59 protein-coding genes and 2 tRNA genes (1 of these 61 running past the window's edge) are annotated in these 57671 nt (G+C 48.8%); all 61 read left to right on the top strand.

What is annotated here, in order from left to right:
- Nucleotides 1–419 carry the 3' portion of a ribonuclease M5 gene (rnmV, locus tag ACFQNG_RS20140; protein WP_379867696.1) on the top strand. 169 nt of this gene lie to the left of the window's left edge, so only the last 419 of its 588 coding nucleotides appear in the window; its start codon lies off the left edge, out of view; its stop codon occupies nucleotides 417–419.
- Nucleotides 385–1275: a 16S rRNA (adenine(1518)-N(6)/adenine(1519)-N(6))-dimethyltransferase RsmA gene (rsmA, locus tag ACFQNG_RS20135; RefSeq protein WP_379867695.1), complete on the top strand. Its 891-nt coding sequence runs from the start codon at nucleotides 385–387 to the stop codon at nucleotides 1273–1275. The genes rnmV and rsmA overlap by 35 nt, the downstream gene beginning before the upstream one ends.
- Nucleotides 1276–1319: 44 nt before the next feature.
- Nucleotides 1320–1793, top strand: a complete 474-nt coding sequence (locus tag ACFQNG_RS20130) for a ribonuclease H-like YkuK family protein (RefSeq protein WP_379867694.1) — start codon at nucleotides 1320–1322, stop codon at nucleotides 1791–1793.
- Between the two features lie 119 nt (nucleotides 1794–1912).
- Complete coding sequence (locus ACFQNG_RS20125; RefSeq protein WP_379867693.1) at nucleotides 1913–2194, top strand: Veg family protein; 282 nt, start codon at nucleotides 1913–1915, stop codon at nucleotides 2192–2194.
- A 122-nt stretch (nucleotides 2195–2316) separates the two neighbouring features.
- Entirely contained in the window at nucleotides 2317–2496 is a 180-nt protein-coding gene (locus ACFQNG_RS20120) for a small, acid-soluble spore protein, alpha/beta type (protein ID WP_022738725.1), read from the top strand.
- Between the two features lie 177 nt (nucleotides 2497–2673).
- Nucleotides 2674–3564, top strand: a complete 891-nt coding sequence (ispE, locus tag ACFQNG_RS20115; protein ID WP_379867692.1) for a 4-(cytidine 5'-diphospho)-2-C-methyl-D-erythritol kinase — start codon at nucleotides 2674–2676, stop codon at nucleotides 3562–3564.
- Nucleotides 3565–3604: 40 nt separating this feature from the next.
- Nucleotides 3605–4423: a pur operon repressor gene (purR, locus tag ACFQNG_RS20110; protein ID WP_379867691.1), complete on the top strand. Its 819-nt coding sequence runs from the start codon at nucleotides 3605–3607 to the stop codon at nucleotides 4421–4423.
- Nucleotides 4424–4437: 14 nt separating this feature from the next.
- A complete protein-coding gene (locus ACFQNG_RS20105; RefSeq protein ID WP_379867690.1) occupies nucleotides 4438–4815 on the top strand; it encodes a RidA family protein in 378 nt (125 codons plus the stop codon).
- A 99-nt stretch (nucleotides 4816–4914) separates the two neighbouring features.
- Nucleotides 4915–5220, top strand: coding sequence for a septation regulator SpoVG (gene spoVG / locus ACFQNG_RS20100; protein WP_379867689.1), 306 nt, complete (start codon nucleotides 4915–4917; stop codon nucleotides 5218–5220).
- A gap of 195 nt (nucleotides 5221–5415) precedes the next feature.
- Nucleotides 5416–6801, top strand: a complete 1386-nt coding sequence (gene glmU, locus ACFQNG_RS20095; protein ID WP_379867688.1) for a bifunctional UDP-N-acetylglucosamine diphosphorylase/glucosamine-1-phosphate N-acetyltransferase GlmU — start codon at nucleotides 5416–5418, stop codon at nucleotides 6799–6801.
- An 18-nt stretch (nucleotides 6802–6819) separates the two neighbouring features.
- A complete protein-coding gene (locus tag ACFQNG_RS20090) occupies nucleotides 6820–7767 on the top strand; it encodes a ribose-phosphate diphosphokinase (protein ID WP_379867687.1) in 948 nt (315 codons plus the stop codon).
- A gap of 193 nt (nucleotides 7768–7960) precedes the next feature.
- Nucleotides 7961–8554 (top strand): 50S ribosomal protein L25, encoded by a 594-nt coding sequence (locus ACFQNG_RS20085; protein WP_379867686.1) that lies wholly within the window; start codon nucleotides 7961–7963, stop codon nucleotides 8552–8554.
- A 116-nt stretch (nucleotides 8555–8670) separates the two neighbouring features.
- Complete coding sequence (pth, locus tag ACFQNG_RS20080) at nucleotides 8671–9243, top strand: aminoacyl-tRNA hydrolase (RefSeq protein WP_379867685.1); 573 nt, start codon at nucleotides 8671–8673, stop codon at nucleotides 9241–9243.
- 131 nt (nucleotides 9244–9374) lie between these two features.
- Complete coding sequence (locus ACFQNG_RS20075) at nucleotides 9375–9605, top strand: anti-sigma-F factor Fin (protein ID WP_379867684.1); 231 nt, start codon at nucleotides 9375–9377, stop codon at nucleotides 9603–9605.
- Nucleotides 9606–9705: 100 nt separating this feature from the next.
- Nucleotides 9706–13272 (top strand): transcription-repair coupling factor, encoded by a 3567-nt coding sequence (gene mfd, locus ACFQNG_RS20070; RefSeq protein WP_379867713.1) that lies wholly within the window; start codon nucleotides 9706–9708, stop codon nucleotides 13270–13272.
- Nucleotides 13256–14269 (top strand): peptidylprolyl isomerase, encoded by a 1014-nt coding sequence (locus tag ACFQNG_RS20065; protein WP_379867683.1) that lies wholly within the window; start codon nucleotides 13256–13258, stop codon nucleotides 14267–14269. Before mfd ends, ACFQNG_RS20065 begins: the two co-directional genes overlap by 17 nt.
- A gap of 402 nt (nucleotides 14270–14671) precedes the next feature.
- Nucleotides 14672–15214, top strand: coding sequence for a stage V sporulation protein T (gene spoVT / locus ACFQNG_RS20060; protein ID WP_379867682.1), 543 nt, complete (start codon nucleotides 14672–14674; stop codon nucleotides 15212–15214).
- Between the two features lie 94 nt (nucleotides 15215–15308).
- Nucleotides 15309–16928, top strand: a complete 1620-nt coding sequence (locus ACFQNG_RS20055; protein ID WP_379867681.1) for a putative polysaccharide biosynthesis protein — start codon at nucleotides 15309–15311, stop codon at nucleotides 16926–16928.
- Nucleotides 16929–16972: 44 nt separating this feature from the next.
- Nucleotides 16973–18454: a bifunctional methyltransferase/pyrophosphohydrolase YabN gene (gene yabN, locus ACFQNG_RS20050; RefSeq protein WP_379867680.1), complete on the top strand. Its 1482-nt coding sequence runs from the start codon at nucleotides 16973–16975 to the stop codon at nucleotides 18452–18454.
- Between the two features lie 86 nt (nucleotides 18455–18540).
- Nucleotides 18541–18834 (top strand): RNA-binding S4 domain-containing protein, encoded by a 294-nt coding sequence (locus tag ACFQNG_RS20045; protein WP_379867679.1) that lies wholly within the window; start codon nucleotides 18541–18543, stop codon nucleotides 18832–18834.
- Between the two features lie 41 nt (nucleotides 18835–18875).
- On the top strand, nucleotides 18876–19166 hold the full coding sequence (gene yabP / locus ACFQNG_RS20040) for a sporulation protein YabP (RefSeq protein WP_379867678.1): 291 nt from the start codon (nucleotides 18876–18878) through the stop codon (nucleotides 19164–19166).
- Nucleotides 19163–19738 (top strand): spore cortex biosynthesis protein YabQ, encoded by a 576-nt coding sequence (gene yabQ / locus ACFQNG_RS20035; RefSeq protein WP_379867677.1) that lies wholly within the window; start codon nucleotides 19163–19165, stop codon nucleotides 19736–19738. The genes yabP and yabQ overlap by 4 nt, the downstream gene beginning before the upstream one ends.
- A 1-nt stretch (nucleotide 19739) precedes the next feature.
- Nucleotides 19740–20111, top strand: a complete 372-nt coding sequence (locus ACFQNG_RS20030; protein WP_379867676.1) for an FtsB family cell division protein — start codon at nucleotides 19740–19742, stop codon at nucleotides 20109–20111.
- Nucleotides 20112–20370: 259 nt separating this feature from the next.
- The gene (locus ACFQNG_RS20025; protein WP_379867675.1) at nucleotides 20371–21675 is read left to right on the top strand and encodes an exo-beta-N-acetylmuramidase NamZ family protein; all 1305 of its coding nucleotides are present in this window, start codon (nucleotides 20371–20373) and stop codon (nucleotides 21673–21675) included.
- An 84-nt stretch (nucleotides 21676–21759) separates the two neighbouring features.
- Nucleotides 21760–21836: transfer RNA gene (locus ACFQNG_RS20020), tRNA-Met, on the top strand.
- 7 nt (nucleotides 21837–21843) lie between these two features.
- Nucleotides 21844–21920: transfer RNA gene (locus ACFQNG_RS20015), tRNA-Met, on the top strand.
- Between the two features lie 103 nt (nucleotides 21921–22023).
- On the top strand, nucleotides 22024–22509 hold the full coding sequence (locus tag ACFQNG_RS20010; protein WP_379867674.1) for a ribonuclease FAU-1 family protein: 486 nt from the start codon (nucleotides 22024–22026) through the stop codon (nucleotides 22507–22509).
- A 291-nt stretch (nucleotides 22510–22800) separates the two neighbouring features.
- The gene (gene spoIIE / locus ACFQNG_RS20005; protein WP_379867673.1) at nucleotides 22801–25266 is read left to right on the top strand and encodes a stage II sporulation protein E; all 2466 of its coding nucleotides are present in this window, start codon (nucleotides 22801–22803) and stop codon (nucleotides 25264–25266) included.
- Between the two features lie 105 nt (nucleotides 25267–25371).
- Nucleotides 25372–26775 carry a tRNA lysidine(34) synthetase TilS gene (gene tilS, locus ACFQNG_RS20000; protein WP_379867672.1) on the top strand — a complete coding sequence of 468 codons (1404 nt, stop codon included), beginning with the start codon at nucleotides 25372–25374 and terminating at the stop codon, nucleotides 26773–26775.
- A gap of 27 nt (nucleotides 26776–26802) precedes the next feature.
- Nucleotides 26803–27339, top strand: coding sequence for a hypoxanthine phosphoribosyltransferase (gene hpt, locus ACFQNG_RS19995; RefSeq protein ID WP_379867671.1), 537 nt, complete (start codon nucleotides 26803–26805; stop codon nucleotides 27337–27339).
- 78 nt (nucleotides 27340–27417) lie between these two features.
- On the top strand, nucleotides 27418–29439 hold the full coding sequence (gene ftsH, locus ACFQNG_RS19990; protein ID WP_379867670.1) for an ATP-dependent zinc metalloprotease FtsH: 2022 nt from the start codon (nucleotides 27418–27420) through the stop codon (nucleotides 29437–29439).
- A gap of 96 nt (nucleotides 29440–29535) precedes the next feature.
- Complete coding sequence (locus ACFQNG_RS19985) at nucleotides 29536–30324, top strand: type III pantothenate kinase (RefSeq protein ID WP_379867669.1); 789 nt, start codon at nucleotides 29536–29538, stop codon at nucleotides 30322–30324.
- A 221-nt stretch (nucleotides 30325–30545) separates the two neighbouring features.
- A complete protein-coding gene (gene hslO, locus ACFQNG_RS19980) occupies nucleotides 30546–31427 on the top strand; it encodes an Hsp33 family molecular chaperone HslO (protein WP_379867712.1) in 882 nt (293 codons plus the stop codon).
- A gap of 75 nt (nucleotides 31428–31502) precedes the next feature.
- Nucleotides 31503–32426 carry a cysteine synthase A gene (gene cysK, locus ACFQNG_RS19975; protein WP_379867668.1) on the top strand — a complete coding sequence of 308 codons (924 nt, stop codon included), beginning with the start codon at nucleotides 31503–31505 and terminating at the stop codon, nucleotides 32424–32426.
- A gap of 323 nt (nucleotides 32427–32749) precedes the next feature.
- Complete coding sequence (locus ACFQNG_RS19970; RefSeq protein WP_379867667.1) at nucleotides 32750–33322, top strand: anthranilate synthase component II; 573 nt, start codon at nucleotides 32750–32752, stop codon at nucleotides 33320–33322.
- Nucleotides 33323–33360: 38 nt separating this feature from the next.
- Entirely contained in the window at nucleotides 33361–34227 is an 867-nt protein-coding gene (locus tag ACFQNG_RS19965) for an aminotransferase class IV (RefSeq protein ID WP_379867711.1), read from the top strand.
- 4 nt (nucleotides 34228–34231) lie between these two features.
- Complete coding sequence (gene folP / locus ACFQNG_RS19960) at nucleotides 34232–35074, top strand: dihydropteroate synthase (RefSeq protein ID WP_379867666.1); 843 nt, start codon at nucleotides 34232–34234, stop codon at nucleotides 35072–35074.
- A complete protein-coding gene (gene folB, locus ACFQNG_RS19955) occupies nucleotides 35074–35433 on the top strand; it encodes a dihydroneopterin aldolase (protein ID WP_379867665.1) in 360 nt (119 codons plus the stop codon). The genes folP and folB overlap by 1 nt, the downstream gene beginning before the upstream one ends.
- Nucleotides 35430–35960 carry a 2-amino-4-hydroxy-6-hydroxymethyldihydropteridine diphosphokinase gene (folK, locus tag ACFQNG_RS19950; RefSeq protein ID WP_379867664.1) on the top strand — a complete coding sequence of 177 codons (531 nt, stop codon included), beginning with the start codon at nucleotides 35430–35432 and terminating at the stop codon, nucleotides 35958–35960. The genes folB and folK overlap by 4 nt, the downstream gene beginning before the upstream one ends.
- Before the next feature lie 40 nt (nucleotides 35961–36000).
- A complete protein-coding gene (dusB, locus tag ACFQNG_RS19945; RefSeq protein WP_379867663.1) occupies nucleotides 36001–37017 on the top strand; it encodes a tRNA dihydrouridine synthase DusB in 1017 nt (338 codons plus the stop codon).
- Between the two features lie 51 nt (nucleotides 37018–37068).
- Nucleotides 37069–38556, top strand: coding sequence for a lysine--tRNA ligase (gene lysS / locus ACFQNG_RS19940; RefSeq protein WP_379867662.1), 1488 nt, complete (start codon nucleotides 37069–37071; stop codon nucleotides 38554–38556).
- A gap of 209 nt (nucleotides 38557–38765) precedes the next feature.
- Nucleotides 38766–38912, top strand: coding sequence for a hypothetical protein (locus ACFQNG_RS19935; protein ID WP_379867661.1), 147 nt, complete (start codon nucleotides 38766–38768; stop codon nucleotides 38910–38912).
- A gap of 659 nt (nucleotides 38913–39571) precedes the next feature.
- Nucleotides 39572–40210, top strand: a complete 639-nt coding sequence (locus tag ACFQNG_RS19930; protein ID WP_379867660.1) for a nucleotide exchange factor GrpE — start codon at nucleotides 39572–39574, stop codon at nucleotides 40208–40210.
- A gap of 281 nt (nucleotides 40211–40491) precedes the next feature.
- The gene (locus ACFQNG_RS19925) at nucleotides 40492–42015 is read left to right on the top strand and encodes an Hsp70 family protein (RefSeq protein ID WP_379867659.1); all 1524 of its coding nucleotides are present in this window, start codon (nucleotides 40492–40494) and stop codon (nucleotides 42013–42015) included.
- A 397-nt stretch (nucleotides 42016–42412) separates the two neighbouring features.
- Nucleotides 42413–43591 (top strand): AAA family ATPase, encoded by a 1179-nt coding sequence (locus ACFQNG_RS19920; protein ID WP_379867658.1) that lies wholly within the window; start codon nucleotides 42413–42415, stop codon nucleotides 43589–43591.
- Between the two features lie 16 nt (nucleotides 43592–43607).
- On the top strand, nucleotides 43608–44054 hold the full coding sequence (locus tag ACFQNG_RS19915; protein WP_379867657.1) for a prepilin peptidase: 447 nt from the start codon (nucleotides 43608–43610) through the stop codon (nucleotides 44052–44054).
- A 46-nt stretch (nucleotides 44055–44100) separates the two neighbouring features.
- Entirely contained in the window at nucleotides 44101–44844 is a 744-nt protein-coding gene (locus tag ACFQNG_RS19910) for a CpaB family protein (protein ID WP_379867656.1), read from the top strand.
- 48 nt (nucleotides 44845–44892) lie between these two features.
- Nucleotides 44893–46260, top strand: coding sequence for a CpaF family protein (locus tag ACFQNG_RS19905; protein WP_379867655.1), 1368 nt, complete (start codon nucleotides 44893–44895; stop codon nucleotides 46258–46260).
- Complete coding sequence (locus tag ACFQNG_RS19900) at nucleotides 46260–47183, top strand: type II secretion system F family protein (protein WP_379867654.1); 924 nt, start codon at nucleotides 46260–46262, stop codon at nucleotides 47181–47183. The genes ACFQNG_RS19905 and ACFQNG_RS19900 overlap by 1 nt, the downstream gene beginning before the upstream one ends.
- Nucleotides 47184–47195: 12 nt before the next feature.
- Nucleotides 47196–48107 carry a type II secretion system F family protein gene (locus ACFQNG_RS19895; RefSeq protein WP_379867653.1) on the top strand — a complete coding sequence of 304 codons (912 nt, stop codon included), beginning with the start codon at nucleotides 47196–47198 and terminating at the stop codon, nucleotides 48105–48107.
- Between the two features lie 110 nt (nucleotides 48108–48217).
- Nucleotides 48218–48433: a hypothetical protein gene (locus ACFQNG_RS19890; RefSeq protein WP_379867652.1), complete on the top strand. Its 216-nt coding sequence runs from the start codon at nucleotides 48218–48220 to the stop codon at nucleotides 48431–48433.
- 73 nt (nucleotides 48434–48506) lie between these two features.
- Complete coding sequence (locus tag ACFQNG_RS19885; RefSeq protein ID WP_379867651.1) at nucleotides 48507–49820, top strand: vWA domain-containing protein; 1314 nt, start codon at nucleotides 48507–48509, stop codon at nucleotides 49818–49820.
- A 282-nt stretch (nucleotides 49821–50102) separates the two neighbouring features.
- Nucleotides 50103–51185 (top strand): hypothetical protein, encoded by a 1083-nt coding sequence (locus tag ACFQNG_RS19880; protein WP_379867650.1) that lies wholly within the window; start codon nucleotides 50103–50105, stop codon nucleotides 51183–51185.
- A gap of 22 nt (nucleotides 51186–51207) precedes the next feature.
- Nucleotides 51208–51825 carry a hypothetical protein gene (locus ACFQNG_RS19875; protein ID WP_379867649.1) on the top strand — a complete coding sequence of 206 codons (618 nt, stop codon included), beginning with the start codon at nucleotides 51208–51210 and terminating at the stop codon, nucleotides 51823–51825.
- A 20-nt stretch (nucleotides 51826–51845) separates the two neighbouring features.
- A complete protein-coding gene (locus ACFQNG_RS19870; protein ID WP_379867648.1) occupies nucleotides 51846–52181 on the top strand; it encodes a hypothetical protein in 336 nt (111 codons plus the stop codon).
- A 13-nt stretch (nucleotides 52182–52194) separates the two neighbouring features.
- Complete coding sequence (locus ACFQNG_RS19865) at nucleotides 52195–52890, top strand: hypothetical protein (RefSeq protein ID WP_379867647.1); 696 nt, start codon at nucleotides 52195–52197, stop codon at nucleotides 52888–52890.
- A 256-nt stretch (nucleotides 52891–53146) separates the two neighbouring features.
- Nucleotides 53147–53716, top strand: coding sequence for a TadE/TadG family type IV pilus assembly protein (locus tag ACFQNG_RS19860; RefSeq protein ID WP_379867646.1), 570 nt, complete (start codon nucleotides 53147–53149; stop codon nucleotides 53714–53716).
- Between the two features lie 23 nt (nucleotides 53717–53739).
- Entirely contained in the window at nucleotides 53740–54108 is a 369-nt protein-coding gene (locus ACFQNG_RS19855; RefSeq protein WP_379867645.1) for a TadE/TadG family type IV pilus assembly protein, read from the top strand.
- A gap of 39 nt (nucleotides 54109–54147) precedes the next feature.
- Complete coding sequence (locus tag ACFQNG_RS19850; RefSeq protein WP_379867644.1) at nucleotides 54148–55011, top strand: peptidoglycan DD-metalloendopeptidase family protein; 864 nt, start codon at nucleotides 54148–54150, stop codon at nucleotides 55009–55011.
- Nucleotides 55012–55333: 322 nt separating this feature from the next.
- A complete protein-coding gene (locus ACFQNG_RS19845; RefSeq protein WP_379867643.1) occupies nucleotides 55334–57016 on the top strand; it encodes a hypothetical protein in 1683 nt (560 codons plus the stop codon).
- Between the two features lie 18 nt (nucleotides 57017–57034).
- Nucleotides 57035–57487, top strand: a complete 453-nt coding sequence (locus ACFQNG_RS19840) for a hypothetical protein (protein ID WP_379867642.1) — start codon at nucleotides 57035–57037, stop codon at nucleotides 57485–57487.
- The last annotated feature ends 184 nt before the right edge of the window (nucleotides 57488–57671 follow it).

Raw genomic sequence — 57671 nt, 5'->3', positions numbered from 1 at the left:
TCACCGATCCGGACCACGCGGGAGAGCGGATACGCCGCATTATTTCTCGGGAAATTGAGGGTGTAAAACACGCTTTTCTCACCCAGCACGAGGCTAGATGCAAACGCAAAGTGGGAGTGGAGCATGCCACGCCCGAGGCGATCAGAGCCGCGCTGCGGTCCGTCCGCACCGAATGGGTGGATGAGAGTGATGAACCGCCCCTCACTTGGGAAGAATATATCGAGCTAGGGTTTGTGGGACAACCGGCTTCCAGTGAATTGCGACAAGAGGTGGCAGAACTGCTTGGCATTGGGTACGGTAATGCCAAGCAGTTCTATCGTCGCCTGCAAGTGCTATGCATAACGAGAGAAGAGTTATTCCAGGCAATGGAACGTGTAAGAAAGGATGCAGTCGATGAATCACAAACCAATATCAGCTAGAACGAGGGAGCTGTTAAACACCTATGGCTTGACGCTGAAAAAGAGCTTGGGACAAAACTTCCTCACGGACTCCCATGTGTTGGACAAAATTATCCGCGCGGCCGGGCTTAGCCAAGAATCCGGAGTGATTGAGATCGGTCCGGGCATCGGGGCCCTGACGGAACGGTTGGCGGGCCATGCAGGCAAAGTCGTGGCGGTGGAATTAGACGGGCGGCTGGTTCCAGTTTTAAAAGATTTGTTTCAAAATCATCCACACGTGGAAATAATTCATGGGGATGCCTTAGAAGTGGATTTGGAGGCAATCATCCGGGAGCATTTACAAGACGCGGAAACGCTTCACGTGGTTGCCAATCTCCCTTACTATGTCACATCTCCCATTTTGGTTCGGTTGCTCACTGAGCGCTACCCGCTGACCAATATCGTAATCATGATCCAAAAGGAAGTGGCCGATCGGTTGGCGGCCAAACCGGGCACCAAAGATTACAGCTCGTTATCTGTGCTCGTCCAGTATTTTGCGGAAGCCGAGGAAGTGGCAAGGGTGCCAAGCCATGTGTTTGTCCCCAGACCGCAAGTGGATTCCGCCGTGGCGCGGCTGACGTTGCGCTCACGTCCGGCAGTTGACGTGAAGAATGAGGAATTGTTCTTCAAAGTTGTACGAGCCGCTTTTGCACAACGGCGCAAAACGCTTTTAAACACACTGCATGCCAATCTACTTCCCAAGGTAGATAAGGCACAGGTGGAAGAATGGTTAAAAGAAGCTGGGATTGATCCGAAGCGGCGCGGAGAAACACTCGACTTACAAGAATTCGCCACATTCGTCCAAGTAATCGATCAAAAATTGACAGCCCTACTGTGACACGCCTCTCGGGATCAAAATCTGATCCGATGGAGGTTTATTCCGTGAACTTTTTCCATCCTCGTCATGGAAGGCGCAGTTTGTCGCAGATGATTGCAGATATTCAGGCGTATATCCATGAAGATCCAACAGCAAATTATAAAATCGTAATCGGTACCGATTCGCAAACGAGGGAAAGAGAAACGATCTACGTGACGGCAATTATCGTGCAGCGGATTGGGAAGGGTGCGATCTTTTACTATACGAAAAAGCGTCATAAAGCGATGCGGGAGTTGCGCTATCGGATCTACCGTGAGACGGAATACAGTCTGGAGTTTGTTGAGTTGTTGAAGAGAAACGGTTTCTTTAGCTTCGCGGTAAATATCCCCATGGAAATTCACTTGGATGTAGGGCAGCAAGGAGAGACGAGAAAGTTGATTCAAGAAGTGGTTGGTTGGGTAACCGCAGTGGGGTATACGGCGAAGATCAAACCGGAATCTTTTGCGGCAAGCGCTGTGGCCGACCGTTTCACCAAGTAAAAATGGGCAAAAAAAGTATAAGTACCCGTTGACAGATTGTTTGTCTCCCTGCTATAATACGTAATTTGACTTTTCACCTTGCTTGTAGTATAATCTTCTATAAGTGAGGTGGTCGACCAATGGACAAAAACGCGCTTACAGAGATTAAATGTACTCTGGATAGCTACATTGGGGAGAAAATTCGTCTACGTGCCAATAGTGGACGTCGCAAGACAGTAGAACGGACGGGGATCTTAGAAGAGACATACCCATCTGTGTTCGTTGTCAAATTGGACGAAGACCATGCTTTTAGCCGTGTTTCTTATAGTTACGCTGATATATTAACTGAATCTGTGGAGCTGACTGTTTATCCGGCAGAGAGCGAACAGGTTCAAGTAAAATATGTAAAGACAACGCAATAAATGGAACACAGCTCTTGTGTTCTTTTTTTGTCACGTGCTGAAAGCGTTTGCATATAGATTCCTTTTTGGGATATACTACCTCTACCCTGGCTGACTTCTTGAATCCATAAGGAGGGATCGCCATGGCTCGTCGAGGTGTCATGTCGGAAGAGTTAAAAGTGGAGTTGGCTAAAGAACTTGGCTTTTATGATGTCGTCCAACGTGAAGGTTGGGGCGGAATCAAGGCGCGTGATGCTGGTAACATGGTCAAGCGAGCGATCCAACTGGCTGAAGCCCAGCTGGTAAACAAAGATTCAAGATAGGAAGGGTTTGAAGCTCAAGAGGAATGCCTCTTGAGCTTTTATTTTGCAAGGAGTTTGCTTCAGTGGAAAAAGGTTCATGATAAAATAAGGAAAATCATTAAGTTCGTATTGCAAATTCGCTGCTCTTCGCGTCACAATGGAGAATACATAAGTTGGAGAGAATAGGGGGAACGAGTGTTGTTTGTATCCGAGAAAGCACCAGCAAAAATAAACTTAACACTGGATGCACTCTTTAAGAGACCGGATGGATATCATGAATTGGAGATGGTGATGACCACGGTCGATTTATTTGATCGCATCGACTTATACGAAACGGAAAAGGCGATCACATTGGAATCCAGTTCTGGTTTGGTTCCCCAGGATGAACGGAATCTGGCATATCGAGCGGCGGCTTTACTTAAAGAAAAGACCGGGTGCAAAAAAGGGGTTCATATCTATATTGATAAACGCATTCCAGTGGCGGCGGGATTGGCGGGGGGAAGCAGTGACGCGGCGGCGACATTGCGTGGATGCAACCGGTTGTGGAAGTTGGGGTTATGTGATGCGGAATTGGCCGCGATCGGGGCGGAGATCGGATCGGACGTGCCATTTTGCGTATATTCCCATACCGCGTTAGCCCAAGGAAGAGGGGAGATCCTGACAGCTTTGCCTGCCCCGCCGTCGTGTTGGGTGGTCCTCGCCAAACCAAGCCATGGCGTCTCAACGGCGGATGTGTTTGGGAAGTTGCGGGTGGATGCCATTGAGGAACATCCAGAGACAAGGAGCATGATAGAAGCGGTGAAACAGCAAGATTATGAAGGAATAATCCGATACCTGGGGAATGTCTTGGAACCGGTGACCATGGACATGCATGAGGATGTGCGGAAGTTAAAGCAGAAGATGTTGCAATTTGGGGCAGATGGCGTCCTTATGTCGGGTAGTGGGCCCACCGTGTTTGCGCTGGTTAAGCAGGAATCCCGCGCCACAAGGTTAGTCAATAGCTTAAGGGGATTTTGTCAGCAGGTGTTTGCGGTACGAATGTTGGGTGTTCGACGCGAAAGTGTGCTTGATGAGATCCGAACAAAATGATATATTTCCATCAGGAATATTAGGACTTCGGAGGTTGGGAATGGAAAAGTGGAAACGGAGTGCCAGATTGGTCGATATTACTCGGCAGTTGCTAACGCAACCTTACCGTTTGATTCCGCTTACCACCTTTGCTGATCAATATCAGGCGGCTAAATCGTCTATCAGTGAAGATTTGGATATCATTCATGAGGTATTGCAGACGGAAGGCAATGGCCGGCTGGAAACGGTCGCAGGAGCGGCGGGGGGTGTACGTTACATACCAAGCATAGGCAAAGACAACGCACTCTCAGTGATCGGACAATTGTGCGAGAAATTGTCTAACCCTGAACGAATCTTGCCGGGGGGGTTCCTGTACATGTCGGATGTATTGGGCGACCCCACTTTGCTTGATGACATTGGGCGCATCTTTGCCAAGGTATTTGCGGGTCAACCGATTGATGTGGTGATGACCGTGGAGACGAAAGGGATTCCGATCGCCTATGCGACGGCTTCCTACCTTCGTGCGCCTGTGGTGATTGCGCGTTATGATTACCGGGTGACGGAAGGGTCGGTTGTGACGGTGAATACCGTTTCCGGTTCAAGCCGGCGGATGCAACAATTGTCTTTGTCCAAAAGGAGTTTGTCCGAAGGTTCCCGTGTGTTGATCATTGATGATTTCATGAAAGCGGGTGGCACCGTTCGTGGTATGATGGACTTGTTGACTGAATTTAGGGCAGAGGTGGTTGGCGTTGGAGTGATGCTGGAAGCTCCGGCGGAAGAACGGTTGGTTGATGAATATGTCTCGTTGGCGCAAGTGGCGGAAATCGATGTGAAAGAGAAGATGGTTCGCGTCGAGATTGGCAATGTATTTAACCGATAGGGGGAGAGCGACAGATGCTAGTGAAAGTGGAAACAAACAAAGCGCCTCAAGCGATTGGGCCTTACGTGCAAGCGATGGAAATGGGCGACTTGATCTTCACCTCAGGCCAGATCCCATTAACGCCCGCCGGGGAACTGGTGGATGGCGGAATCGAGGAACAGACGCACCAAGTGCTTAAAAACATTCAAGCAGTATTGGCCGCGGCGGGAAGCGATTTGAATCATGTGATCAAAACGACGCTGTTCATCAAAGATATGGATCAATTCCAAACAATCAATGGGATTTACGCCGAGTACTTCAGTGAGCACAAACCGGCCCGCTCCTGTGTGGAAGTGGCGCGTTTGCCTAAAGATGTATTGATTGAAATGGAAGTCATCGCGCGCAAAAGATGAGTAAAAAATTTCCATCATCCACCCATTTACAGGAGGAATTGGTTTCTCCATCTAGAATAGGTAATTTGAGTCATCATTGGAAATAGGTGGTGGAACCTGGTGGAAATTACTGATGTTCGTTTGCGTAGGGTGAATCGCGAAGGTCGTATGCGTGCAATCGCCTCGATTACGATTGATAGCGAATTTGTGGTTCATGATATTCGTGTGATTGATGGCAACAACGGCATGTTTGTCGCCATGCCATCCAAGCGCACGCCAGATGGGGAGTTCCGTGATATCGCTCATCCGATCTCTCCGCTCAGCCGCGAAAAAATCGAAGCGGCGGTGTTAGCTGAATATCATCGCGCTGGAGAAATGGAAGCGGAACATGAGCAAGTGGAAAATCATGCTCACATGGATGCGTAAGAATAAACGAGTAAAGGAAAGCACTCATCCTCTCTGGGGATTGAGTGCTTTTTGGTTAAATGGACCTCATTCCTCATTGTGCTTAAATAGTTCTTTTTTTATTTTACAGATGTTCAGAATTGAGTTGGTTGCAATAGCCATCTATTTGGGATATATTCAGGGAGGAAGTTTTGAGAAACGGGGGCGCTTTTTGTCATGCAACATATTTATGCCGTGATTTTAGCTGCGGGCAAGGGAACTCGTATGAAATCCAAGAAACATAAGGTTCTTCATTCCATCTGTGGCAAACCGATGATTGATCACATATTGGCGCAGTTGTCCCAGTTGGATGCAAAGAAAACCATTATGGTTGTAGGACATCTAGGAGAAAGTTTGCAAGAACATTTAGGAGAGCAAGTGCAGTTTGTGGAGCAGGAAGAACAACTGGGCACAGCCCATGCCGTGATGCAAACGGAGCCATTACTGAAGCAAGAAGAGGGCATTACGCTTGTTCTCAACGGGGATCATCCACTTTTTACCGCCAATACCTTAAAACAACTCCTTGAAACACATCACACTTCTGGGGCGGCCGCAAGCGTGCTTACGGCGACGATGGAAGACCCAACGGGTTACGGTCGCGTCGTGCGCCGGGCAGATGGCCAGGTTGACCGGATTGTGGAACACAAAGACGCAACGGAAGCAGAGCGGTTAATCAAAGAGATCAACACCGGCACTTATTGTTTCGATAATCAAAAGTTATTTTCCACTCTCTCTTTAGTTAATAATAATAATGCACAAGGTGAATACTACCTCCCTGATGTGATATCCATTTTGCGTGAACAAGGTCATAAGATTAGCGCGCAAGTGATCGGGGACGCCGACGAAGCAATGGGTGTTAACGATCGCATCCAGTTGGCGCAGGCGGCGAAGTTTATGCAAGCGCGCATTAACCGCGAACATATGAAAAATGGTGTGACCATTGTCGATCCGGAAAACACCTACATCGAAGCGGATGTTGTCATTGGCGCGGATACGGTGATTGAGCCGGGCACATTCCTGCGCGGGCAAACGGTGATTGGAGAAGGGTGTCACATTGGACCCAACGCCGATCTGACCGATGTGATCGTGGAAGATGAAGTCCGCGTTCGTTATGCCGTGATCGACGCCAGCCGCATTGCCAGCGAAGCGGCAGTGGGGCCGTATGTCTATGTCCGTCCGGGCACCGAGTTGGGGGAACAAACCAAAGTCGGTTGTTTTGTGGATTTGAAAAAGGCAAAGCTTGGTCGCGGTTCCAAAGTTTCCCATCTCGCTTATGTGGGAGATGCGGAAGTGGGGAAAGGTGTGAACGTGGGTTGCGGTGCGGTCACGGTCAACTACGATGGTGTGAATAAACATAAAACGGTGATTGAAGATGGGGCGTTTATCGGTTGCAATGTCAACTTGGTCGCTCCCGTTCGCGTTGAAAAAGGCGCTTATGTGGCAGCGGGTTCAACGGTTACCAAAGATGTGCCAGAAGACGCATTAGCGATTGCGCGAGAACGTCAAACCAACAAGGAAAATTATGTATCGCAATTGAAAAGCAAGCTTTCTAAGAACGAATAGATGGAGGAACGGTTGTTTATGCCAGAGGGAAAATCTCGCTTACAAGTGTTTAGTTGCAATTCCAATCCAGCCTTGGCGAAGGCGATATGTGATCATATTGGAATCCCCATGGGAAATGCCCATGTTGGCAAATTCAGCGATGGGGAAATCCATGTGAAGTTGGATGACAGTGTGCGTGGTTCCGACGTCTATGTGATCCAATCGACCAGTGACCCCGTTAACCAGCACCTGATGGAGCTGCTGGTCATGGTGGATGCATTGCGTCGCGCGTCTGCTGGCACGATCAATGTCGTGGTTCCATATTACGGTTATGCGCGCCAAGATCGCAAAGCGCGTGCCCGGGATCCAATCACCGCCAAATTGGTGGCCAACCTGATTGAAACGGCTGGCGCTGATCGGGTGATTACGATGGATTTGCACGCAACCCAAATCCAAGGATTTTTCAACATCCCCGTTGATCATCTGGTGGGGGTTCCCATTCTCGGTGATTACTTCAGAAATAAAGGTTTGTCCGATGTGGTTGTGGTTTCCCCAGACCATGGCGGCGTGATTCGCGCACGTCGATTAGCAGAGCGTTTGGAAGCGCCGATTGCCATTATCGATAAGCGCCGTCCGGAGCCAAACGTGGCGGAAGTGATGAATATCGTAGGGGACGTGAAGGGAAAAACCGCCATCATCATCGATGATATCATTGACACGGCGGGAACGATTACGCTGGCAGCCAATGCCTTATTGGATTACGGTGCTAAAGCGGTCTATACCTGCTGTACGCATCCTGTGTTTTCCGGTCCTGCCATTGAGCGGATCCGTGAATCCAACATTACCGAAATGGTGGTCACGGATACGATTCCGCTGCCGGAAAGCAAACAACTGGACAAAATCAAAGTGTTGTCCGTGGCTAATCTGATTGGGGAAGCGATCTTGCGCGTCCACAACGAGCAATCGGTCAGCACCCTATTTGATTAAAATTTATTCCCAAACGGGTGCGGGAAGACCGCCATATCCCGGGCAAAGGGCTTTATTCGCCGTCGGATGGTGATTGGAAAAGACGCAGCGGATCGAAGAAATCGCTTTCTTTGAAGAGGGTTTGTTCCGTCCATGTTTAAAACCTTCTATGAAGGGAAATATTCCTTTCATAGAAAGGGGTTGGATGGATAAGATGGCATGGTCCATTACTGCGAAAAAACGTGAAACCAACACACGAGGGTCCTTAAATGCATTGCGGAAAAGCGGTCAGATTCCTGGCGTGCTTTACGGACGCGGAATGGAACCGCAGCGGATCAGTGTGGATGAAGGGGAACTTCGGAAAGTGGCGGAAACCAAGGGACTATTACAAGTCAACTTAGGCAACGAGAGTCACCAAGTAATGGTTCGTGAAATCCAGGCAGACCCGATCAAGGCGCGATACCTTCACGTCGATTTTCAGCGTGTTGAGATGAACCAACCGATCACGACGGAGATTCCGCTTGTTTTGACCGGTGAAGCGGTCGGAGTGAAAAATGGGGGCGTGTTGGAACAACCCATTCGCTCCATTGAAGTGCGGGCATTGCCCAATCTGTTGCCATCTGAAGCGACATTGAAGATCAGTCAGCTAGATATAGGCGACTCCATTACCCTGGCCGCCTTAACTTTGCCGGATGGGGTGGAGTTGTTATCCGATAAAGACACGTCGGTGGCTTCGATCGTTCCTCCTGCCAAGGGAGAAGAGACCGAGAAAACACTTGAACCGGAAGGCGAGCAAGAAAACGAATAAGTTGTTTGCTCGGAATGAAAGGCGCAACCTTTGTTGTTGCGCCTTTTTTAACGGAAGTTGGAAGACGGCCGATACGGTGGAAAGGGCCGACAGGTGGATAAACGGAGGGAAAGAAGATGAAACTGATCGTCGGGCTGGGTAATCCTGGCATCAAATATGCTCAGACACGTCATAATATCGGTTTTTGGGTGATTGACCGACTGAGTGAAGAATGGGGTATTCCGGTTAATAAGGATAAATGGAAAGCGGAAGTGGGTGAAGGCGTGGTTCGGGGTGAGAAGGTCATCCTGATGAAGCCGCTCACGTACATGAATTTATCCGGGGAAGCCGTTCGCCCTGCCATGGATTGGCTAAAAGCTGATCTCGATGAGTTGGTGGTGATCTTTGATGATCTCGACCTGCCTCCAGGTCAGATTCGCTTGCGCCTCAAAGGCAGCTCAGGCGGACATAATGGAATGAAATCGTTGATTCAACATTTGGGCACAGATCAATTCAAGCGGATCAAAATCGGGATCGGACGCCCACAAGGAAGAATGCCTGTTCCGGACTATGTGCTCTCTCCCTTTCATAAAGCCGAGCTGGAAGCGATGGTGGATGCGGTGGACCGGACAGTGAAGGCAATCAATTGCTGGGTGGATTCGACGTTTTTAGAAGCGATGAATCGATATAACAGCAAGTCGCCCTCATGAACTTTCATGTGAAATTTAACTTTTATCCGTTCTTTAAACCAGAAGATGGTGCGGCCATGGTATGCCAAGGTATAACTCTCTACCCAGAGGCAATACTAAGAGCAAAGGATTGTTGTTTAGGAGGCATTGCCATGGCCATTTATTATGTGTGTCGTCATTGTGGTCTTCCGCTGGGTCATATCACGGATGGGCAAGTGACGGAATCGCAATTAGGGTTTGATCAGTTGACCCCGGAAGAACGGAAAGATATAATAACCAATGACATGGATGGAAACCAAGTGGTTAAAATCACCTGCGAATCTTGCCAACAAGTGTTGGAAGCAGACCCGGAGCGGGTGCTGTATCCTTCTCTTTACCACTGATGTCCTACACGCTTGTTATTAGGGTGCCATAATTTTTTCTGATAAATTAGAAAAAGGGCGGCCTTGGCTGTTGCTAGCTGAGGCTTCTTTTGTATTGAATATGTTAGAGGAGGAACGTTTGTTGATACCGTTGATCCATATATTTAGACAAGATCATGATTTTCAGTCGACAGTGACTGGGATTCAAGGCGGGCTGAAAGAACAGTTAGTGGCGGGATTAACAGGGACGGCTCGGATGATTTATGTGGCTGCGCTCTATCAAGAGTTGAAACGGCCGGTGCTCTTGGTGACGCACAATCTGAACCAGGCGCAAAAAGCGGCTGAAGATTTGCAAGAGTTGATTCCCAAGGAAGAAGTGCTTCTCTATCCGGCAAACGAACTGATCACGACCGAGATCGCGATGGCCGGTCATGAAACTTTGGGTGAAAGAGTAGATGTCTTATCCCGTTTGGCCCAAGGTTTCACTGGCGTGCTCATCGTGCCGTTTGCCGGCTTGCGCAAATGTTTCCCGCCGCACCGCATATTCGCGCAAAACCATCTATCGTTGAAAGTGGGGACGGTGCAAGAAATTGACCCCTTCGTGGAACAGCTGATAAAAATCGGCTATCAACGCGTGGATATGGTTGAGAAGCCGGGTGAATGCAGTGTGCGCGGTGGGATTGTGGATGTCTATCCGGTCAACTTCTCACAGCCGCTCCGCATTGAGTGGTTTGACGACGAAGTGGATTCGATCCGGCCGTTTTCGGTGGCGGATCAACGCTCCATCGACAAGTGGACGCAAGTGACGATCCCCCCTGCAAGGGAACTGTTCGCCACCCGCGAGCGGCTTTATCAGGCGGGGGAGCGAGTGGAAGCGCTCCTGTCCAAACGATTGGAGCAAGTAAAAGATACCAACTTAAAGCAAAAACTGTCCGAATCGATCGGTTATGACATTGAACAGCTGAAAACAGGGAGCTACTTCACGGGAGTTTATAAATATGTGGAGCAAATCTATCCGGAATGTGAGAGCCTGCTTCATTATATGCCGAAAGACGCGGTTGTCGTCATGGATGAACCGTCCCGGATTACCGAAAATGCCCGGCAAATGGAACGGGAAGAAGGAGAATGGCAGACCGCCCTTCTGTCCCAAGGGGAATTTTTGCCACAGTTGAAGATTTCGTTCAAGCTGGATGAGATGCTCATGAAAGTGGTGCACCAACGCATCTATCTCTCCTTATTTATGCGACAAATCCCTGGAATCCAACCGCAAAATGTCATTCAAATGATGTGCCGCAGCATGCAACAGTTCCATGGGCAGATGCATGTGCTCAAAGCGGAGTGGGATCGATGGGTCAAAGCCAACTACCGCGTTCTGTTCCTGGCGAGCAGCGAAGAGCGGATGGAGCGGTTAGAGCGGGTATTGGCCGATTATGGGATGGAAGTGTATCGCGATTCGGCGCTTCATCAACTGCTGCCGGCCAAGCCGACGGTGACGATCGGGGCATTGCAAGCCGGGTTTGAGATGGGGGGCATCCGCCTCGTCGTGGTGACGGAAGGGGAGGTCTTCACACAAAAGCAGCGCCGCACCCGTCGCAGCACAAAGTTGGATCATGCCGAAAAGATAAAAGACTACCAAGAATTGAAACCGGGCGACTATGTGGTTCATGTCAGCCATGGGATTGGGCGTTACATCGGCATCGAAACGCTCGAAGTGGCTGGGATGCACAAGGATTATATGCATATCCAGTATGCCGGCAATGATAAGCTGTATGTCCCCGTAGAGCAGATTGACCAGGTTCAAAAATATATTGGAAGTGAAGAGAAAGCGCCCAAAGTATACAGCTTGGGTGGTAGTGAGTGGAGCAAGGTAAAAAACAAGGTCCGTTCCTCGGTCCAAGACATCGCCCAAGATTTGATTGAACTCTATGCCAAGCGCCAACAGGCCAAAGGCTACGCGTTCAGTAAAGATACGCCTTACCAAAAGGAATTTGAGGCGATGTTCCCTTATGAAGAGACCCCGGACCAATTGCGTTCGATTGAAGAAATCAAAAAGGATATGGAAAGCGAACAACCGATGGACCGTCTCCTGTGCGGGGATGTGGGATACGGAAAAACCGAAGTGGCGATCCGGGCCGCTTTCAAAGCGACCATGGAAGGAAAGCAAGTGGCGGTGCTGGTGCCGACAACCATTTTGGCGCAACAGCATTATGAGACATTCCGTGAACGCTTTGCTGACTTCCCAGTACAGATTCGCGTGCTGAGCCGATTCCGCTCACGCAAAGAACAAAAAGAAACCTTGGAAGGGTTGAAAAATGGCACGGTGGACATCGTGATCGGGACGCATCGCCTGTTGTCCAAAGAAGTGGCCTATAAAGATTTGGGCTTGTTGATCATTGACGAGGAACAGCGTTTTGGCGTGAAGCATAAGGAAAAAATCAAAACGCTGAAGCATAACATCGATGTCCTCACTTTATCGGCCACACCGATTCCGCGGACACTGCACATGGCCATGATGGGCGTGCGCGACTTGTCTGTCATCGAGACGCCGCCGGAGAACCGTTTCCCGGTGCAAACCTATGTGCTGGAATACTCGGGCGCCTTGGTTCGTGAAGCGATTGAACGGGAAATGGCCCGCGGGGGGCAAGTGTACTTCCTCTACAACCAGGTGCAGAATATCGATCAGATGGCGGAGCAGATTCGGATGTTGGTGCCGGAAGCCCGGGTGGCCGTGGCCCATGGGCAGATGCAGGAAGCGGAACTGGAGAGAGTGATGTTGGACTTCCTGGATGGTGAATACGATGTGCTGGTAAGCACCACCATCATTGAAACGGGTGTGGATATACCCAATGTGAACACCTTGATCATCTACGATGCCGATAAAATGGGTTTGTCCCAGTTGTACCAGTTGCGCGGGCGTGTGGGCCGTTCCAATCGGATCGCCTATGCCTACTTCACGTACCAGCGGGATAAAGTGCTGTCTGAAACCGCGGAAAAACGCTTACAAGCGATCAAAGAGTTTACCGAACTCGGGTCCGGCTTTAAGATTGCGATGCGGGACTTGTCGATTCGCGGTGCGGGGAATCTGTTGGGGGCCGAACAGCATGGGCATATCGCGACGGTCGGATTTGAGCTGTACAGCCAGATGTTGAAAGAGGCTGTGGCTGAACTGCAAGGCAAGCCGACAGAAGCGGAGCCCAAAGAACCGACCATTGATCTCAATGTCGATGCATACTTGCCATCCGAGTATATCCAGGATGAGAAGCAGAAGATTGAATTGTATAAAAAAATCCGCGGCGTAACCACTTTGGAAGAAGTCAATGATCTCGAAGAAGAGATTGAAGACCGGTTCGGCGATTTGCCGGAGCCTGTGCAGATGTTGCTCAAGGTGGCCCAAATCAAAGCATATGCCATTCAATATGGGATCGATGCGGTGGAGCAGAAGGATGGGGAAATTACGCTCAAGTTGGAGCCGGAACAAAATGACCGGATCGATGGGCAAAAATTGTTTATGATTTCGCAGGATTTCCCTGGCAAGATCCGTTTCTCCACAGGGCAACGTATGGGTATCATATTCAAAACAAAAGGGATGTCTGCCAAAATGGCATTAGAAATGATTGAACAATTTTTGATAAAATATAGAGACGTCCCAAAATCGAAAGGAGCCAAGGAAAATGTTGCGACTGAGTAAATGGGTAAAAGGAGCGGCTACCATCTTTTTAGCGAGCGCGCTTGTGCTGACGGGCTGCGGTGGTGCTAAAGAAACCAGCAAAGACCAAACGAGCCAAGCAAGCCAAACCCCGACCGAATTTAAACCCCTGCCCACCAACAGCAACAAAGTGGTAGCGGAGTACAAGGGAGGCAAAGTGACGGAAGGCGAACTTAACCGTTACATCAATATTGTTGCCTTTTTGGATCCGCAACTTGAGATGATGATGGGCTCGATGAAAGATCAACAGAAGCAGATCAAGACGGAATTGTCCAAGGAAGTGGCGGCGCGGAAGTACATGGCCGAACGGGTCAAAGAAGATCCTTCCTACAAAGAAAAAACGGATCAAACCATGAAAGAATTTGAGAACTCCTTCAAAAACCAACCGGCCCAACAACAAAGCGGACAAAAACAGCCAAAAAGTTTGGATGAAGCGATCAAAGGCAAAGGCTTCACCAAAGCGGAACTGCAAGACTTCTTTTTCAACTTTCACAAGATGGACGCTTACTACAACGAGCAGTTGAAAGATGAGAAGTATGACTGGGTCAAAGTGCAACATATTCTGGTCTCCGTCAATGATGGACAAGCGGGGCAGCAACAAGGGCAAAAGCAACCCAAACGGACAGATGCCGAAGCGAAGAAACGCGCCGAGGAAGTGAAGCAGAAGCTGGAAGATGGCGGTGATTTCGCCAAGCTGGCCAAGGAATATTCCGATGATCCCGGTTCGAAAAACAGCGCGGGGATCATCGAAGGGGCGGCGGATCAATTTGTGCCGGAATTTGCGAAGGCGTCCAAAGAGTTGCCGCTGAATAAAATCAGCGACCCGATTAAAACCAGCTATGGTTACCATGTATTGAAGGTGTTGGACCGCAAACAAGAACCGTTGGCAAAAGCGGATGAACAAGTGAAACAACCGAAGAAACAAGAGATTTACGAATCTGTGGTGAAAGAGATCGGATTTAAATCGCTTTTGACATAGAGTGATGAAAGACAGGGTGAATGCGACACCCTGTCTTTTTTGCGTTAAACGGGTTTGGTATATAGGTTGTGGATGGAGGCGGACTTTGAGTCTGCGTTCCTTGGTCGCTTCGTCTGATGGAGGCTCCACCGCTTTGATCACTTCGCTGTCACCCTCAGGGTACAGGCAAAACCGCCTTCCATTTACCGGTTAATCGACACGACATGGATGGGAGCAGGGCGAAAATGTGGCTCTGCTTTTTATGTATGCTATTGTCGAATAAACTTTTGGAAGCAGAACAATACTATGGGCGGTAGGACAATTTCAACCAAAGTACACTTCCTGATTAATGAATCCTTATGGAAAGACGAAAGTGAAGTGCTGGGTTTTAGATAACATCAGATGAAAGAGAGGAAATTTCCTATGAAAGCAACCGGCATCGTACGTCGGATCGATGATCTAGGTCGTGTGGTGATACCTAAGGAAATTCGTCGGACGCTTCGGATTCGGGAGGGGGATCCGCTTGAGATTTTTGTAGATCGCGACGGTGAAGTGATTCTGAAAAAGTATTCGCCCATTGGTGAGCTGGGGGACTTTGCGCAAGAATACGCAGAAGCTCTTTATGAAAATATTCAATTCGCCACGGTCGTGTGTGACCGGGACAGTGTGATTGCTGTTGCGGGTGCCTCCAAAAAGGAATATATGGACAAGTCGATTGGTGATATCGTGGAATCTTGCATGGAACAGCGACGCACTCATCTGGAAAGCAATCCGTTGACCGTGGAGTTGTTCAAGGGAGTGCCGGAAGAATATCAATCCTATGTGGTTGTTCCGATTATTGCGGGTGGAGACCCCATCGGCGCCGTGATAATCTTTACCAAAAAAGAAGGAGAACGCTTGGGGGAATTGGAATCGAAACTGGCCGGTACAGCCGCTTCCTTCCTTGGAAAGCAGATGGAGCAATAGATTTGACTAGCAGGTGAATAAACCTGCTTTTTCTTTGCCAACCTTTTGCGCTCTTGTATAATGAAAAGCAATGTGACGTGAAGGGGGAGGCAGGATGTCCAAGGCGGAGCAATCGTTTGTTCGCGGTGCCGCCATTTTAGGCTTGGCGGCGTTGGTCAGCAAAATCTTAGGGGCCGTCTACCGTGTCCCCTATCAAAATATAACGGGTGACGAAGGCATGTATGTGTACCAGCAAGTGTATCCGCTTTACAGTACCTTGTTGATACTGGCGACAGCAGGATTCCCCACGGCGATCTCTAAGTTAGTGTCAGAGCGTTTGGCCGAAGGGGATTCAGAGACGGCGCGCCGGATTTTTCGCGTGGCCTCAGTCACATTGTTTTTGACGGGATGTTTATTCTTTGTCCTGCTCTTTTTTGGAGCGGAGATCATCGCCACTTGGATGGGGAATCGTCCATTGCTAACCATGCCCATCCAGTCGGTTTCATTTGCATTGGTTATCGTTCCATTTTTATCAGCCATACGCGGATATTTCCAAGGCCAGCAAAACATGATGCCCACCGCCACATCGCAAGTGATGGAGCAAGTGGTGCGGGTGGCCACCATCTTGTTGGCGGCTTGGTACTTTATGGAGGAAGGACTTGGCTATGTTTATGCCGGGGCGGGTGCTGTGTTTGGAGCCACGACCGGAGCCATCGCCGCATTCATCGTGTTGATGGTGTACTGGAAGAAGCGGGTCAAGTCCATATCAGCTGAACCGGGTGTCGCTCAAGCGCACTTATCCACCAGGCAGTTAGTGTTTCGCATATTGGCTTTATCCGTTCCCATCTGCATCGGTTCGCTTGTCTTGCCTTTATATTCGCTGGTGGATTCCTTTACGGTAGGGAATTTGCTCGTCGATATCGGATGGCAGATGGAGCGGGTGATTACGGGGAAAGGCGTGTTTGACCGCGGGCAGCCCCTGATTCAATTTGGTTCCTTTTTCGCGACGGCCATCGCTTTATCGATTGTGCCGGCGATTGCGGAAGCCAAAACATTGGGGCGTGAGGAAGAAGCGGCTGAGCGGGCGGCCTTGGCTTTGCGACTGACTTGGTTATTCGGTTTGCCTGCATCAGTGGGCTTGGCTGTGATCGCCCTGCCTACCAATGTGATGTTGTATAAAGATGGAGCGGGTTCGGACGCGCTGGCCATCCTCGCGTTTACGATCCTGTTTTCGACGCTCAGCTTAACTTCGGCTGGCATTTTGCAGGGATTTGGTCGTGTCTATATGCCTGCGCTCCACTTGTCGGTGGGTGTCGCTGTCAAATTGGCGGGCAATCTCCTGCTGATACCGTTATGGGATATCCGTGGTGCCGCCTTGGCCACCACAGTGGCTTATGCCTGTGCGGCCGGACTTAACCTCTGGGCGTTAAAGAGACATCTGCATGGGACGCTCAGGCAAACATTCCGTTTGGGAAAAAGTTTATGGTCCGCTTTATGGATGGCGATTGCGGTGGGTGGCGTCATGCTCGGTTTGGAAGCGGTCCTGGCTCCTGCGCTGGAGTATCGTTTGGCCATGACGACCACCTCGCTCACTTCCGTCATCACGGGAATCGTCGTCTATGTTTGGGCGTTATTCCGCTTTGGTGTGTTAACGCGGGCCGACTTGGAAAAGGTGCCCAAACTAAAAACCAAAGTGTTGCCTCTCTTGGATAAATGGCAGTGGCTGCGTTCGTAGAAGCGGCGTTGCATGACAAAAACATATGAGATAGGTGGGGGATCATGAACGGGAATATCGTGGTTGTCGGACTGGGATTTGGTGATGAAAAAGGTTTGACGCTGGGGACGTTGTCCGAGTTGGAGACTTGCGGGAAACTGATCCTGCGCACAGAGAAGCATCCGGTCGTTTCATGGTTGCAAACAAGGGGAATTCATTACACAAGTTTTGATGAGGTGTATGAGAAACATACCCAGTTCAAAACGGTATATGAGGAAATCGCGGAAACCTTGCTCGCCCATGCGGCGACTGGAGAAAGGGTGGTCTATGCGGTGCCTGGGCATCCCATGGTCGCCGAGCGGACCGTCCAATTGCTCTTAAGCGAAGGGGAGAAACGCGGGATCCCAGTCGATGTTCAGGGAGGCACCAGCTTCTTGGATGCGCTGTTTGCCAGTCTGAAGATCGATCCCATTGAAGGCTTTCAATTGTTGGATGGGAACGATCTCACCGCCTCCCGGGTCGACCCGCGGACACACATATTGATTGGACAAGTATATGACCGTTTGGTCGCTTCCGACGTGAAACTGACCTTGATGGATGTGTTTCCCGATGACCATCCCGTGACGATCGCCACCGCTTGTGGCGTTCCCGGATTGGAGAAGTTGACCACCCTTCCATTGTACGAGCTGGATCACGGTGACTGGTTTACGGATCTCACCTCCGTCTATGTGCCGCCCGTTACGGATGAACAGGCGCTCCACCGCCAATTCGCCACCCTTGTGGATGTGATTGCGACACTGAGAAGTCCCGAGGGCTGCCCGTGGGACCGCAAACAAACGCATGAGAGCTTGCGCCGTTACCTCATTGAGGAGGCTTATGAGTTTTTGGAAGCGGTGCATGAAGAGGACCATGAGGCGATGGCTGATGAGTTGGGGGATATTCTGCTGCAAGTGATGCTTCACGCGCAGATTGCCAGCGAAGAGGGCACATTTGATATCTATGAAGTGATTGAGCGCCTCAATGACAAAATGATTCGTCGCCATCCTCATGTTTTCGGCGAAGCCAAGGCGGATACGGCGGAAGAAGTGAAGGCGAACTGGGAACAGATCAAAGCGCAAGAGCGTGCAGGGGAAGAACAACCCTCTTCGGTTTTGGGAAAAGTGAACCAACATTTGCCTGCGTTGCTCCTGGCTTATGAACAGCAGAAAAAGGCGGCGAAAGTGGGATTTGACTGGGATCGGGTGGAAGAGGTGGTCAGCAAGGTGCATGAGGAATTGGATGAGTTGATGCGCACCGAAACCGCGGCCGAACGGGAAGAAGAACTGGGCGACCTCTTGTTTGCTCTAGTCAATTTGGCCCGATTCCTCAAAGTGGAACCGGAATTGGCCTTGATCAAATCATGCCAGAAGTTTGCCCGCCGCTTCCGATATATTGAAGAACAAGTGCACCGTCATGGACGCAAGTGGTCTAAGGTGACCCTGTCGGAAATGGATGGGTGGTGGGATGAGGCGAAGCGGGAAGAAAAGGGGAAACCTCACACCCAATAAAGGGTTTTCCCGCCAAGGAGAGAATTGTTCATATGATGGACGAACGATTGTGAAAAGTTTGGTACAGCCGAGGTGACAAACAACATATGCGACTGGATAAGTTTCTAAAAGTATCCCGATTAGTGAAAAGACGGACATTAGCCAAAGAAGTGTGCGACCAGGGACGGGCTGAGGTGAACGGCAAGCCGGCCAAGGCGGGGACGACTGTGGCTGTGGGCGATGAACTCAGCATCCGCTTTGGCAACAAACGGGTCACGGCGAGAGTGGAGAAGCTGCAAGAGAATGCGAAAAAAGAAGATGCCAGCACCATGTTCACGATCATTCGCGAAGAAGCGCTGAAAGCAGAAGAGGGAGAAGAACGGTCGGGTTCTAAATTTTAGTCTTTGTCCATATCATGTACCAAGGGAAGGGGGTACTTGATATGACAGAGGACTTGCATGGCCAGCACAGGCATGAGATTGTGCTGACCAATCGCAATACGATGGAAGTTAGCGGTGTTGTCCGCGTCGAGAGCTTTGACAGCGAAGAGTTCCTATTGCAAACCGATTATGGATACCTCGGTATCCGTGGACAAGACCTCCACATAAAAAATTTGGATCTCGATCAGGGACGGGTCGCGATAGAGGGGCAGATCATGGACATGAGTTATTTGGATGTCCACCTGCCCACAGGTGAGAAAGCAAAAGGGATACTGGGGCGGATCTTCAAGTGACCCTGGCCACACAATGGACCACGATGAGCTTGATGCTGGGGTCCGGCATCCTGATCGGCGTCATTCTTGATTTTTACCGCGTGATCACCCAGCGCTTTCGGCTCAAACGGTGGATCGTGTCCCTGATCGATCTCCTGTATTGGATGGTTTCCAGCGTTCTCGTGTTCGGCCTGTTGTTGTGGAGCAATTGGGGAGAGTTGCGATTCTACTTGTTCATTGCGATCTGCCTCGGTTTTTTGCTCTACTTCAAGTGGTGTTCGCGCCTGATCATTCGCTGGATCCGCTTGTTATTTCAACTGGTCGAATGGCTGATTCATTTTCTTGGACAAACGATTTACACATTGGTTTATCTCCCCTTATTATTTATAGTGCAGTGCCTACAGACGTGCTCTCGGATGTTGATCCGAGTGATTTGGACCCTTGTCAAATGGATGGGTCTGCCCTTGGCTTGGCTGCTCAGGCCGATTGTCCGTCCCGTGGGGAAATGGGCACGTCCGTATTTGGATAAAGCATCACAAACCCTCCGGCGGTTGAATGCCTGGTGGAAAAAGAAAAGAGAAAAAGGTGGATAACATGCCTTTTCAAAGTTCGCGTGACAATATTTTGACGTTTAAGCGTGAAGTGATGAAAGAGAAGGGGCAAGAAGCAAGGAAACAGCCGCTTCATCCCTTGGTTCGGCGTCGGCGGAAGATCTGGCTCGGCATGATGGTCGTCATTTTCTGCTGGTGCATCGTTGAATTGATTGTCCAGCAGAACCGCATCTGGGACAAAGAGGAAGAGTTGGCGGCAAAGCAGAGGGAGTTGGCGGGTGTGCAACAAAAAACAGCCAAATTAAACGCGGAAATCAAGAAATTGCACCGCAAGGATTATTTGTTGGAGTTGGCGCACAAAATGGGATACAGTAAGCCGGGTGAACAGAATTACTCCCTGCCCGGCAAAGAATAGCGGTATCTCGGTCATCCGCTCCGCCTCCATTTGCCAGCAAGCTCTAGAGGAATGAGGTTTATCAAACCCGTTTCCGTCGAGATATTCAACTCGCTTTTCCCCATGGCCGCCGTTTTTGCGTGGGGCGATGGGGTGGGTGCAAGACTTCTTGTTCGCGGAGGACAAGGGGTTATTTTGTTTTTGCAGGAATAAAACGGATTCGAGTAGAAATCTAGGCTAGAGCGTTGGCCGAGCCAGCACAGCAAAGGGGTGAATGGACTTGCTCAAAATCGACCACAATCGTTGGTGGGGCATCACACTTGGGTTTGTCATTGTTTTGGCCACCTTTACCTTTGTCTGGGTGAATGGGGAACAAGAGGCGGCGCAGGGATACAGGGGGAGAGTCCTGACGGGGTTGGATGAGGTGTTGACCCATCCCGGGATGTTTGCCGGACAACGGGTCGGCTTGATCACCAATCCGACGGGCATCACCGCAGATTACCAACATGCGTTGGACGCCATGTTGGCCAAGGGCATCAAAGTGACGGAAGTGTATGGGCCCGAGCACGGGGTGCGCGGGACGGAGCAGGCGGGCGATACGCCGGGCGAGCTGATCGATCCGAAGACGGGGCTTCCCTTAACCAATCTTTATGGCAAAAAACCGGCTGAGATGGTTCCCCTATTTGAAGACGTGGATGTTCTCGTGTTTGATATTCAAGATGTCGGCGCGCGGTTTTATACGTACATTTACACGATGGCTTATGCGATGGAAGCGGCAGCCTTGGCCGACAAGCCATTTTATGTGTTGGATCGTCCCAATCCGTTGGGGGGAGACCGGGTGGAGGGCCCGGTGCTAGAGGAAAAGCACAGTTCTTTCATCGGCCTGTTCCCGATCGCCCTCAGGCATGGCATGACGGTTGGGGAATTGGCGACGATGTTCAATGAAGCGTTTTTCCCAAAAGCCGGCAAGAAGAAAGTGGAGCTTCACGTAGTCAGGATGAAAGGATGGAGCCGACAGGAAACATTCGAGAAAACGAACCTGCCTTGGGTGATGCCGTCGCCCAATATGCCAACCGTCATGACAGCGCAGGTCTACCCTGGGACAGGATTGATCGAAGCGACCAATCTTTCAGAAGGAAGGGGAACGACCCGCCCGTTTGAACTGGTTGGCGCCCCTTATATTGAAGGGTGGAAGTTGGCGGAGGCATTGAATAGAGAACAGTTGCCGGGGGTAACGTTCCGTGAAGCTTATTACACGCCTTCTTTCTCCAAGTATCAAGGCAAAGCGGTTGGCGGCGTGCAAGTGCACGTCACTGATCCCGCATCGTTTGACCCCATCTTGACTGGGCTTGCGATCATAGAAAAGACAAAAAAATTATATCCCAACCAGTTTGCTTGGCGCGAATCAGGGGAACCCTATTGGATGGATAAAATGACCGGGAGCGAAAAAGTTCGCCAACAGATTGATCAGGGAAAATCAGCCAAAGAAATCGTCCATACTTGGACGGAAGAACTAAATAGTTTCAAGGAACTACGTGAAAAATACCTTCTCTATCCGGGACGGGGAATCCCGCATTTAAAATAATTCCATTTTGTTGTTGACATCGCTGCGGGCGCATTATATAATAACTATTGTTCGCAGCGATGATACGAACAAATACGAGAACGTCGCGGGGTGGAGCAGTCTGGTAGCTCGTCGGGCTCATAACCCGAAGGTCGCAGGTTCAAATCCTGTCCCCGCAACCAAATATATGGCGGCGTAGCTCAGTCGGCTAGAGCGTACGGTTCATACCCGTGAGGTCGGGGGTTCGAGGCCCTCCGCCGCTACCAAGAGTAAGAGAGGAGAAGGCGAGGAAACCCTATTGAAGGGTGGTGCATCGCCTTTTTTTTGTGTCATTTTATCGGGATGCCCGATAAGCATGGGAGTGGTTGTGTGAATGTCGTTATTAAGAAAGTCAAGTTTACAACGATAAATAAAACGTATACCGAAAAGGTGCGTGATTGGCGGGGGCGTCATTGTTTCTCCACGCAATACGCCAATCCGGACGGAAAGCGAATCTTCCTTACCTATTATTTCGTCCGCAAGGGTTATACTATCTCGAAGGTGTTTAACCGGTCCGGGGAATTCCTCTACTACTATTGCGATGTGATGCAAATGCACCAAGTTGGTCGGATGCGTTATGTGATGGTGGATTTGCTGTTTGACCTCATTGTGTATCCGGATGGGCATTACCATTTGATCGATGTGGATGAGTTTGCCGATTCGGTGGAACGGGGGCAACTGAAGCGCCGGCAGCAGGTGCATGCGCTCCGGACTTTGGACCAAATGATTCGCTTGCAGACGGAACGGAAATTGATTCCGGCTTTTGTGCAAGAGGTGGAGATGTATCCGTTAAACTCATATGCCCGTCGGTTTTGACAGTGAGATTTTCGACATGGTGATCGAATGACATGGCTGGCTTTTAGAAGTTTTGTCGCTCCCGTGCTGAAAGTGATGCAAAACGACACCAAGGGTTGGTGTTTAGACAAGCCCCTTGCTTATCGGCAAGGGCTTTTTTGTTTGTCCTGATGGAAGGGAGCCAAGCAAAGCGTGGTCTGCCTCCGTTTCAAAATTTGTCGTAAATTTTTTTGTTGTTTTCAGACTGTTTGACAAACTTTTCGCTCGCCTCATCGCTATAATGGGTGGCACAAAGCGATAGAGGTGATGGCCATGCAAATGGGAACTCATATTAAGAATTTTTTCATTCGTCCTGTGGAGAACTGGTTTGGCGTCGGTCAAAGCAGACAGCGCAGAGCCGTTTACCGATTGACGACGATGTGGAATGTGCCCGTGATGGCGATGGGTTTTCTTCTGGGCAGGGCGACCATTTTAGATACACTTTCCCCTTTTGCGATCGCGTTTATCGCTGTCATCTATCATTTGGCCCGTAAGCAGTGGCTTGTGGTGATGATGGCGTTAATCGCTGGGGCGGCCACCTTGGGACCGCTCAAGGCAGTCGAGATGACAGGCATGTTGGCGTTTTGGCTGCTGATGCAAAAAGGGTGGGATTGGTTGGGAAAAGGGCAGATCAATTACGTCCCTTTTGTTGTGTGTGGGTGCGGCATCGCGGCCCACCTGGTTGAGGGCTTGATCGAAGGCTGGAATCCCTATAAAGAGATGATGGCGGCGGTTGACGTCTTGTTAAGCTTTATCTTGACCTTTATTTTTGTGCACTCCCTGCCGATCTTTACGGTGAGGAAAAAGCGGATAGCTCTGAGGCATGAAGAGATCGTCTGTTTGGTGATCCTGCTCGGTTCGGTCATGACCGGAACAATCGGTTGGCACTTGGCCGATTTGTCCGTGGTGAATGTTGTTTCCCGCTATACGATCTTGTTGTTTGCCCTCATTGGCGGTGGGATGCTCGGCTCTTCCATGGGAGTGGTGACTGGCATCATTTTAAGCTTGTCCGACGCGAAAACAGTGATGCAAATCAGCTTGCTGGCCTTCGCCGGTTTGCTGGCCGGCTTGTTCAAAGAAGGGAAACGGTGGGGGGTGGCGATTGGCTTTTTGCTCGGTTCCACGATTCTGACGCTGTATGAAGGTGGCACGGGGGCCATGTGGATGTCGCTTAAAGAGTCAGCCTGTGCCGTCTTGCTATTCATGTTGACACCCCATCGGCTGGTTCAGTCCTTGTCCCGCTACGTGCCCGGAACAATGGAGAATCAATTGGCGCATCAGGAATATATCAAGAGGTTGCGCGATGTGACCGCGGCCAAGGTGGAACAGTTTACGGAACTGTTTCAGGAACTCAGCTTCAGTTTCAGGGAAGATGCAACAAAACATCGCAAAGAGCATGAAGATCAGGTGAATTTCTTTTTGTCGGAAGTGATGCATGAAGCGTGTGGGGGATGTGCCCGTTTTGCGGAGTGTTGGGACAAGCAGGTCATGAAAACGTACCAGGGCATGACCGACTTGATGGCGATGGTGGAGACGCGCGGCGTCAAAGAACCGCTTCCGGTGCCGATGTTCTGGGAACATCACTGTATACGGAGCGAAAAAGTGTTGGAATCGATTCAAAAACAATATGCCCGCTATGAGCAAAATATTTATTGGAAAGAGAAGATGCAAGAATCCCGCCGCCTGGTATCGGATCAATTGGCGGGCATGGCCGAAGTGATGGAAAAGCTGGCCAAAGAGATTCGCCATGAAACACAGGTGATGGCGGCGCATGAAGAGCAGATTCATGAGGCATTGGAGGAATTGGGCCTATCCATTCAGCGGGTGGACATCATCAATCTGGAAGAAGGAAAAGTGGAGATCGAAGTGGTGATGCCGGAACGGGAAGGGCTGGATGAATGCAAGAAGCTGGTGGCCCCCCTGTTGACGGAGGTGTTGGGGGAGCCGATTTCCGTTTATCGGAAAGTGATCAAGGACGGATCGCATGGAGCGGTGATCACTTTGGGGTCAGCTCAACGGTTTGAGCTGAAAACGGGGGCGGCCAACGCAGCCAAAGGGGGCGGTGCCATCTCCGGTGACAGTTATTGTTATATGAACTTGGGAACGGGCAAATACGCGGTGGCGTTATCGGACGGCATGGGTAACGGACAGCGTGCGCAGGAGGAGAGCAGCGCGGCGCTGAAACTGCTGCGCCGGTTGCTCCAATCGGGGATGAGTGAAGAACGGGCGGTCGACACGGTGAATTCGATTTTGAGCTTGCGTTCGGCAGATGAGATGTTTGCGACGGTCGATTTGGCCATAGTTGATTTGAATACGGCCAAAGGGCGGTTTATGAAGATCGGTTCAACGCCCGGTTTTATCAAACGGGGCAAGCAAGTGATGATGTTGTCGGCCTCCAACCCACCGATCGGCATCCTGAGCGAGATTGATATCGAACCGATTGAGATGCAATTGGAACCGGGCGATCTGATGGTTTTGATGACGGACGGAGTCTACGACGCACCGCGGCGGGCGGCGAATAAGGATGCGGTGATGACCAGGCTGATTTCGGAGATTGATACGAAAGACCCGCAAGATTTTGCGGATTGCTTATTGGAAAAAGTGGTGCGGTACCATGAGGGACGGATTGGAGATGACATGACCGTCGTGGTGGCCAAAGTGGAACGGTATGCGCCGGAGTGGTCCACGATCCGTTTGCCGGGGGTGGAACCCCTCAAGCGTACACATTTGGTCGGCTAAGTTTGCTTCCTCGCCGGAAACGAGATATGATGAAAAGGGAAGGACTAGTGGTGTCATAGGCTCGGGGAACTCCCCGGGCTTGTGCCACTCAAGGAGACGATTTGGGTGTTTCTTGCGCGATTACAAGAAGAGCTGAAACGATTGGATTTGGTGGGACGGCAAGCCAAGGTGTTGGTCGGTGTATCGGGTGGGCCCGATTCCATCGCCTTGGTTCATGCTTTAAAGAAAATAGAACAAGAGGTAGATATTTCTGTTTCGGCCATTCATGTCAACCATCAGCTCAGGGGGGAAGAAAGTGATGCGGATGAGCGGTATGTTGTGGCGTTTTGCAGAGAGTGGGACATTCCCTGCCGGGTGAAGCGGGTAAATGTTGGATGTTTGCTCATGCAAAAAGGCGGGAACAAACAAGCTGTCGCGCGTCAACTTCGTTATGACTCCTTTAGGGAGACGGCACGGGAGTGGAAGGTGGATGCTGTCGCGACCGCCCATCATGCCGATGACCAGTTGGAAACCGTGTTGATGCGGTTGATCAGGGGGACCGGTGTGGCGGGGCTGGCCGGCATCGAGCCGATTCGCGATTGGCATGGGCGGAAGCTGGTTCGACCGCTTCTCTCCTTTACCAAGCGGGAATTGGAGCATTATTGCGATGAGGCGGAGTTGCGGCCGCGGTTGGATTCCAGCAATCTCGCCTCCATTTACACGCGCAATCGATTGCGGTTGGAGTTGGTTCCGCTGTTGGAGTCGTTTAACCCCCATGTGCAGAAAGCCGTCAGTTCCTTGAGCGAATTGGTTCAGGAGGAAGAAAAAGTATGGGCCGATTTGGTGCGGGAGGCTCTCGCCAAGGTGCTCCTCCACCGTGATGATGTTAGCTACACCCTTGATGTTTCAAGTTTTCTTCACCTTCCGATCGCTTTACAAAGAAGGGTAGTTAAACTAATATTAAGTTATCTTTCGCAGGATGATACGTTTGGATTCAGCCTTGACGCAGTAGAAAAAGTGAGAAAACTCATTGCGGATGGATCTTCATCCAGTATGTTTCATCTCCCAGGGAGAATCACAGCAGAGCGGGAATACGAACGGATACATATACGCGTGGCGGGCGATTTGCAAGAGGATTCCCCCCAATCGAAGGAAATTGAGCTATCCATTCCCGGAACGACGTGTTTATCTGGATTTTTGGGTAAAATAGAAGTGTTGGAATCGGATGTGGCACTACATAACCTGCATCTCGGTCGGAATGTGGCTGTGTTCGACCGGGATCGTTTGCAATACCCGCTCTGTGTCAGGGCACGTCAATCCGGGGATCGCATGACCTGTTTAGGAATGAACGGAAGAAAAAAGGTAAAGAAAGTGCTGATGGAAGCTAAAGTGCCCAAGCGACTGCGCGACCAGCTTCCGGTTGTGACTGCGGGAGATGAGATTATCTGGATTCCGGGGGTAAAACGGTCTAATGTCGCTCCTGTCACCCCCAAGACCACCCGGTTTTTATATCTCATTTGGGAGCAGTAAATCGTCATGTGTAGTAGGAGGAAAAATATGCATCAAGACATCAAGGAAATTCTGATATCTGAAGAGCAGATCAAGGAGAAAGTGGCGGAGTTGGGCAAGCGATTGTCTGAAGTGTACAAGGACCTGAATCCGCTGTGCATCTGTGTGCTTAAAGGAGCTGTGCCATTCATGGCGGATCTGATCCGCAAAATGGAGATTCCGATGGAAATGGACTTTATGGCCGTTTCCAGTTATGGCAATGCGACCACTTCCTCCGGTGTTGTGCGCATTTTAAAAGATTTGGAAGCCTCAATCGAAGGACGTCATGTTCTGATTGTCGAAGATATTATCGACTCTGGTTTGACATTGAGTTACCTGGTTGAGATGCTGAAAGGCCGGAACGCCGCTTCGGTCAAGATTGCCACTCTTCTCGACAAGCCTGATCGCCGCAAAGTAGATTTGAGTCCGGATTACAGCTGTTTTACCATTCCAGATGCTTTCGTCGTAGGGTATGGGCTCGATTTTGCTGAGAAGTACCGGAATTTGCCTTATATCGGCGTGTTGAAAGAAGAAGTCTATCAGTAAAGCGCTGTGGCAGCGTCTATTGAGAATCGTTTGACGACTATGATACAATGATACAAGTGGACTGAGAGGAGGCCAGGGATGAAACACTTCTTCCTCAGGAACGGAGTATTATATTTAATCCTCATCCTTATCACTATTGGGGTTGTGAACATGATCGCCAACCCTGGAGTGGATAAACAGAATTTAAGATATGATGAATTCAGAACGAAGCTACTGCAAAAACAGTTAGATGATATTACAGTCCAATACGACAACGGTGTTTACAATATCGAAGGCAAGATCAAAGGCACGACGAAAACCTTCTTCGCTGTCGCTCCTGCCGGATACGGAAGTTCCGTCATTCAAGATATCCAAAAAGCGGGAGTGAAGGTGAACATCGAAAAAACAAAAGGGGACTCAGTCTGGCTTACCTTCTTCACTTCCGTCATTCCTTTTGTCATCATCCTACTTATTTTCTTCTTCTTGTTTAACCAAGCCCAAGGTGGCGGCAGCCGTGTGATGAACTTCGGCAAGAGCAAAGCGAAGTTATACAACGAAGAGAAAAGACGGGTTACATTTGATGATGTGGCGGGAGCCGACGAAGAGAAAGCGGAACTCGTGGAGATCGTTGATTTCTTGAAAGACAATCGACGGTACGCGGCGATGGGTGCCCGCATTCCCAAAGGGGTACTTTTGGTGGGGCCCCCCGGTACAGGTAAAACGTTGTTGGCCCGTGCCGTAGCCGGGGAAGCGAAAGTGCCGTTCTTCTCCATCAGCGGTTCCGACTTTGTGGAGATGTTTGTCGGTGTTGGAGCCTCTCGGGTGCGCGACTTGTTTGAACAAGCGAAGAAAAATGCTCCTTGTATCATCTTTATCGATGAGATCGACGCCGTAGGTCGTCAACGTGGTGCCGGTCTGGGTGGCGGACACGATGAACGCGAGCAAACCCTGAATCAGTTGCTTGTGGAGATGGACGGATTTGATGTGAATGCGGGAATCATCATCATGGCTGCTACCAACCGTCCGGACATCTTAGACCCTGCTTTGTTGCGTCCGGGACGTTTTGATAGACAGATCTTGGTTAACCGTCCTGATGTGAAGGGGCGTGAAGCGGTGCTCAAGGTGCATGCCCGCAACAAGCCGCTCTCTGACGATGTGAAGCTGAATGTTATCGCACAACGCACTACCGGCTTCTCTGGTGCCGATCTGGAAAACTTGTTGAACGAAGCGGCGCTGTTGGCTGCGCGCAGCAACAAGAAGAAAATCACCATGGAAGAGGTTGACGAAGCGATTGACCGCGTCATTGCCGGGCCGCAGAAGAAAAGCCGTGTCATCAGTGAAAGGGAACGCAAAATCGTGGCATACCATGAAGCGGGACATGTGATCTGCGGCTACTATCTGGAAAACGCGGATATTGTTCATAAAGTAACGATTGTCCCACGTGGGCAAGCGGGCGGTTATGCGATGATGTTGCCCAAGGAAGACCGTTATTTGGCAACGAAAGGCGAACTCTTGGATCGGGTAACGGGTCTTCTTGGCGGACGTGTGGCCGAAGAAATCATCTTTGGCGAGATCAGCACGGGCGCAAGCAATGACTTTGAAAAAGCAACCGGTATTGTGCGTGCCATGATCACCGAATACGGGATGAGCGACAAGTTGGCAACCATGACCTTCGGCCGCTCCCAAGGTCAAGTCTTCTTGGGACGGGATCTCAGCCAAGAGCAGAACTACAGCGATAAGGTGGCTTACGAGATCGACATGGAGATGCAGGAAATGGTTCGCAAGTGTTATAACCGGGCAAAGAACCTGCTCATCGAACGTCGTGACCAGTTGGAGCTCTTGGCCCAAACCTTATTGGTGCGGGAGACGCTGGATGAAGAACAAATCAAAAAGCTCCTCGATACCGGAAAACTGGATGACGATGGCGAAGTAAAAGTGAATATCCAGACCAAGGATGACAATGGAGCAAGCGAAAGTGGAAACGAAGAGAAGAATGATTCGACGACCCATGCTTCGGTTAATGGCTTCTCTTCTGACAAATACGGAATACGGCGCGAAGCCGATTCCACGAGTGGTGATGACAACACATCCGAAAAGGACAACGAAAAACCACTCCAATAATTTGGGAAAAAGAGGCGCCATCCCGCCTCTTTTTCTTATGGTCAAAATCGGATTTGCAAGCGATATCCCAAATCAAAGTGTAAGTGGGTGGACATAATGCAAAAAGAGAAGCTTTTACTGGTAATGGATGTAGGCAACACCAATGTGGTGTTGGGTGTGTATCGGCAGGATGATTTGCTTCACTATTGGCGGTTGCAAACCGATCGCAATGCCACAGAAGATGAGTTTGGCATGATGCTTAAAAACCTGTTGGATTATGTGCAGATTGATTTTGCCATGATTGAAGGGGTGGTGCTTTCCTCTGTGGTGCCACCGCTGACGGTGGTGTTGGAACGCATGACGGAGAAGTATTTAAAACGAAAGCCGCTTGTTCTCGGACCCGGAGTCAAAACCGGGTTAAACATCAAATACGAAAATCCACGCGATGTGGGAGCGGATCGGATCGCCAATGCGGTGGCAGCGCTGGAGCTCTATGGCGCTCCAGCGATAATCGTCGATTTCGGGACGGCGACGACGTTTTGTTTTATCGATGAAGAAGGGAACTATATAGGCGGTGCCATCACACCGGGTGTCAACATCTCTGCTGAAGCCCTATACCAACGGGCGGCGAAGCTGACCCGGGTGGAGATTGTCAAACCAGATTCTGTAGTGGGGCGCAATACGGTTCAAGCGGTTCAAGCTGGCATATATTATGGATATGTAGGGGTGGTCGATGAGATTGTCAAGCGGATGACGGAGGTGTTGACCAAACGGCCGCATGTCATCGCGACAGGTGGATTGGCCAAGTTGATTTGCAATGACACGAAAACGATTGATGAGATTAACCCCTTGCTCACGCTTGTAGGCTTAAAGCTGATTTGGGAGAGAAATCGCAAACATGTTTGATCGTTGAACAGTGTGGGGCATATCCCCTCCTTTTTCAGCGGGGGGGATGTGCCCCTTTCCAAACGAATGGGCAATTGGGTTGGAATCGATGCCAAACCATTTATTTTGATCATGCGATGGCGACGCATTAGCATTCGTTACAAGTCATGAGGCGCCACCATAGACTAGGATTTTCCGTTTATCAACGGCTTTTGAAATTACCCGGATACAGGAGTGAATGAATAATGTCAGATTATACGATTCGCGCCATCTCTGCCGATGGACAAGTGCGGGGCTTCGCCGCGATTACCACTCAACTCGTGCAGGAGCTGGTGCGGCGACACCATACTTATCCCGTTGTCAGTGCGGCGCTTGGGAGAACAGCGACCATGGGGGCGCTGATGGGACTAACTTTGAAGGAGGATCATCATAAAGTGACCATCCAAGTGGACGGGGATGGGCCGATCGGACGGATCATGGTTGATGCGGACGGCGCAGGTCATGTGCGTGGTTCGGTCGACAATCCGATGGTGGAACACAATGATGATTACAAACTGAATGTGGGGGCAGCGGTGGGGCAAGGGAGCATCTATATCCTGAAAGACCTTGGGTTAAGAGAGCCTTACCGCGGAGCTTCACCCATTATTTCCGGTGAGCTGGCTGAAGACTTTACCTATTACTTTGCGGTATCTGAGCAGACCCCTTCTTCCGTCGGCTTAGGGGTATTGGTGAAAGGGGAAGAAATTCTTGCGGCTGGCGGCTATATGCTCCAAGTGATGCCAAACGCAACCGATGAAACGATTACCTGCCTAGAAAAGAACATTGCTGAACTGAATCAGTTAACTTCTATATCTGAATTGTTCAACCAAGGGATGACACCGGAAGAACTACTAATCCGCTTGATGGGCGAGGGGACGGAAATCCTGCAAAAGAAATCCGTATCCTTTCAGTGCAATTGTTCCCGTGAGAAGAGCGGGGGCATGCTCAAATCACTGGGAAAAGAAGAGTTGGAAAGCATTTTGGCTGAATTGGGGCAAGCAGAGGTCATTTGTCACTATTGCAATGAGAAATATGTGTTTAGTAGCGAAGACTTACAAAGTATGATAAAAGAAGAAATTGATTGACAAATTATTTTATAAAGTGGTAAGATAGATGTAATAATTCCTATCAGTCTAATCGGAATAGGAGGGCTTACCCCTATGCGCGTTGCGAATAATGTATTAGAGCTAATAGGCCAAACTCCCTTGGTGAAGTTGAACCGAATCGTTGGCAAGTCAGATGCAGACATTTTTTTGAAACTGGAGTTTTTTAATCCAGGTGGCAGTGTAAAAGACCGGATCGCCCTCAGCATGATTGAAGAGGCTGAAAAACGCGGTGAATTGAAACCGGGTTCGACCATTGTGGAGCCCACCAGCGGCAACACCGGAATCGGTTTGGCGATGGTCGCCGCGGCGAAAGGATACCGTGCGGTATTGGTGATGCCCGATACAATGAGTCTGGAACGTCGCAACCTGCTGAAAGCTTACGGTGCGGAACTCGTATTAACCCCCGGTGCGGAAGGCATGCGCGGGGCGATCAAAAAGGCGGAAGAAATCCTGGCTGAAAACCCCGATTACTTTATGCCGCAGCAGTTTAATAATCCAGACAACGTCAAAATCCATTTGGAGACCACCGCATTGGAAGTGGTGGAACAGGCTGGCGGCGAAATCGACGCATTTGTGGCTGGCGTGGGCACTGGCGGCACCATCACCGGCGTTGGTCGCGTCTTGAAGGAGAAATTCCCGCATGTGCAGGTGATTGCCGTAGAACCAACGGCCTCTCCGGTCTTGTCCGGCGGAAGTCCCGGTCCACATAAGATCCAAGGAATTGGTGCTGGGTTTGTGCCTCAGATTCTGGACACCAACATTTACGACGAAGTGATCCAAATCGAGAATGAGGAAGCTTTTGAGTGGGCTCGCCGCTTGGCGCGGGAAGAAGGAATCCTGGTCGGCATCTCTTCCGGCGCGGCAACGGCTGCGGCAATCAGAGTGGCCCGTCGCCTCGGCCTCGGCAAGAAAGTCATTGCGGTGTCACCAAGTAACGGAGAAAGATATTTGACCACACCATTGTACCAATTTGATTGATTCGAAAAAACTTTGGCTATCCTGTGAACATGGGATAGCCTTTTGTATGTCCTTCTAGGGCGTGTCTGAAATATGTCGGCGACCCATAACCGTTTTCCCATTCGCTTCACTTGTCCATCGGCGCTCATCGGGAAAAGGTTTTTCCGCCTTCTCCCAATGGTCAACTTGATTCGCCAGACACGCCCCAAGGTCGCACAATACGCTTGCTAAGAAGGACGTTCTGCCATAGTGGAGTATCCTTGAATTTAAGATGAAGAATGAATAGGCATGTGTTAAAATAAGGTGATTAGAGGAGCTTAGAAGAGATGAGAGGAGAATAGCAGATGATTTTAATGATTGATAACTACGATTCCTTCACCTACAACTTGGTTCAGTATTTAGGAGAACTGGGCAAGGAACTAAAAGTTGTTCGCAATGATGAAATGGACGTTGATGAGATAAAGGAACAGAATCCAGAAGTGATCGTTCTGTCGCCGGGGCCGGGCACTCCGGATGATGCGGGAATTTGTTTGGAAGTAGTGAAACGATGCGCCGGACAGATTCCGATCTTGGGCGTCTGCCTGGGACATCAGACGATTGCCCAAGCGTTTGGTGGGGATGTGATTCGCGCAGACCGGTTGATGCATGGCAAAACGTCACCGATTGAACATGACGGGCAGACGATTTTCGCGGGGCTTCCCTCGCCATTCACGGTAACGCGTTACCACTCTTTATTGGTGGATCGGCGTACGTTGCCGGCTGATTTGGTCATCAGCGCGGAAACAAGCGAAGGGGAAATCATGGCTTTGCGCCATCGTTCGCTGCCGATTGAAGGAGTGCAGTTCCATCCTGAATCGATTTTGAGTGAACACGGCAAAGATCTGCTGGCTAATTTTATTCACGTATACGGAAAATAGGATTCCTTGCATTAGGGGGAGCATTCGCGGTGGCTTGGATGATGCTGGATGGACAGCCGATAGAAGAGGCGGAGGCGAGGCTGTCCGTATTGGATCATGGTTTTTTATATGGAGTGGGCGCTTTTGAGACATTAAGGATATACCAAGGGTTTCCTTTTCTCATAGATGATCATCTTGAGCGGTTGGCGCTGGGTTTATCCCGGCAACGCATTCGCTCCCCATATCAGCGGGAGGAATGGTTGACGCAAATCGGGGAATTGCTCCATTTGGCGGGTTTACTGGATGCTTCTTTGCGCATCATGGTGACGGGCGGTGAAGAAGGCTTGGGGCTTAACGCAAGCGAGTACGAACAACCCCATGTCCTGATGTTCATCCGCCCTCTTCCCTTTCGTGACGGGGAATGGTTTGCGAAAGGAAAGGCGCTTGACCTGGTATCCATCCCGCGGCAAGCACCCGGGGGAGCGTCCGATATCAAAAGCAACAATTACCTAAACAGTGTGTTGGCGCGGCAACAAGTGGACCAGTTTCCGCAGGCGGAGGGTTTGATGTTAACACCCGATGGGTATCTGGCCGAAGGGATTGTCAGCAATCTTTTTTTTGTGCGTGACGGCATTTTGCATACACCGTCATTGGAATTGGGGATTTTGGCCGGGGTGACGCGCAAGTGGGTGATCTCGCTGGCGCAGTCCCTTGGGATGGAGGTGCGGGAAGGGAAGTATCGCCCTTCCGCACTGGATGAAGCAGAAGAAATCTTTATCACCAACTCGATCCAGGAGATCGTGCCGATTCGCCGTTGGCAGGGTCGACTCTTTAAGGAACATCCGATTACCACCTCATTATATGAGGCATATCGCTCATGGACGACCACTTGCACCAGCGCAAGAGAGTTAGGCAGGAGGATGTAGGCAGATGAAATCAAACATCATACAAGCGGGACCTTATTCGTTATCTTATGACAAGCGAACTCTGGTGATGGGGATTGTCAATGTCACACCCGATTCTTTTTCTGATGGAGGGAAATATGACTCCGTAGAGCTTGCTTTGAAACATGCGAAGCAACTGGTGAGTGATGGGGCGGACATCATTGATGTCGGGGGGGAGTCGACACGTCCGGGGTCGACTCCCGTATCCCTCGAAGAAGAGTTGGAGCGGGTCATTCCCATCGTCAAAGCGCTGGCCCGGGAATTGGATTGCCCCATTTCGGTAGATACCTACAAAGCGGAAGTGGCCAAGCAAGCCATTTTGGCGGGAGCCCATATCATCAATGATATTTGGGGAGCGAAGCGTGATCCTCTGATGGCTCGGGTGGCAGCCGAACTGGATGTCCCCATCATATTGATGCACAACCGTGAGGAAGCCCGGTATGATTCCCTCATCGAGGATGTGTGCGAAGACTTGCTTGCTTCGGTTGACTTGGTCAGACGAGCGGGAGTGCGGGAAGAAAAAATCATTTTGGATCCGGGAATTGGATTTGCCAAGACGGTCGAAGACAACTTCGAAGTGATGCGCCACCTGGACCAAATTGTGGCCTTGGGATATCCTGTGTTATTGGGAACCTCGCGCAAGTCGTTCATTGGGAAAACCTTGGGGTTGCCTCCTCACGAGCGTATGGAAGGAACGGCCGCCACCGTTGCCTATGGCATCACGAAAGGTTGCCAACTCATGCGGGTGCACGATGTGAAAGAAATGGCCCGGGTTTCCCGGATGATGGATGCGCTGGTTTATGGCGAGAGAGCGGGGGAGGCGGGATAATGGACAAAATCTTTCTCAATCAAATGCGCTTCTACGCCTACCATGGTGCTTATCCAGAAGAGAATCGATTGGGGCAGCGATTTTACGTGGATGTGGAAATGAAGATGAATCTTCAGCCTGCTGCGGCCACCGACGATCTGGAACAGACAGTCAATTATGGGCAAGTCTATGAATTGATTGAGCGGGAGATGACACAAACAAAGGTAAAGTTATTGGAAACGCTGGCGGAACGGATCGCAGGGCGTATCCTTGACCATTTTCCGGTCGAAGAAGTGCGGTTGCGCGTAACCAAACCTGACCCACCGATCCCAGGCCATTATGATTCGGTGGGGGTTGAGATTGTGCGCAAGAGACCATGAGCCGCCGAGTGACCGCCTATCTGGGTCTGGGAGCCAATATGGGAGACCGGTTGGCCCAATTGAGTCAAGCGATCTCGCTCCTTGACCGCACCCAGGGCATCTCGGTTCAGCGAATCTCTTCTGTGTATGAAACGGCTCCTGTTGGCCTGCTGGAGCAACCACACTTTTACAATTTGGTGGTAGAGATTCATACGACCCTGATCCCAACGGAACTTTTGCGCGTCGCCCTGGCCATCGAGAAGAGATTGCACCGAGTTCGTCTGGTGCGCTGGGGCCCGCGGACGATTGACATAGATCTCTTATTGTACGATGATCGAGTTATTCGGCGTGAGGAGTTGGAAATTCCGCATCCGCGCATGCATGAACGCGCCTTTGTGTTGATACCGTTAGAAGAACTTGTGGGAAACATCATCATCCCGGGGACGAACACTTCACTTGAGCAGTGGATCGCCCAGTTGCCCGCAGATCAGGAGATAAACAAGTTGGATGAAGTGGTTTTCCCCATGATGGAACGGAATGGGGTTTAAAAGAAAGGTGGGCTTAGAAAAGAGGAAGGAGGGGCCTCAGGTGTTGAAAATTGGAGACATTGCATTGAAAAACCGGGTCGTGTTGGCACCGATGGCGGGTGTGTGCAATCCTGCCTTTCGTTTGATCGCCAAAGAGTTTGGCGTGGGTTTGGTCTGTGCGGAGATGGTAAGCGACAAAGCGATTTTGCATGGAAACAAACGGACACAAGAGATGCTGTTTGTGGATGAACGGGAAAAACCGCTCAGCCTGCAAATTTTTGGTGGAGACAAAGAGACGCTGGTGGAAGCGGCCAAAGTGGTGGATGAGCAGACCAATGCCGACATTATCGATATCAACATGGGTTGCCCGGTGCCAAAAGTGGTGCGTTGCGATGCGGGGGCCCGCTGGCTGTTGGAGCCGAAGAAAATTGAGGAAATGGTCTCGGCCGTAGTCAAGACGGTAAAGAAACCGGTTACCGTCAAGATGCGGATCGGCTGGGATGAAGATCATATTTATGTGGTGGATAATGCCAAAGCGGTAGAAAGCGCCGGCGGGAAGGCTGTTGCCGTACACGGGCGCACCCGTCAGCAGATGTACCGTGGCCATGCGGATTGGGAATATATCCGCAAAGCCAAAGAGGCGGTTTCCATTCCCGTGATCGGCAATGGGGACGTTTTTACGCCGGAAGACGCAAAACGCATGTTGGAACAGACCGGATGCGACGGGGTGATGATCGGACGCGCCGCTTTGGGGAATCCGTGGATGCTGTACCGCACGGTTCATTATCTTGAACATGGTGAGCTTCTGCCGGAACCGGAGCCGATGGAAAAAATGCGAATCGCCATTTTGCATATGGATCGCTTGATCAGCTTGCGCGGCGAGCGGGTCGCGGTGCGGGAGATGCGCAAACACGCTACCTGGTACTTGAAGGGCTTACCGGGGGCGGCGAAGATCAAAGATGTGGTGACGCAACAGGAAACGCGCGATGGAATGGCGGAAGTGTTGCTGACGTTTGCCCAGGGATTGAAGCAAGAACAGGCAGCGGAACAAGAGGATCCGCAAAAAGAGACAGCATAAGCCTTACGAAATGAGGCCATATCTATCTAGTGAATGAAGGAGTGCATGGGGATGACACATGAAGAACACAGCGATCTGTTTCAGGTTCGTCGCGACAAATTGGAGACATTGCGCGAACAAGGCATCGATCCATTCGGTTCCAAATTCGAGCGTACGCATTATACCGAAGAATTGGTGCGTGAGTACGATGCCTTCTCCAAAGAAGAATTGGAGGAAAAGCAGGCCAATGTGATTGTGGCCGGGCGGCTGATGAGCAAGCGTGAGCAAGGGAAAGCCACGTTTGCCCATTTGCAGGACATGACGGGCCGCATCCAAGTCTATGTGCGGGTGGACCGTGTGGGCGAACAGCAATTCGATCTCTTCAACATGGCGGATATTGGCGACTTCATCGGGGTGGAAGGAGTCATGTTCAAAACCAACCGCGGAGAGCTGAGCGTCAAAGCGGATAAAGTGACTTTTTTGGGCAAATCGCTCCGTCCCCTGCCTGAAAAGTACCATGGCTTGAAAGATGTGGAGTTGCGCTATCGCAAACGTTACCTTGACTTGATGATGAACCCGGAAGTGAAGGACACGTTCATTCTGCGCAGCAAAATCATCGCCGCCACCCGCCGCTACTTGGATGCTCAAGGTTATCTGGAAGTGGAGACCCCAACCATGCATGCGATTGCGGGCGGGGCGGCGGCGCGCCCATTCATCACGCACCACAACGCGCTGGATATGACCTTGTACATGCGGATTGCGTTGGAATTGCACCTGAAGCGGCTCTTGGTGGGCGGCATTGAGAAAGTGTATGAGATTGGCCGCGTTTACCGGAATGAAGGAGTATCCACCCGTCATAATCCGGAGTTCACCATGTTGGAACTGTATGAAGCCTATGGCGATTACCGAGATATCATGAACCTGACCGAAAACCTGATCGCGCATGTGGCCCAAGAAGTGCTGGGCACGACCAAAATCGAGTATCAAGGCCAGCCAGTTGATCTGACGCCGGGATGGGCTCGCAAATCGATGGTGGATCTTGTCAAGGAGCACTGTGGCGTCGATTTCGGTCGTCAGATGACCGATGAAGAGGCACACCAATTGGCAAGAGAGCATGGGGTGGAAGTGGCTCCATCCATGACATTTGGCCATATCCTGAATGAGTTCTTCGAGCAAAAGGTGGAGCATCTGTTGATCCAACCCACTTTTGTCACCGGACATCCTGTGGAAATTTCCCCGCTCGCGAAGAAAAATCCACAAGATCCACGATTTACTGATCGCTTTGAATTGTTCATCGTGGGGCGTGAGCATGCCAATGCCTTCTCCGAGCTGAATGATCCGATTGATCAGCGGGAGCGTTTTGAAGCGCAGTTGAAAGAGAAAGCCCAAGGCAACGATGAAGCCCATCCGATGGATGAAGATTTTATCGAAGCGTTGGAATACGGAATGCCGCCAACGGGTGGACTTGGGATTGGAATGGACCGCCTGGTGATGCTCTTGACCGACAGCCCATCCATCCGGGACGTGTTGCTTTTCCCTCACATGCGCCATCAAGAATGATTCGGATTGCACTTTTTTGAAGGGTTATCCACAGCTTGTGCACAGATCATGTGTGAATTGTGTATAACTTGTGTGAAAATGAGGGCCGTTTCTTCTGAAAAGAAGAGCGGCTCTTTTCTTTTTATAATAAATGGATTTAAAGGCATAAAAAGGAATCGAGCGGATTGATAGCGAATTCAGTAAAGAATTAGTGAATGGGGAGGGATTGCGTGGAAGACAAATGCACCTGCGCCACTTGTGGAGCCAAGTCCTTATACATTCAATTTTTCGAGATTGATGGAAAGTATTATTGCCGCATCTGCTATACCGAGAAACTGATGGAAGAAGAGCAGCAAGACGAGTCTGAGTGCGGGTAAGAGCAGGAGATGCCCCGCGGTCGCGTGAACAGGTTTGCCAGAGCAGGGAATGATGCGTTGTGAACGGAAAAGAGAATGGGAAGTTGGGCATGTAGCGCCGTTAGGATCAGGGGATGCATCTGGTCCTGACGGTTTTTGATGTGGTGAAGGAAAGACTGGATCGGGTGGTGAATATAGAATATTCTTAGGAGAAATGGCTTGTTTTCATGAATTAAACCTAATATAATGACCGTAGATTCATCTGGAACACACTGGATAATCATAATTTTCTAACGTTACGATTAACGGTTTTTACCATGATCCGCCGTTAATAGAATGAGAATAATATCAGGTATATCCTCTCCTTCTCGTCCCCGCAGGTTTGTCCGGCCATCCCATCGTTGAAGCTGATTACAGACCACAAACCGGAGCAGTGGTAGCGTAGGAGAGTGCAGATGCCGAACGTTCTGTATAAAATTGGATCTATTTTTCGCCACAATTCACCCAATCTATATACTTGCGACATGAAATAACTTGCGAGTAAAATGATATAAGCGGGAAGATGTAGAAACGTTCAGCTTTTTTCTGTTTCGCTCTTCTATACTCAGGTGGAATTTTCAAGAATGTTGATCCTTGAACATATATTCCAAATTCACTTTGACCGTTAGGGAGGTTACTGTATGGGGCCCAGGAAAGAGAACCAAAAGCCAATGGGAGAACAACATCATTTGTCATTCCCAGAGGCACGCTTTGGCTTACCTGTGAGAAGAGATAACGCTGTAAGAGAAGTGAGAGAGGGGCGTGGCAACAACGAGCGCCAACAGCAACAAGTTCTCACCATGTTAAACAGTTTACAGCAAAACTTCACATCTTTGTTACAGGTGGTAACCAATCGTTTAAGCTATGATAAGACGAAAGAAGCTGCGTTTGACCGTCTGTACAAAGAAATGGAAGAGTTGAAACAGGATCAGGAATTAAATCAGCTTCGTCCGCTCTACATCGACTTAATCCTTCTCATTGACCGCATGAATACGATTTATAACGATAAGTTGGATACAGGTCATAAGAATCCAGAACTGGTAGGCATATTACAAACGCTGAGCCATGAAGTATTGGAAATCCTATATCGACGCGGAGTCGAATTGATTGTGGCTCCATCCAATAAATTTGATCCTCGCATTCAGCAGGTCGTAGAAGTGATCCCCACCAAGAACCCTGCCGAAGATGGCCAGGTAGTACATATGGTGCGCCATGGTTTTAAATATAAAGATGTGGTCCTAAGACCGGAAGAAGTTGTGATTAAGAAATACCAATCATAGCCCATGCCATAGATTGATGGAAGTAACCCTTCTGCCGTCTAACGAGAATAGCGCGGAAATTCTCCCGTAAGAGTGGGGATGGATGCGCTTTGGCGGCGAGCCGTTCACGAAGTTAAAAGTTCTTATATTGAGAGATGGGGTTCCCATCTTTTCCTTTTAATTTATACAACAGTTTGCCTGTTTGTTACGTCTAATATTATGACTAGGGGAAAGTGTCTCTCCAAAATACGTCATAGTTACCTTTTTGACCTTGATGGAAGTGATAGAGGGAGTGAAAAAAGATGGGAAGAGTTGTAGGGATCGACCTGGGAACAACTTACTCGGCGATCGCTATAGTGAACAAGTACGGAAAGCCAGAAATGCTTGCTAACCGTGAAGGAGAACGCATTACCCCTTCTGTAGTTCTCTTCGATGGATCAGATGTGGTAGTGGGAAGCATTGCGAAACGCACAGCTGTAGCAAGTCCGTTTAATGTGGTTCAATTTGTGAAGAGACAGATCGGAGACAAGACTTGGAAGTTCCAAACGGACAGCCATGATGACTTCACCCCTGAAGAGATTTCGGCGATGATCTTGCGCCGCCTCAAGGAAGATGCGGAGACATTGCTGGGTGAGAAGATTGAAGATGCGGTGATTACCGTGCCTGCGTATTTCGATGACGCCCAACGCAAAGCGACACAAGATGCTGGGCGGATTGCAGGCCTCAATGTGTTGCGCATCATCAACGAGCCAACCGCGGCGGCATTGGCTTATGGATTGGATAAGATGCATCAGACCCAAAACCTGCTCGTATATGACTTGGGGGGCGGTACATTTGATGTGACGATCATGAACCTGTCACCGGGCGGCTTGCGGGTACTCTCCACGGGCGGAGCGAAAAACTTGGGTGGTTTTGATTGGGATAACGTGGTGATGAGCTACCTGAATGAAGAGTTTAAAGCCCAAGGTGGCAGCGACCTGTTGGAAGATCCGATGTTGGAACAGGATCTGCGCGAAAAAGCGGAAATCGCCAAGAAAACCCTCTCTGTCCGTGATCGCACAAATGTGTTCTTATCCGCAAACGGAGTCAACGTCTCCATCCCTCTGACTCGTGCGAAGTTTGATGAACTGACCGCACCTCTTCTCAATCGTACCCAGAAGATTATGGAGTTCGTCCTAGAGGATGCCAACCTGGACTGGAAAGATATTGACCGTGTGCTTCTCGTCGGTGGTTCGACCCGGATGAAACAAGTGCCGACGATGATTGAACGCGTGACGGGTATTAAGCCATCCCTCGATGTGAACCCAGATGAAGTGGTCGCGCAAGGAGCGGCGATTCAAGGAGCGATTCTCCAAATCAAGCAAGGTACCGCCGATCTGCATCTTACCCAGTCCTTCCCTGTGGTTGAGGTGCAAGATGTCAATTCGCACAGCATGGGGGTTGTTGCGCTGGATGAGAGTGGAGATGAGTTCAACTCCATTGTGCTCAAGAAAGACACCGCCATTCCCAGCCGGGTCAGCGGCCATTATAAAACGACGGTAGATGGTCAATCCCAACTCTTCTTGCAAGTGACCGAAGGAGAGGACAGCGACCTCGATTATGTGAAAATCGTCGGGGAAGGGATGATCAATCTTCCCGCTTATCCAAAGGGCGCACCGCTGGAAGTGATCTTCGAATATGATAGTGATGGAATTATCCATATTTCAGTGATTGATTCCACTGCGGGGACCTTGTTGGGCGAGTTGGATATTGAAAGAACGTCCAACTTGACCGAAGCTGAAGTGCGGGCGAAACAGCGCCGTGTGGAACAGATCGCGATTGGTTAAGCCATGGGCGTTTCAGCTATGGGACAAAGCTTGTAAAAAGCAAGGTTGTTGTTCTTATTGTCAATTTTTCCGAAAAATGATTAAGGTACACGAAAAGCCGGGAAACCCGGCTTTTTGTTATGAGCCTAATACTATTGCCAATAATGTGGTAAATTGATAAAATTGAACCGATTAAGGTAATAATATAAATATATTATGCCAAACATGGATGAAGATCTCATTTTCTCTTCATTTAATTATACTTTTTCCAATATGATTTATTAATATATAGTTTAACACTATTTAGTGAAGCTTGGGAAAAAGTATTGAATTTGGTTGCAACTTAGATAAAATAGTGATGCTAGTGTGAAGTTTCAAAAAGACATCGTGTGCTATTGAAGGAGGCTTTGCATTTCTTATGTATCCAGATACAAAGCTGTTGATCGTTACGGAAGAGGATCCGATTGCAACGGATTTGCGGGAAAGATTAAGTTCTCAGTTTCCTCAGGTCAGCCATGTGTACGCCTCTGAGGTGCGGCGGGAGATCGCCCGGATTCAGCCGGATATTGTCCTGCTTCATGAAGGGGTGGGGAGCTTGGGGATGCAGCTGATCCCATACATCTTGCGGGAAGTTACCCATGCCAAGATCGTCTTCCTCACCGAATCGAAGGACTCGATTCGCATTCGTGACGCCAGCCGGGCCGGGGCTTTTGATGTGTTGTTCTTCCCTGATGAGATCAACGCGTTGGGTGATGTGCTGTCACGTGCCGTAATCGCCTTGCAAACCGACAGCGCCAAGAATGAGGCGGCAGCCAGCTTTACGTGGGGACGCGGACAAGTGATCGGTTTCTACAGCGGCAAAGGAGGTTCGGGCAAGAGCTTGATTGCTTCCACCTTGGCGCAGACGCTTCAGTTGGAATCCAATTCCAGTGTGCTGTTGGTAGACCTCAACTTTCAATTTGGCGGTGTTGAAACCTATCTCAATCTCACCAGTGGTCGTAACTTATACGACTTAACACCGGTCTTGCACGAGCTGAACGACAACCACATCCGCAGCGTGACCGTGATTGAGCCGCACTCCGCGGTGGAGGTGTTGGCAAGCCCCGCCGATTTGGAAGTGGCTGAGCAGATCACCGAAGATCACATTGAGCGTTTGCTCCGTGCGGCGCGCCTCTATTATGATTACATACTTGTAGACCTGCCATCGGAAATGACCAACTTAACTTATACCGCTTTGGAAGAGGCAGACAAAATCTTTTATGTGTTAAATCCTGACGCCCTGTCGCTCCGTACGTTCAACCGAGTGCTGTCCGCATTCAACATGATCGGGGTGGATCCTACGGACCGTTTGGAGATTCTCGTCAATCGCCTCAGCCGCGATTCCGAAATCGGGGCCAAAGAGATTCGCCAACGCTTCAGTTTTGACATCGCCGGGGAATTCCGCGATGATCTCAAGCGCATCGACCAAGCGATTAACCGCGGCAAACCGTTGCGCACCGCCAAAAACGAGCGCAACCTTTCCCTCTTTGCCCGGGATATGCAGAAGTTCGCCAAGCATCTGCTGTCTGAAGCAAAGAGCGGCAAATCCGCTTCATAAGGCAGGATGACTTTCATTGATAGAACATGCATTGTACCTCATCCTGATTGGACTCTTAATCGCCGCAACGGTCACTGATCTGAAGCACCGCTTGATCTATGATCGTTTTGTCGTGATCGGACTCGTGGCTGCCGTGATCGCTCGGCTTATCACGCGTCCGGAACCATGGTGGAATTATCTGTTAACCGGTATTGTCGTCTTTCTCATTCTTTACGTGATCGCCGTCGTGACCGATGAACGTTCCATTGGCGGAGGGGACGTGAAGCTGTTTGGCATGTTGGGGCTTGCCTTGGGCTTTAAGCCTTTTCTCTTCATCTTTTTCAGCTCCCACTTGTTGGCGGCCGTCTATCTGCTCATCCTCAAGCTCGTGCGATGGAAAACAGTGGGCCGTAAAACCGAATTCCCCTTCGCCCCCTTCATCCTTCTCGGCACCGTGCTCACGTATGCGCTAACCAAACTATAAGAATAAGCAGGTGTATCGATCTATGCAAGATGCAAAGAGAAGAGCCATGTTATTTCTAGTTGTTGCGTTGTTTCTTTCCGCGATTGCTGGATATCTCTTTATGCAAAAAGTAAGTGCGGTAGATGAAACGTTAGGTGACTTTGCCACGGTATATGTGGCCAATAAGAGCATCAATGCACGCCAACCTTTGCGCCCAGAGGATTTCGATGAAGTGAAAGTGCCGCAACAGTATATCCAACAATCCGCCATTACGAATATGCAAGGCATTAAATTGGAAAACGGCATTTTCCCCATCACTAAGCTGGTTACGGTTGTCCCGTTGCAAAAAGGGGACTTGCTTACCCTCAACATGTTAAAGTCGGATACGACTTTATCCTCTGACAAAAAACGCATGGTCATGTTGAACCGTTCCGATAAAGTGGGCTTTGATGATGTGTTCAGCTATAACGATCGCGTTGATATCATTGTGACTCTACCTAATTCCAAATCATTGGTTTATATGCAAAAAGTTCCTGTTGTGGCTTTGGCGAAAGATCCCCAAGGGAATGTGACGGGGCTTGGGCTGGAAATGACGTTGACCGAAGCGGCTGATTTTGTTGATAAGCAAGTGAACGCGATCAACATTCGTGTCCTCAAGGCACCCAACGCGGAGGATATCAAAGGGGCGGAAAAAAGCACCAATAGTGAGGAAGCCGCCCAAAAATTGAATGACCAAACGAAGCCGAAACTGCCAAAAACCGGTGGGACTCCGCAAGATGACATACCAGAACAAGATACAAAAAAACAGTAATCAGCTGATGGCATATGAATCAGTTGCATTGTGAAGAAGGGGTGGCCTATGGCGATTTTTTCACAAAACCAACGGTTGTCCAAACATCTGAAACGCCAGAGAATCAATGAGACACAGATTCAACGCTCAGCCGATGACAGCCGTGTGAACCAGTTGGCACAACATTTTAAAGCACGGCTGTTAAGCGAAACTGATCTTGAAAAGCTGACGCAGATGCCGTCAGCAGAGTTGCGCATCACCCTAGACCGCTTGGTGAGCCGATACTTGGCTGAAGAGCAAGTGGTGTTGACAGGGCAAGAGCGGAACCGCGTGATCAACCGCATCATTAACGAATCCGTTGGTTTCGGTCCGTTGGAATCCTTGCTGGAAGACGAAGAGATTACAGAGATCATGGTGAATGGTCCCTATGAAGTCTTCTACGAGAAGAAAGGGAAGCTGTTTAAGACAGACATCCAGTTTCGTGATGAAGAAGCGTTGCGCCATGTGATTGACCGGATCGTGGCTCCGATCGGCCGCCGGATTGACGTGAGCTCCCCGATGGTGGATGCGCGCCTGCCTGACGGAAGCCGTGTGAATGCGGTGATTCCCCCGATCAGCTTGAAAGGATCTTTGCTCTCCATCCGTAAGTTCCGCAAAGATCCGATCCGGTTGGATGACCTGATTTCGTTTGGCAGTATGACGCCGGAGATGGCCCAGTTTCTCACCAGCATGGTCAAGGCCAAGTTGAACATTATCATTTCCGGGGGAACAGGTAGCGGTAAGACGACGCTCCTAAACGCTTTGGCGTGCTATATTCCGGAAGATGAACGGATTATCACCATCGAGGATATGGCCGAACTCAGGATCCCGCATACGCACGTGGTCGGGATGGAAGCCCGGCCCGCCAACGTGGAGGGCAAAGGGGAAGTCTCGATTCGCCAGCTTGTGCGGAACGCCTTGCGGATGCGCCCTGACCGAATCATCGTCGGGGAGGTTCGGGGTGCGGAAGCATTCGACATGTTGCAAGCGATGAACACCGGTCACGAAGGTTCGATCACCACCGTCCACGCCAATACCCCGCAAGATGCCATGAGCCGTCTGGAGGGGATGGTGATGATGTCCGGGATGGACCTGCCATCGGAGATCATCCGCCAGTACATTGTCAGTGCCGTCGACTACATCGTCCAAATCGGGCGTCTGCCGGACGGGCAACGGAAGATGCTGGCCATTGCGGAAATGCAACAGAAGGAAGATGGCTCGGTGAAGATGATCGATATCTTCCGTTTCGTGCAAACCAATGTGGATGGAGACGGGAAAGTGGAAGGTTATTTCGCGCCAACCGGTTACCTGCCGAGTTGCCTTGATCGCTTGAAAGCTTATGGGGTAGGGGTGGATCGAAAGATCTTTCAGCCGAACCAGGCGGGAGTGAAGGAATAATGGCGATTGGAATCATTGGCGCACTCGCTGTCTTTAGCATGTTGTTGGCCATCTACTACTGGATGCAGATGAAAGCCGCCCAGAGGCAGACAGGAGAAGTCTTGGAGAAATATGTGGGTTCCCCCACGGAAATCGGCTGGTCAGACCGTTTGGTCGAACGTTTGGATCAATATGAATGGGCCAAGAAGTTGGAGCCGCAGTTGAAGCGGGCCAGCATCCAGCTCCGCCCAGCCGAGTATACTGCGATTCTGTTCTTGATCGGATTAGGCGTTTTTTTTCTCCTTTATAAGGGGATGGGTGCACCCATTCCATTCAGCTTGATTATCCCGGTGGTGTTGATTCCACTCGGTTCGAAAATGATGATCAACTCGCGCAAGTTCTTGTATGCGCAGAAGATCGACAACCAGTTATCGGAAGCCTGTCGCTTATTGAGCAGCGGGGCGCGTGCCGGATTGTCGATCCCGCAAGGGCTGGAGCTGGTCGTCAAAGAGATGGATGGACCGATCAAAGAAGAGCTGGGGATCGTTGTGCGGGAGCTGCAATTGGGAAAAAACGTGGAAGTAGCCTTGAAGGATATGCTGAAGCGTGTGGAAACCAAGGATCTGCAAGTCTTTATCAACGCCTTGGTCATCCAGCGCCGGGCCGGTGGTGACTTGGCGCGCGTGTTGAGTGAGATGGCGGCTACGATGGAAGAGCGGAAAGTGATCCATAAGACGATTGATGCAACCGTGGCCCAAGCGCGTTACTCCGCTTATTTATTGCCGGTGATATCCATTTTGATGGTTGTGATGATGAGTCAGATGATCGATGGATTCTTTGACTTTTTCACCACGGCCATCGGGATCGGCGTGTTGGTGATCTTCATCATCCTGCAAATCATTGGGTTTATGTTAATCCGCAAGATTGCGGATATCAAAGTGTAGAGGTAGGGAACGATGACCTTTTTCTTATATCTCTTAGTCATTATGATATGGGGCTGTCTGGTGTTTGCGGCGACGTCTTTTTACACCTATAGCAAGGAGTTGGAAGAGGTAAGGGCCAATCTGGATAACTTCATCCCCCCTTGGAAAGTGATGCGGCGCAAAACCAACAGCCGCGCCCTGATCCATAAGTGGATGGACGATCTGGCCCCAACCGGGAAAAAGATTCAGATCTTGAGCGATCAAGATGAGATGGAAGATGTGTTGGTGAAGGCGGGACATCCGTTTCAGTTGTCTGTGCATCGTTTGCACGGGGCCAAATTGTTGGGGCTTTTCGCAGGGGTGTTTCTGGCGGTGCTGTTTAATGTGGTTGGATTGCCGCTTGCCCAACTGTCGTTTGTTCTGTTGCCGATCGTGGGTTATTTGTCCCCGATCTTGCTCGTGCGTTACTTGGCCAAGAAGCGGCAAGAGCAAGTCCGCCTGGAACTGCCCGATTTCCTCGACATGATGAGCATCACCTTGCAAGCGGGGATGGCGATGGACGATGCCATGGCCTATTACGCCGAAGCGACCCGTGGCCCGTTGGGGGAAGAACTAAATCGCATGTTACAGGAGATTAAGTTTGGCGTGCAACGGGAAACAGCTTACCGGGGATTGATTAAGCGTACCGAGTCGCCGGAGTTGGAAGCTTTGATCATGTCCCTCATCCAAGCGCATAACTTGGGGACGCCGATCGCCCAGACTTTTACCCAGCAAGCGGTGGAGATGCGCCGTATGCGCTCCGAGAAGGCCAAGGAAGCGGCCGGGAAAGCGTCACCGAAGATCTCGTTGGTCAGCGGCTTGGTGATTGCCCCCTCAATCATGCTTCTGATGCTGGGTGCCATTCTTTACAATGTGGTATTTAAAAATTTGGCTGACTTATTTTAGCGCTTTAAGGGAGGTGATGGGCAAACAGCCAGCGAAGAGAACTCAATGTTAACAAAGAGCAAAAGATGTCACGATATCATTTTATTTTTCATTATTAAGGAGGATTACTCATGATCAAATTACAAGAATGGAAATTGCGTTTAGCACAAGTGAAAGAATTCTTCCCAAGAATCAGCAAAAAAGGTTCCCCAACGATGGAATACGTGATCATCATTGCGGTAGGTGCAATTTTTGCAGGAATCTTGCTTTCAATTTTCCAAGAGGATGATGGTGACATCAAAGGTACTTTGATTGAAAAAGTTAAAACACAAATCGAAGGTAAATAATAAAGTTCATTTTCCGTTTGGCTATTAAAATAAATAGCCAAACGGTTCCCCTTTAGATAAAGGAGGGAATTTAATGAAGTTGTTTCGAACAGTTTTAGTTGTATTAGTATTACCAACACTATTGTTAATTGCGTGTAACCAAAAAGATCAAGCGGGATCGCCGGATGGAAAGAAGCAGGAAGCATCCGATCAACCAGTACCCAAAACCTTTGAAGAGATTATGAAGCAACCTCCCGGCAAGTATGCTGGAGATAAGTATAATCAGGCTGCAGTGGAAAAAGAACTGGATCAAATGCCCAAGGAGTATGCCAATGATGCCGAGAAAGTGTACTCCTATATTAACTCTCTTGTTAGCGAGGATTATCAACCGCTTTATCAAAAATTCCGCTCTTTCGATCCAAATATATCAGTAAACAATGCAACTCCTGATGGAAAGATTGAGATTCCAAGGCTGGAGCAGATTAATGTCGAGATCATCTTAGATGCCAGTGGCAGTATGGCAGGACAAGTGTCCGGTGGACAGAAGATGGATCTGGCTAAAGAAGCGGTACGTAATTTTGTCTCTTCTGTTCCCAAAGAGGCTAAAGTATCGCTACGTGTTTATGGGCATAAAGGGAGCAATCAAGACAAAGACAAACAGCTCTCTTGTCAAAGCAGCGAACTAGTCTATCCTTTAAGTACATACAATGAAGCCCAATTTGAATCGGCATTGTCCAAGTTTAAGCCTACGGGGTGGACCCCGCTTGCTCGCGGAATCGAAGAAGCACAGAAAGATTTGGCAAGTGCCCAAGGTGAAGGGGTACGAAATATCATTTACGTGGTGAGTGATGGGATTGAAACCTGTGGTGGCGATCCCGTTAAAGCGGCACAGCAGTTGAAGGATTCCGGGATCAAACCGGTGATCAATATCGTTGGTTTTGACGTGGACGATGCTGGACAGCGACAATTAAAGCAAGTGGCTAGTGCTGCAGACGGTGTATATAAATCTGTGAACTCAGCTAGCGATTTGAAGGAGTATCTTGAAGCAGAGAAGGAACGGGTTAAAAGTGAGTGGGAAAGTTGGGCATTACACACACGGGTAGATGCAGGTAAAGAATGGGGCAAAAAACGCGTGGAACTTCATAGTGTCCATGGTAAATTGGTTAGTTTAAGGCTGTTAGAGATGAAACACATGCGCATTGCAAGGGATTATTTAGAGAGACAAGACATTATTAAAAGTGATATTCGTAAGCAATTGACTGAACTTATCTCAGATAGAGATGAAGTTGTTGGTAATACACTGAGGGAGAGGTCTCGAGAATTAGCTGATACTTTAAAGCAAATAGAGAAACAAGTTAAGGTGAAAGCTAACGAAACACGAGATAAGAATTTATCAACTCTAGATTAGGATAAAAATAAGGATCAAATATCCTGAAAACGGTTTATAGGTATTTGATCCTTATTTATTACAAGTTATAGCTATAAACTTTAAAGTTTATTAATAAATTTTTACCTTAAGAGTTTGAATGGTGATTTCTATACTATTTTTAATAATCTGTACTATTTACCATCTATTAGATCTTGAAAAATTCTGTATGATAAAAGTGTTATATGAGCTTAATCAATTACAGTTAACAAGTAGATCTTAGAGAATAGAAGTTTACATAATATTTTGTTTGAAGGTGATAAGATGAAGAGAAGGGTTAGACAATCGATAAGTATTTTGTTGTTAAGTGTAATCATGGCTGTTCTCGTGTTGCCGTTTTATATGACGAATGCAGAGACTGCGCCATATGTTCCGCCAGATCCATATAAAGCGCCAGATATCTATAAAGCACCAGACTCATACAAGGCACCAGATATCTATAAAGCACCAGATCCATATAAAGCGCCAGATATTTATAAAGCACCAGATCCACACAAGGCACCAGATCCATACCAAGCTCCAGACAAGTATCATTCCTCTGGATGGGAAGCGTATCTAAATCGCTTGTTGGATCCTTATGATAATAAATATAGAGATCCAAATTATATTAGTAAAATTAGAAACGAATTTATTAAAATGCGTATGAAGTATCAAATCTCATTTAAACAAGCTGGACATCGTTTAATCCCGCGATTTGATGCTAATGGTAAATTAATAGGATATTACTTTGACGGTAAACTGGATACGAAACTGCAACAATGGATGAGTGGCTTGCGCCCGGATAAAGTTAACGGACAAAAGGTATTTAATCGATTTTTACCAGTTCAAAACCAATTTAACAATTTAAAAGCAGCTTGGAAGCATAATATTACTGGTGGAGGTACTTGGGGATTTGCTGCATTAGGTGGTGTCATAACAGCTTCATTGGAAGGGCATGAAAAATGGCAGGACTGGGCAGCCTCTGCTACTGTTGAAACTGTGGTAGGAGCAGCATCATCAGCAGCAGGGTCGGCTATAGGTTCAGCTCTAGCTGGTGCTCTTGCTAGTACAGCATTAGGTGCGTCAATGGGCTCAGCAGTACCTATTGTTGGTACAGTAATTGGAGCAGTAGCTGGCATTGGTATTTATGCATTAACGAATACTTCAGTAGGCAGAACAGTGAAAAATTGGGTTAAGTCGGGTGTTAAACATGCACTTAATGCAATTGTTCCAAATGGCGTATCTGATTCTTTGCAAAATGCTTATTCAGCTACTAAATCTACAATTGGTGGATGGGTTGATGCAGGTAAATCTACTGTTTCATCTGTCAAAGATAAAGTAACCTCCTTTGTAGGTAAACTCTTTTAAGTAGTACAAGGAGGAGAAGTGGATGATTAATAATCGGGATTTTTTCGACGAACAACACCGTTTAAAGGAAGAGTTTATTGACTCATTTTATCAGCTTATCTATGTGACATTATTTCTTGCATTTTTCTCTTTCTTAATTCCTACGTTCTCTTTAGCTTTTTTCATTCTGTATATATTATTAATCGTAGCCTGTTTCTATTGGAAATATGCTAGTAATCGTTATAAACTTTATCAAAGCGTAAAGTGGCGCATCGGTTCATTATTGGGACATATAGATGTATCCGCTATATTCGTTGGTATGGTTTTATGGAGAGTTTCGGATGAAAGTTTAAAGGTTGGATTGTTGCAATTACTTACACTTATCATTGCAATTGGAATAGGTCATGGATTTCGCAAAACCATTGCGCAAGAACTTCGTAAACCCTTGACTAAATGGGGGAAAATGCTTGGGGCTGTTGGCGTGATTGGCGCAGGAAAAGCAACCTTATTAGCATACTTTTTGGCACAGTTTACAACGATGAATGTGCTGGCTCTTCTCATGTATGCATTAATTTTAATTGTGGTGATAATTATTCATTCTATGTGGCTATATGTAGAAAAACCAAATTGGAAACCTAAAGAAAATGGATTGAATGATTAAAAAAGATGGAGGTTTAGTAAATGGCAGTAAAAATGTTGCAGGGCTTTGGTGCAGGGTTCACAGTGTCAATAGTATTGGGATATATTGTTGGGGCTACAGGCCTCATTTTCCATATGGCAGGCCCAGTATCATTGATGGTGTTGACGTATTTAGTATGTGGTTGGGTTTCTGGCTATAACAATGAACATCCTTTTGTTACGGCTTGGTTAGTTGCATCGGTGTTGTTTGTTGTGAACTTGTTTATTTCGATTAATGTATTGGGAGAATTAGAAATTTCACTTTTAGGTTTATTATTTGCTTGGTTATTTGCTTTGCTAGGAGCTTGGATAGGTAAGAAAACGTCAAGTTTTGTTTGAGAGGGAGTGTCTGATGGACATGGTGTATGAAAGTATAAAAAGTGTATTTTCTTCTATAGGCGAAGCGTTCATGTTTTACAAAGAACAGTTTACAAGGGTGATGTTAATAGGATTAACCATTATTCTTCCTATGGAACTGTTTCTTACAATTGTAAAACAACTATCTTTTCTATATCCGCAATTAGATTCACTATATTATATGGTTATCCCAGTGGTTCTTTCTATAGCGCAGCTACCATTAGTTTATTTAAGTCATTTGTTTATCAAAGATGAACTGCTAGAAACAAGTGAGATATATTCTTTCTTTTTTAGGAAAATAACTAACGCTTATGTAACGAGCTTGTTTTTCATAGTATTAATGATACTGTTAATGTCTATTTCGCAAAGTTTATGGGTAATTGGGATATTTTTATCTTTTTCTATTCCTTATCTTCTAGTTATAAAAGAGTATCGTACTTTTGATTATATTACACAATCAGTTAAATTAGGTTTGATCAAATGGTTGCAGTTATTAATCTTATTATCTAGCTTTTATTTAATTGGATTGGGAATAAATCGAGGATTATTCGCAGCAATTGATTTACTCGCGCATGGAACTACACCTCAACTATTTTATCTAGTTCTTCAGTGGATTCTTCATTTATTGCTAATTCCTTTAGCAGTATTTATTTTGACTAGATCTTACTTTAAATGGTTAATAGAGGAGTAATATTATGTTAAGCATAATAGCTTTTATTCTTTTTGGTGTGTTCATAGTTTTAATTATACCTTTTACCATTTTATCTTTCCGATATGGAATAAAAGGTGCATTTGAAGAATTATTTGAGGGGATCGGGGAAGTGTTTGTATTCATTTGGCAAATCATCATCCTGCCATTTACCCTGATCAGAGACATTTTCAATCTCATCGCCAAGCTATTCAAACGCTAAAGCAATAAGAGCAACTGTGAGCAATAGGAGGACATTATGGTTCGGGGACTTCGAAAGTTCAACCGCAAACGCGGCAATGTGACCTTGATGTGGGTGGTTGCGTTGCCGGTGTTTATGATCATCTTCATGTTTCTTGGTTCATTGGTGGTTGTCTGGATGGAACACGCTATCGCCGAAAAAGCGGCGGATGCGGGAAGTTTGGCGGCGACGAAGAAGATGGATGGGTATGTGAGCGCCGAACTACAGACCATCATGAGCCGGATATTGCAAGAGAACGCGGATAATCAAACGTTCATCGACCCTTATCAGTATGTATTGGGAAACAGCGGATTGAAGAGAGGCATCATTAAAAACGCCGTATTCAACAATAAAGAAGAGCTGATAAAAGAAGTGCGAAAATATGTGGAACAGAACGGGGCAGAGCCGAGCAGGATCTATTTCTTTGCGGATGGGCGGATTCAGGTGGAAGCGAAGGTGAAGTTTACCCCTCTCATCTGGGCGGAGGAATTTGCCAATAAGTATGTGAAAGGAACAGGATTTGGCCCCACACGGGATTATGGGTCTTGGTGGCCCAATCGAAAACCACTCGAGGTTTCGTTTGAATAAGAGTGTCGGAGGGTATGAGCCGTATGCGGAGATGGAGAGAGGGAAGAAACAAAGGCTCAGTGACGCTGGAGTTTATTGTGGTGATACCATTGGTTATCTTTATGTGCCTGTTTGTCGCGCAGTTTGTCGTCGCGGGCATGGCGGTGTTGGAGACGCAACACTTTGTGAAAGATGGCGTACGGTTGGCCGCTTCGTCAGGGAAGCCGAAAAAGGAAGAGGAGCGGGGCAAAAAGGAGTTCGGCAATAGCCATAATTATTGGTTATCCTCTTATAAGGTGAAGATCAAGGATGAACAAGTGGTCGCCTCGGCGGATACGAAAATCAGGTGCATCTTTTTGCCGATAGAGCCATTTACTTATCACTATTCCACGAAAACACCTGTGATAAAATAAAGAAAAGACAGAATATCGGGAAGTGCTGGAGGATCGAACATGGAGAAATGGTTTGTTTCGCTGACGAGATGGAGCCAGCGGCATCGGAAGGGCGCTTCCACGACGGAATTTGTCGTGATCCTTCCCTTGTTTTTCTTGTTGAGTTTGGTCGTGTGGCAGCTTGTTGAAGCGGGCATGGCGGTGTTGGAAACGCAAGCGGCTTTGCGGGATGCGGTGAAAATCGCTTCCACCACCGGAGATGAGGAGAAAGCGCAAGATCAATTTAAGCTTTCGTTTGCCGATCGGGAACGAGTGGAGATAGAGAAGTTGGAGATCAAAATTGAAGACGATGAAGTCAAGGCGTTGGCCAAGGTGAAGATTCCGGTCATCTTTGATAGTGATTTGGCACCAATTACGTATGAAAGCAAGTCGAAAGCCCCTGTGTTGCAACAGAATTTTGCTATGTTTACCTTTGGGGGCGTGGCATCCGGTCCGCTCCTTACCTCAGGCGGGGTGTTGGGGCCGCCCGTGGGTGCCTGGCATATGACTTCCCCTTTCGGATATCGGTTCCATCCCATTCGGCATGTTCGCAAACTCCATGCGGGAATTGACTTGGCGGGTCCGGTCGGGACGCCCATCTATGCCGCGGGAGATGGGATTGTGGTCAAAGCGGGTGAGTCGAACGGTTTTGGTAACCTTATTATTATCGATCATGGCAATGGAATGCAAACGTGGTATGGGCATATGTATTCCAACATGATCTATGTCCGCCCGGGCCAACAGGTGAAACGGGGAGACCATATCGCGGGCATAGGGAGTGCTGGAGGTTCAACCGGGCCCCATCTGCACTTTGAAGTGCATATCGGTGGCCAGCCGGTGGACCCGTTGAGATATGTTTCCAGAAATCAGGTCGCTCAAAAGTGATAGGGCGACCTTTTTCTGTGGGTTGGAAAAGGCGAAGGAAAAGTGTCGGCAAAGGAGATGGGGATGGTTTCCTAAAAATGGACCTTGCCGGTTGATGCACAATAATGGACCTTGTCACAAGTGAGTGTCAACCTCCCTTAGCGGAGGTTTTTTCTTTAAATCAAAATTATTTTTCGAAATCTCCAATTATTGTATTTAACTAATAATTACCTTTATTTAAAATAGAATAGAGGTGATTGATTTGGTTAGAAAAGTTCCGAAGCGTACAGCTGTAATTATGTTAATAGTTATGTTGTTTTCATTTGTTTATCCTATAGGGGTGTTGGCGGAAGGTTATCAGGCGCCCGATCCCTATAAAGCACCAGACCCGTATAAGGCTCCTGATCCTTATCAAGCGCCAGACCCATATAAGGCACCTGATCCGTACAAGGCCCCCGATGTCTACGATACACCTACAATTGAACAGGGGAATTCCGATGTAAAAGGAAATAAGCATCAGGCTCCTCAAGGTAAAGACAATCGTCCGTGGTATCAAAAGATGTGGGATGGAGTAAAGGGCGGGTACGATTCGGCAAAGCAAAAGGTGGGACAAGCATGGGAGTCGACGAAGAAAGCCGCCGGTGATGCCTGGAACTGGGTCGTCGAAAATAAAGAATATATCTTTTCTGGTTTGGTTCTGGCTGCCGGAATCGTCTGTTTGTTTATTCCCGGAGCGCAAGGATTGGGCGTGAGCATCCTGATTGGTTGGGGCACCTGCTTTGGTCTCGGTTTGGCTTTGAATGGTGGGAAGCTGGACAAAAGCGTATTTGCCGAAGCGGGCATCGGAGGGTTGCTCGGTTTGATCGGGATGGGAGGTTCAGCCGCCATCGTGAAAGGTTTGGGAAGGGTTTTTGGGAGTGCCTTAGGAAAGAAACTGATCACTTCGATCGCATCAGGCCGTCTGCTGGGACCGCTTGTGCGGGGTGGACAGCAACTGGTAAGCAAACTGCCAGGTCCGTTGCGACAGATGCTGGGCAAAGCCGGACTCATTGGTGGAATAGAAGGCGCAGGCACCAGTATCGCGGATGACTTGTTGCATGGCAAGAAGATTGATTGGAAGAAAGCGGCGTTATCCGGTTTGGCTGGAACGGTAATGGTCGGAGCGTTCACATTCGCCGCCCCCCACATAGGGAACCTGTTCAATAAAGTCAAAAATTCAACCAAGCCCATTACCGCCCGCGTGGAGAATTCACTGGAAGCGTTGGGGAATTGCTTAACCTATGAACGGGTGCCTACTCCCTTTGCGGCTGTCTTGTTTGCAAAAAATGATGAGTGTGATATAACCGATGTCCTGACGGGCAAGGGGAATCAAGCGGATGATGCGGCGAAGGCGAATGGAACAAAAGGGAATGACAGCGCTTCTGGAAACAACTCAAACAATCAGTCGGATACCCCTTTATCATCTAGACCGGAATACCAAAAAATTCAACAAGAGGCACAAGCGTCTGGACTTGATATTGGTGAAGAGCAATTGCAACATATTGAAAACTATGCGCAAAGAATCGCTGAAAATAATGATATACCAATAGAAGCCGCACGCAACATCGCTAAAAATCAGGTTTTCGGCAATGCTTTCAATGCTAAAATGAATCCTAAATATGAATATAATGAAGTGTATGTTGAGTATGCGGATGGAAAAACCGTTAAGCTGGACGCTTACAGCCCTTCGAAAAGGGAAATCGTCTCGAGAAAGTTTACACAATTGGGGGAGATTTCGCCAGAGACAGCAAAAGGATATATAAGAGAGTTTGTGCGAAAATATCCAAGAGGTGCCAAAATTGCCGATGTGCCTACGCAAAAAGCGGGTTCCGGTCATGCGAATGAGGGATTGGTCGGGCAACAACTGCAAGGTACGATGATATTGGAAGTGCCGAAGCAACGCTCTCCAATCCCGAAAGAGATTCTTGATTTCGCGGATGAGAAAGGGATTTTGATCCGGGACGAGGATGGAAAAGTGCTCAACTAACTGAATTGAGGTGAAAGCATGGAATTGGAATACTACAAAGTATGGTTTGAGTACCGGAGGGAACCGCGCTCCCCCTTAACCAAAGAAGAGGCGGCCAAAGCTCATGAGAAGAAAACACCCTATGTTGTGGTTGTAAAAGATGACGGAAAAATGAAGTGGGTGGTTTCGGTTAATTTCCAATCTTACTATTGCGACGTGCTATATTTGGACAAAAATGCAGAAAAGATAGAGTCGGAAGGGTATATTCAAACAGGTGATCAATTATTTTTACGGGACAGAAGAATACGGGATAGCAAAAACCTGATCGCGTACCTTTTTGAAACGGACGGAAAAGTGCGGAGAAGCGTTTTTGGAGAAGATGATCAGCTGCTGGAAGTGACGTATGATGAGTTGGATGTCTCAAGTCATTATCGAGATATGATCCAATTCGGCAATTACACGTCGATCTTACCGTTGGAAAAAAAAGCGTAGAAAAACGTATACTACGACAAAGAGCTCCTATTTTAAAGGAGCTGAGGCTGCTGACAAACTGCCTTGAAAGGCAGGGGCAGCAGCCTTTTTTGTCGAATCAATAAAAAAACACTCTATAAGAGACTGATGCAAAAGCATAACATGATTTGTAAAAGTGCCTTCGGGCACTTTTTTTGTTACACTG

The sequence above is a fragment of the Laceyella putida genome, from assembly GCF_042665195.1.
Lineage (GTDB): Bacteria > Bacillota > Bacilli > Thermoactinomycetales > Thermoactinomycetaceae > Laceyella > Laceyella putida.
This window is presented reverse-complemented; position numbering and strand designations above follow the sequence as displayed.

Excerpts from the sequence above, each read along its gene's own strand:
- rsmA (WP_379867695.1), top strand. The coding sequence starts at position 385 with ATGCAGTCGATGAATCACAAACCAATATCAGCTAGAACGAGGGAGCTG.
- ACFQNG_RS20125 (WP_379867693.1), top strand. The coding sequence starts at position 1,913 with ATGGACAAAAACGCGCTTACAGAGATTAAATGTACTCTGGATAGCTAC.
- ACFQNG_RS20120 (WP_022738725.1), top strand. The coding sequence starts at position 2,317 with ATGGCTCGTCGAGGTGTCATGTCGGAAGAGTTAAAAGTGGAGTTGGCT.
- purR (WP_379867691.1), top strand. The coding sequence starts at position 3,605 with ATGGAAAAGTGGAAACGGAGTGCCAGATTGGTCGATATTACTCGGCAG.
- ACFQNG_RS20105 (WP_379867690.1), top strand. The coding sequence starts at position 4,438 with ATGCTAGTGAAAGTGGAAACAAACAAAGCGCCTCAAGCGATTGGGCCT.
- glmU (WP_379867688.1), top strand. The coding sequence starts at position 5,416 with ATGCAACATATTTATGCCGTGATTTTAGCTGCGGGCAAGGGAACTCGT.
- ACFQNG_RS20090 (WP_379867687.1), top strand. The coding sequence starts at position 6,820 with ATGCCAGAGGGAAAATCTCGCTTACAAGTGTTTAGTTGCAATTCCAAT.
- ACFQNG_RS20085 (WP_379867686.1), top strand. The coding sequence starts at position 7,961 with ATGGCATGGTCCATTACTGCGAAAAAACGTGAAACCAACACACGAGGG.
- pth (WP_379867685.1), top strand. The coding sequence starts at position 8,671 with ATGAAACTGATCGTCGGGCTGGGTAATCCTGGCATCAAATATGCTCAG.
- ACFQNG_RS20075 (WP_379867684.1), top strand. The coding sequence starts at position 9,375 with ATGGCCATTTATTATGTGTGTCGTCATTGTGGTCTTCCGCTGGGTCAT.
- mfd (WP_379867713.1), top strand. The coding sequence starts at position 9,706 with ATGTTAGAGGAGGAACGTTTGTTGATACCGTTGATCCATATATTTAGA.
- ACFQNG_RS20065 (WP_379867683.1), top strand. The coding sequence starts at position 13,256 with ATGTTGCGACTGAGTAAATGGGTAAAAGGAGCGGCTACCATCTTTTTA.
- spoVT (WP_379867682.1), top strand. The coding sequence starts at position 14,672 with ATGAAAGCAACCGGCATCGTACGTCGGATCGATGATCTAGGTCGTGTG.
- ACFQNG_RS20055 (WP_379867681.1), top strand. The coding sequence starts at position 15,309 with ATGTCCAAGGCGGAGCAATCGTTTGTTCGCGGTGCCGCCATTTTAGGC.
- yabN (WP_379867680.1), top strand. The coding sequence starts at position 16,973 with ATGAACGGGAATATCGTGGTTGTCGGACTGGGATTTGGTGATGAAAAA.
- ACFQNG_RS20045 (WP_379867679.1), top strand. The coding sequence starts at position 18,541 with ATGCGACTGGATAAGTTTCTAAAAGTATCCCGATTAGTGAAAAGACGG.
- yabP (WP_379867678.1), top strand. The coding sequence starts at position 18,876 with ATGACAGAGGACTTGCATGGCCAGCACAGGCATGAGATTGTGCTGACC.
- ACFQNG_RS20030 (WP_379867676.1), top strand. The coding sequence starts at position 19,740 with ATGCCTTTTCAAAGTTCGCGTGACAATATTTTGACGTTTAAGCGTGAA.
- spoIIE (WP_379867673.1), top strand. The coding sequence starts at position 22,801 with ATGCAAATGGGAACTCATATTAAGAATTTTTTCATTCGTCCTGTGGAG.
- hpt (WP_379867671.1), top strand. The coding sequence starts at position 26,803 with ATGCATCAAGACATCAAGGAAATTCTGATATCTGAAGAGCAGATCAAG.
- ftsH (WP_379867670.1), top strand. The coding sequence starts at position 27,418 with ATGAAACACTTCTTCCTCAGGAACGGAGTATTATATTTAATCCTCATC.
- ACFQNG_RS19985 (WP_379867669.1), top strand. The coding sequence starts at position 29,536 with ATGCAAAAAGAGAAGCTTTTACTGGTAATGGATGTAGGCAACACCAAT.
- cysK (WP_379867668.1), top strand. The coding sequence starts at position 31,503 with ATGCGCGTTGCGAATAATGTATTAGAGCTAATAGGCCAAACTCCCTTG.
- ACFQNG_RS19970 (WP_379867667.1), top strand. The coding sequence starts at position 32,750 with ATGATTTTAATGATTGATAACTACGATTCCTTCACCTACAACTTGGTT.
- ACFQNG_RS19965 (WP_379867711.1), top strand. The coding sequence starts at position 33,361 with ATGATGCTGGATGGACAGCCGATAGAAGAGGCGGAGGCGAGGCTGTCC.
- folP (WP_379867666.1), top strand. The coding sequence starts at position 34,232 with ATGAAATCAAACATCATACAAGCGGGACCTTATTCGTTATCTTATGAC.
- folB (WP_379867665.1), top strand. The coding sequence starts at position 35,074 with ATGGACAAAATCTTTCTCAATCAAATGCGCTTCTACGCCTACCATGGT.
- folK (WP_379867664.1), top strand. The coding sequence starts at position 35,430 with ATGAGCCGCCGAGTGACCGCCTATCTGGGTCTGGGAGCCAATATGGGA.
- lysS (WP_379867662.1), top strand. The coding sequence starts at position 37,069 with ATGACACATGAAGAACACAGCGATCTGTTTCAGGTTCGTCGCGACAAA.
- ACFQNG_RS19930 (WP_379867660.1), top strand. The coding sequence starts at position 39,572 with ATGGGGCCCAGGAAAGAGAACCAAAAGCCAATGGGAGAACAACATCAT.
- ACFQNG_RS19925 (WP_379867659.1), top strand. The coding sequence starts at position 40,492 with ATGGGAAGAGTTGTAGGGATCGACCTGGGAACAACTTACTCGGCGATC.
- ACFQNG_RS19920 (WP_379867658.1), top strand. The coding sequence starts at position 42,413 with ATGTATCCAGATACAAAGCTGTTGATCGTTACGGAAGAGGATCCGATT.
- ACFQNG_RS19910 (WP_379867656.1), top strand. The coding sequence starts at position 44,101 with ATGTTATTTCTAGTTGTTGCGTTGTTTCTTTCCGCGATTGCTGGATAT.
- ACFQNG_RS19905 (WP_379867655.1), top strand. The coding sequence starts at position 44,893 with ATGGCGATTTTTTCACAAAACCAACGGTTGTCCAAACATCTGAAACGC.
- ACFQNG_RS19900 (WP_379867654.1), top strand. The coding sequence starts at position 46,260 with ATGGCGATTGGAATCATTGGCGCACTCGCTGTCTTTAGCATGTTGTTG.
- ACFQNG_RS19895 (WP_379867653.1), top strand. The coding sequence starts at position 47,196 with ATGACCTTTTTCTTATATCTCTTAGTCATTATGATATGGGGCTGTCTG.
- ACFQNG_RS19890 (WP_379867652.1), top strand. The coding sequence starts at position 48,218 with ATGATCAAATTACAAGAATGGAAATTGCGTTTAGCACAAGTGAAAGAA.
- ACFQNG_RS19885 (WP_379867651.1), top strand. The coding sequence starts at position 48,507 with ATGAAGTTGTTTCGAACAGTTTTAGTTGTATTAGTATTACCAACACTA.
- ACFQNG_RS19880 (WP_379867650.1), top strand. The coding sequence starts at position 50,103 with ATGAAGAGAAGGGTTAGACAATCGATAAGTATTTTGTTGTTAAGTGTA.
- ACFQNG_RS19875 (WP_379867649.1), top strand. The coding sequence starts at position 51,208 with ATGATTAATAATCGGGATTTTTTCGACGAACAACACCGTTTAAAGGAA.
- ACFQNG_RS19870 (WP_379867648.1), top strand. The coding sequence starts at position 51,846 with ATGGCAGTAAAAATGTTGCAGGGCTTTGGTGCAGGGTTCACAGTGTCA.
- ACFQNG_RS19865 (WP_379867647.1), top strand. The coding sequence starts at position 52,195 with ATGGACATGGTGTATGAAAGTATAAAAAGTGTATTTTCTTCTATAGGC.
- ACFQNG_RS19860 (WP_379867646.1), top strand. The coding sequence starts at position 53,147 with ATGGTTCGGGGACTTCGAAAGTTCAACCGCAAACGCGGCAATGTGACC.
- ACFQNG_RS19855 (WP_379867645.1), top strand. The coding sequence starts at position 53,740 with ATGCGGAGATGGAGAGAGGGAAGAAACAAAGGCTCAGTGACGCTGGAG.
- ACFQNG_RS19850 (WP_379867644.1), top strand. The coding sequence starts at position 54,148 with ATGGAGAAATGGTTTGTTTCGCTGACGAGATGGAGCCAGCGGCATCGG.
- ACFQNG_RS19840 (WP_379867642.1), top strand. The coding sequence starts at position 57,035 with ATGGAATTGGAATACTACAAAGTATGGTTTGAGTACCGGAGGGAACCG.